The following is a 57671-nucleotide window of genomic DNA, read 5'->3' on the forward strand; positions in this document are numbered from 1 at the left end:
CGCTCGCTGCCAGCCGCCCGCCCACGGGGAAAACGTTTGCCCCGGCGGATAGACACCCACCGTTCATCGTGACAGGACTGTGACCGCCGTCATGTATTAGTACATCTGCCTTATTTTCTGGCGATTACTGCCATGGCAGGTGCTATGGTTAGAGTCCCGACTGCCAGGAAGGCCACAGTGTTACCGCTACGAAATCACCGCGTTCAGGACACGAACAAGGAGGCTGGCATGAACAAGATGACGTTCCCCAACGCCTGCCAGGTGATGCGTTGGCATTTCCATCCGCTGGGCTTCGAGGCCAGCATGGATGCCCCGCGCAGCATGGTCGCCCGGCTGTTCGACCGGGTCACTGGCGAGACCCTGCTGGCAATCGCCGGCATCCCCTGCGCCACCATCATGCCCGCCGCCGATGTCGAGCGGATCATCGAGGCTGTGGAAGCCGAGATGGAAATCTTCGACCTGCTGGCCAGCCCCATGCGCAGCGCCGTCTAGATTGCCTGTTCCTGGCGCGCCTTCAACGTCTGCAACCCTTTCATGAACTGCTCGGGCGGCACCGGCTGGCCAAGCAGGTAGCCCTGCAGCGAATCGCAGCCCAGGCGGGTGAGGAAGTCCTGCTGGCGGTCGGTTTCCACCCCTTCGGCGACAATCCGCAAGCCCAGCGCCTGGCCCAGGGCGACGATGGCCGAGACAATCGCCGCATCGTCGCTGTCCTGTTCCAGATCGCGCACGAAGCCGCGGTCGATCTTCAGCTCGTTGGCTGGTAGACGCTTGAGGTACATCAGGCTGGAATACCCGGTGCCAAAATCGTCGATGGACAGGTCCACGCCCATGTCCGACAGACGCTGCAGCACATGCAGGCTGGCGTCGGCATCGCGCATGGCGGTGGTTTCGGTGATTTCCAGGGTCAGGCGGTTGGCCGGCAGGCCGTTCTCGCTCAGGGCCTGGGCCACGCTGTCGACCAGCCCGGCATGGCAGAACTGAATGGCCGACAGGTTGACCGCGATGCGCCAGTCTTCGTTGCCCTCGTCCAGCCACTGGCGCATCTGCCGGCACGCTTCGCCCAGCACCCACTCGCCGATCGGAATGATCAGGCCGGTCTTCTCGGCCAGGCCGATGAAGCGGTCCGGCAGTATCAGGCCATGTTGTGGATGCTCCCAGCGCAGCAGGGCCTCGGCGCCGATGGGCTGGCGCTGCACGGCGTCGAACTTGGGCTGGTAATGCAGGCGGAACTGGTTGTGCTCCAGGGCCGTGCGCAGGTCCTGCAGCAGTTGCAGTTGCTGGCGGGCGTTGCTGTTCATCGAGGCGTCGAAGAAACTGTAGCCGTTCTTGCCGGCGCTCTTGGCGTGGTACATGGCTGCGTCGGCATTGCGCAGCAGCTCATGCTGGTCCAGGCCGTTGCCCGGGTACAGCACGATGCCCAGGCTCGCCGACAGCTGCAGGTCGTGTTCGGCCACGCGGAACGGTCTGGCCATCAGGTTGACCTGCTTGACCGCGACGTTCATGGCGTCGTCCGGCTCGTCCAGCTCCACCAGCAGCACGAACTCGTCGCCGCCGATCCGCGCCAGGGTGTCCTGGCTGTGCAGATGGCCGCGCAGGCGTGCCGCCACGGCCTTGAGCAACAGGTCGCCAACATGGTGGCCGAAGGCATCGTTGACCGGCTTGAAGCCGTCCAGGTCGATGAACATCAGGGCGAAGCAGCCGCCCTGTTCCGCCACCCGGCCCATGGCCTGGTCGATACGGTCGGCCAGCAGCGTGCGGTTGGGCAGGCCGGTCAGGGTGTCGTGCAGGGCCAGCTGGGTCAACTCCTGGTTGGCCAGGGTCAGCGAGCGGGCCAGTTCCGCCGTGCGCGCCTCCAGGCGGGCGTCCAGCACCGAGGTCAACAGGGCAACCGCCAGCACCGCCAGGGTGGTGATCAGCACCAGGTAGTCCAGGCCGTCGCCGGCCAGGCCCGTGGTCAGCGCGCCGCAGAAGCTGCCCGCCGGGAAGCTGGCCGCGGCCATGCCGGTGTAGTGCATGCCGACGATGGCGATACCCATCACCACCGCCGCGACACCGCGGATCTGACGCACATAGGGGGTGTGCTGACGCAGGCGGAAGGCGATCCACAGCGCCGCCGCCGACGCCCCCACCGCGATGGCCAGCGACACGCCGAACAGCGTCGGGTCGTAGTCGATGCCCGGCTGCATGCGCAGCGCGGCCATGCCCATGTAGTGCATGCAGGCGATGCCGGTGCCCATGATCAAGGCACCGAACACCAACTGCAGCCACGGCAGTCGCGGCTGGCTCACCAGCCATAGCGCAAAGCCTGAGGAGGCCACCGCGATCAGCAGCGACAGGACCGTAAGCGTGGTGTCATAACCCAGCTCGATCGGCAGGCTGAACGCCAGCATGCCGATGAAGTGCATCGACCAGATACCGATGCCCATGGCAAACGCCCCGCCGCCCATCCACAGGTACACCGCGCGCCCCTTGGCCGTGGCGATGCGCCCGGTGAGGTCCAGGGCCGTATAAGAGGCAAGGATGGCCACGCACAGCGAGATCAACACCAGCGAGGATGAGTAACTACCGATCAGCATTAGCACTTCCAGGAACAGGCCGGGGACGGCCCGGAAAAAGCCGATGATTGTACTCAAGCTTTGGCGAAACGCACGGGGTTTTCGCGAAGCTCAATGGATCCAATGAACGGCAGGAGGCGCCGCAGGGACTGGGCTAGAGCGCATTGCCCAGCAATTGAAGGCATATTGCCACTTGTCGTTTCGGGCCTCATCGCGTCACGACGAAACCCAAGCCAAACGAAGCGACTCCAGCTAATCTCAACAGGCCGCCCCCCTGCAAACTTGCTGCCTCAGGAGCTCGCAATGGCCATCCCACCCAACCAGGCAGCGTTGCTCACCCTGCTTGTCTTCGCGCTGTGTCTGACTGCCGGCTGTTCAAGCAAACACGCCACCACCCGCTACGCGGCCCAAGGCGCAAACTGCTACGCCAAGGCTCTGCCCAGCAGCGGCGAAGGCGGCCTGGCCTTCGGCCCCACCCTGGCCATGGCCAGCAAGAAGTCACTGGACAGCTGCGTGCGCTACGCCGGCAGGTCGGGCGGCACCCCGCACACCTGCCAGGTGGTCGTGGCCAGGTGCAAAGGCTAGCCCAGCGCTCGCTCGATCAACGCGGCGACCTTCTTGCGACAGGCAGGCGGATGCGTTATTGGCCCGTCTGCTGACGCTGCCAGCGCTGCAGGTTCTCGGCCACCAGTTGCTCGGGCAATGGCCCGCCGACCAGCGCCTTCATCTTGCGCGCCAGCTGCTCGCGCAGCGCCGGCTTGTTGCAGCCCGATTTGTGCGACAGTGCCAGGTACAACCCCTCGCTGGAGACCGGTGGGTCGAGCACTTCAAGCGCCTGTTCCTTGCCCAGCATGCGGGCCAGGGCCAGGCCTGGGTAGTGTTCGAAGATCACATAGTCGCTGCGTTTGAGCAGCAGTTTCTGGAAGGCCTGGGTGACGCTGGGCACGGCCTCGAGCACGAGCTGCGCCCGCGCATAGTCGTCAAAGGCCTGGCCGTGGCTGTTGTTGACCAGTGTTCCGCCACGCCGCCCCTTGAGGTCGGACCAGTCGCTGTAGGCGAAGCCCTCGCCCTTGCGTACCCAGACCACGCTGGAGTTGAACAGGAACGGCGGGCTGACGAAGTCCACCAGTTGCTCCCGCGCCTGGGTGCGAAAATACCCCGCGAGCATGTCGACACGCCCGGTATTCACCTCTTCCTGGGCTCTGGACCACGGCCCGACATACACCACGTCCACCACCAGCCCCAGTTCCTTGGCCACCTGCTTGAGCAGGTCGGCGTTGGCGCCGATCAGCCGCCCGGGGTCATGCGGATCACGCCACAGGTAGGGTGGATAGTCCGGATTGCCGGTGGCGGTCAGGTGCTGGCAGGCGTCAGCGGCAACGGCAAGCTTGGGCGCCACCGCCAAGGCGAACGACAACAACACAGACAGGCCCAGACAATGTCCGCTCATTGCGCTCCTCGTAACATGGATTACGCCACTGACAGCATGGCCCTACACAGTGTGCACGAGAAACGCACGAATGCCATATGCGACATGATGAACCATTGTGCCGCGCCGGCAGGCGCAACACCGTCTAATCCCGCGCCAACGCCTCGATCGGGTCCAACCGCGCCGCATTCCTCGCCGGCACGAAGCCGAACACGATTCCGATCAGCGTCGAACACACGAACGCCGTGACGATCGATCCCAGCGAAAACACCATTTCCCACTGCTTGACGAACAACGCGAACAGATAACCGATCCCATAGGACAACCCGATCCCGATCACCCCTCCGATCAGGCAGACCATCACCGCCTCCACCAGGAACTGCTGGCGGATATCGGACTGCCGCGCCCCCACCGCCATGCGAATGCCGATCTCCCGGGTCCGCTCGGTGACCGATACCAGCATGATGTTCATCACCCCGATCCCCCCGACCACCAGTGAAATCACTGCGATCAGCGACAGCAGCAAGGTCAGCGAGCGGCTGGTCTTCTGCACGGTCTGCATGATGCTGTCGAGGTTGTTGGTGAAGAAGTCCTTGGTGCCATGGCGCTGCAGCATCAGCTTGTTGACCTCCTCCTCCACCCGCTTGCTCGGCATGCCGTCCTTGATCCGCACACTGATGCTGTCCAGGTGGCGCTGGCCGAGCACCCGCCCGGCGGCGGTCTCGTAGGGCATCCACACGTTGAGCGTGTTGCCGGCGACGAACAGGTTCTTGTTCTCGGCGGTCACGCCGATCACCGTGCACGGCAGCTTGCCGACCAGGATAACCTGCCCCAGCGGGTTGACGCCGTCGCCGAACAGGCGCTTGCGCGTGTTGTGGTCGATCACCACCACCTGCGCCTGGCGCCGGGCGTCGTCGGCGCTGAACACGATCCCCGAGGCCAGCGGAATGTTGCGCACCTGGAAGTACTGCTCGCTGACGCCGTTGAGCTGTACATCGACGTCGATGTTGCGGTAGCGCACCAGCGAGCTCTGGCCGATCACCGGCGTGGCGCTGTCGACGTAGTAGAGCGCGTTGAGCGCCGTCACATCCGCTGGCATCAAGGTCTCGATGGCCTTGGCCCGGCTGTCGCCGAAACTGGTGCCCGAATAGATGTCGATGGTGTTGCTGCCGATCGCCTGGATGTCCTTGAGCACGTAGCCCTTGGCGCCTTCGCCGATGGCCGAGATCGACACCACCGAGGTGATGCCGATGATGATCCCGAGCATGGTCAGCAAGGTGCGCATGCGGTGCGAGACCAGGGCGATCCAGGCCATCTTGAACGCCTCGCGGAACAAACCCAGGCTGGCCACCAGCCGCGGCCGCGCCTGCTCGACAGCCGGCGCGGCCGCGGCGGTCGGCGCCGGTGCCTCGGGCCGGGTGCGGCGGTCGCTGACGATCTGCCCGTCGCTGACCTCGATGATCCGCTCGGCGTGGGCGGCGACCTTGGGATCGTGGGTCACCAGGATTACCGTGTGCCCGGCAGCGTGCAGTTCCAGCAGGATGTTCATCACCTCCTTGCCGCTGGCGGTGTCGAGGGCGCCGGTGGGTTCGTCGGCGAGGATCACCTCGCCGCCATTCATCAGCGCCCGACAGATGCTCACCCGCTGCTGTTGGCCGCCGGACAGCTGGCTCGGGCGGTGCGCCAGATGGCTGGCCAGGCCCAGCCGGCCGAGCAGTTCGCGGGCGCGGGCATGGCGCCCGGCCTGGGACACGCCGGCATACACCGCCGGGATCTCGACGTTGCGCAGGGCATCCAGGTGCGGCAACAGGTGGTAACGCTGGAAGATGAAACCGAAATGGTCGCGCCGCAGCGCCGCCAGGGCGTCGTCGTCCAGGTCGCGGGTTTCCTGGCCGCTGACCTGGTAGCTGCCGGCGCTGGCATGGTCCAGGCAGCCGAGGATGTTCATCAGGGTCGACTTGCCCGAGCCCGAGGCGCCGATGATCGCCACAAGTTCGCCAGCATGGATCTGCAGGTCGATGCCCTTGAGCGCCAGGAACTCACGGTCGCCGGCCATGAAGCTGCGGCTGACCCCTTGCAGGCGCAAAAGCGGCTGCTCTTGGCCAGCGGGCCGCGCCAGGTGCGGTGACAGCTCGACGGTCATGTTCATGCTCACGCCCCCGCCTCGCCCGACACCGGCTCGCCGATCACCACCCGGTCGCCTTCGGCCAGGCCGTCCTTGACCTGCACCTTGACGTTGTTGTTGATCCCTGCCTGGACCTTGCGCACCTGGGCGAAGCCCTTGCCATCGATCACCCGTACCGGGAAGCTGCCGTCGGCGTCGCGCGGCCCCAGTGCCGCCACCGGCACGGTGAGCACGCCCTGGGCGGTGTCGAGGACGATGCGCACCTGGGCGGTCATCGAGATGCGCAGGCGGTGCTCGGGGTTGGGCACCTCGAACAGTGCGTTGTAGAACACCGCGCTGGCCTGCTTGGCCGCGCCGCTGTTCTTGTCGCTGCTCTCCAGGTAGTTCTGCGGCGCGGGCTCCGTGCCGCGCAGCTTTGCGTAATAGCGCTGGTCATCGCCGAGGATGGTGAAGTACACCTGCTGGCCGGGGCTGATATGGATCACGTCGGCCTCTGACACCTGGGCCTTGATGGTCATGGTGTCGAGATCGGCCAGTTTGAGGATCACCGGCGCCAACTGGTTGGAGATCACCGTCTGGCCTTCCTGGGTGACGATGCCCACCACATGGCCATTGATCGGCGCGACGATGCGGGTGTAGCCGAGGTTGACCCTGGCGGTGTCGATCTGTACCCGGGCGCTCTTGATCTGCGCGTCCAGCGAGCGCAGGTTGGCCTGCTGCACCTCGAACTCGGACTCGGCGCTCTCGAAATCCTGGCGCGAAATCGACTCGTCGTCCTGCAGCTCCTCGTACCGCTCGTAGACCCGCCTGGCCTGCTTGAGCTTGGCCTGCACCGAGCGGCGCTCGGCCTGCAGCTTCTCCTCGTCGACCTCGGCCTGGCGCAGGGTGTTCTGCGGCACCAGCGGGTCGATCTCGGCCAGCCACTGGCCCTCGCTGACCTTGTCACCGAGCTTGACCTTCAGCGACTTGAGCTGCCCGGAAACCTGGGCGCCAACGTCCACCTGGCGGATGCCCTCCAGGGTGCCGGTGGCCAACACCGCATTCTCGATGTCGCCACGTTCGACCGTGGCGGTGATGTACTGCGGCGGCTTGGCCGGGGCCTGCACCGCGTACAGCGCGATGCCGGCGACCAGGACCGCGGCGAGCCCAAGGGTGATCTTGCGAAACTTCGTCTTTTCCATAAAACCGTTCTTCCAGAATCCGCTGAGGTCCCGTGGGCGCGGGCATGGCCCGCGCCCACGACGGTGTTACTGCTTCACCCTGCCGTGATACAGGGCCTGCCCGTCATGCCACCACGCCGCCAGGCTGAACACATCCGGCACCTTGAGGATGCTGAAGTGGTTGCCCGGCCCCTGCCATACCTCCAGTTGCGGCAGCCACTCGCGCCAGCCCTGCTCCATGGCCTGCTGTTCACGCTGGTTGCCGGCGAGATCCAGGCTCGGATCAGCCACCAGTACCAGCCGCGCCAGACCGTTGAACCCGCCGTCGGGACGGTACACCGTGCGCAGGGCCGTGGCGAAGGTCCGCACCACGCCCTCGAGCGCCTGAGCCGAAGAACGCGACGGCATCAGGCCGACCCGCACCATGGCCGCGTGCAACTGGCGCAGTTGCTCCTGATCGTCAGCTTCGGCAAAGACCGCAGGTTCGATGCCCAACGACTTGCCGGTGGACAGCTGCAACGACTCGATCAGCCGCTGCAGGGCCTGGGTAAAGGTGTACGGTTTGCCGCAGCTGCCCCCCGCGCCCGGCGCCTCGCTGTCGATCAGGGTCAGGGAGCGCACTTCACGCCCCTTGGCCTGCAGGCGTAGCGCCATGGCATGGGCCACCCAGCCACCGAACGAATGCCCGACCAGGTTCAACGGGCCTTCGGGGTACAGCGCCTCGATGGCCCGGACATGGCAGTCGGCGGCGGCCTCCACCGCGCTGTGCGGCACCTCACCCACGGCAAGGCCCCGGGCCTGCAAGCCATGCACCGGCCAGTCCGGCCCCAGCGCCTCGGCCAGGCCGATAAAGCTGGTCACGCTGTCACCGGCCCCCGGCACGCAGAACACCGGCACATGGGACGGCGTACCGCTCTGGATCGCCAGCAGCGGCTGGTGCGCCGGCGGCAACAGACCGGGAGCGGCCTGCATCGCCTGCGCGATGGCCTGGCCCAACACCGCCGCCTGCGGATCCTGCACCATGCTCTGGTGGTCGCCCGGCACGCTCAGGCAATGCAACGCCTGCCCCGGCAAGGCCTCGGCCCAACCCAGGGTCGGGCTGTCGGTGACGATGCCGGCGCTGCGCTGCTCGGCCAGGAACAGGTGCAGTGGCACCGGCAACGGTGCCAGGCGGTAATGCGCCAAGGCATGCCCATGGGCCAGGTGACGCTCGAAGAAGTGGCGCAATTGCCCGTCGCTGGCCTGGACCAGGCCGGGCACCAGGAGCTGGCGCTCACGGCAGTGGGCGAGCAGCGCATCGAAGGCCAGCGCCCCGGGCTGCAATGCCTCGATTTCGGCCAACTGCGCCGCCCCAGCCTCGCCCTGCGCCTGCCAATGCACCCGGCAATGCAGCAACAGCTGTCCTTGCAACAGATGCGGCCCTTGCCAGCGCGCCTTGCCCTGGTCGCTCAGGCGCGGCACGTAGGTGTCGATGAGGCCGACGAAGGCCACCGGCTCGTCCGCGCCCAGCAACTGCGCGGCCACCTCGTAGGCCAGCACGCCGCCGAACGACCAGCCCGCCAGCCGATACGGCCCGTGGGGCTGCACGGCGCGGATCCGCCCTACCAGGCGCGCCGCCAGGCACTCCATGGTGTTCAGCTGCGCTTCCCCGGGGGCGACGCCAGCCAGGCCGTAGACGGGGAAATCACCTTCGATATGCCGCCCCAGGACCGGGAAGTACAGGTCCAGGCCACTGAACTCGTGGATCAGGAACAATGCCGGCTGACTGCCTGCGGCGCGCACCGTGACCAGGCCTTCGTCCTCTTCCGCGCCCTCGCCCAGGCGCGCTGCCAGGGTGGCGATGGTCGGGTGCTGGAACAACTCCGCCAGGGTCGTGTGCAGGCCGGCCTGGCGCATCTCGCCCACCAGGCGGATCGCCGACAGCGAATGCCCGCCCAGTTCGAAGAAGCTGTCATGGCGCCCCACCCGCTCGACTTCCAGCACCTGCGCCCACAGCGCGGCCAACGCCTGCTCGACCGGCGTTGCAGCGGCCTCGAACACCGCCACTGCAAGGTCCTGGGCACCTGGCAGTGGCAGCGCCCGGCGGTCGACCTTGCCATTGTTGGTCAACGGCAGCGCCGCAAGCGCGACGAACGCCGCCGGCAGCATGTACTCCGGCAGCCGTTCGCGCAGGAAGCCACGCAGCGCCACACCATCGAGGGCCGTGTCGGTGCGGGTGTACCAGGCCACCAGCCGCAGCGGCCCCTGTTCCAGGCGCAGGGCCATGACCACGACTTCGTCGACGCCCGGGCACTGGGCCAGGTGCTGCTCGATCTCGCCCAGCTCGATGCGGAAACCACGGATCTTCACCTGATCGTCGGTGCGGCCCAGGCATTCCAGCTGGCCGTCATCACGCCAGCGGGCCAGGTCGCCGGTGCGGTACAACCTCGCGCCAGGCCCAGCACCGAACGGGTCGTCGAGGAAACGCTCGGCCGTCAGTTGCGGGCGATTCAGGTAGCCCAGCGCGACGCCGTCGCCGCCAATGTACAGCTCACCAGTCACGCCTTCGGGCAACAGCCGCCCGTGTGCATCGAGGACATAGGCCGTGGTATTGCCGATCGGGCCGCCGATCGGCACGTGCTCGGCGCCGTCGGCCACGGCCCGCACGGTGCAGGCGGTGGCGAAGGTGGTGGTCTCGGTGGGCCCGTAGCAGTGCACCAGGCGCAGGCTCGGCGCCCGCGCCAGCAACGCCCGGAAACTGGCGGGCTCGCCGCGCTCGCCGCCGCACAGCAGGACCCGCAGCCCTGCCAGGGCCTCGGGGATCAGCTGCACATACTGGTTGAACAGCGCCGTGGTGACGAACATCACGCTGGCGCCGCCCTGGCGCAACGCGCTGGCGAACTGCGCCGGCTCGACCAGGGTCTGGTGATCGATCACCAGCACCTGGCCGCCGTTGAGCAGGCCGCCCCAGACATCCAGGGTGGCGGCGTCGAACGCCGGGTTGGAGACGAAGGCGAAACGGTCGCTGGCGTCGAAGTCGGCATAGCCGTTGTTCAGCACCAGCCGGGTGATGCCGCGATGGGTCACCCGCACTCCCTTCGGCGTGCCGGTGGAGCCCGAGGTGTACATCACGTAGGCCACCGCGTCGGCCTCCTGCGCGAGGTTCGGGTTGTGCGCCGGCTGGTCGTCGAGGGCCAGGCAATCCAGATCGATGCGCCGCGCCTCACATTCCGCCGCCAGGCTGCCGAGGGTCAGCAGCGCCACCGCCTGGCAGTCCTGAACCATGAATGCCTGACGCTCGGCCGGGGCGTTGATGTCCAACGGCACATAGATGGCCGCGCACTTGAGCACGGCCAGTTGCGCCACCAGCAACGGCAACGAACGCGGCAGCAGGATCGCCACCGGGTCACCTGCCGCCACGCCCTCGCCGATCAGCCAATGGGCCAGGCGGTTGGCTTGCTCGTTGAGTTCGCCATAGGTGAGCTGACGTTCATCATGGCGCGCCGCCAGCGCACGCGGGTGCCGTGCCACTTGCTGCTCGAACAGATGCTGCACGGGCAGTTGCCGCGGGTAGTCACGCTGCGTGGCGTTGTAACCCACCAAGAGCCGCTGGCGTTCCTCGGCCGGCACGATGTCCAGCTGTTCCAGGCCTCGCTCGGGATCCTGCGCCAGGGCCTCGACCAGGTTTTCCAGCGCCTGCTGCAGATAACCGCACAGGCGCCGCGCATCCAGGCCCGGCGCGCACTGCGCGGTCAGGCCGAAGCCTTCACCCAGGTCGTCGATGCTCAGGGCCAGCGGGTAGTTGCTGCGTTCCTCGGCATGCAGCAGCTCGATGCCTTCCCACGCACGCCCGGCCGCGCTGTCGCGGACCAGGGCCGTGGCACTGTGGCGGTAGTTGAGCAAGGCACTGAACAGTGGCGCGCCAGGCGGCAGCGCGCTGCAGCGCTGGGCCAGAGCCAGTTGCGCATGCTCGTGCACCAGCAGCCCGGTGAGCCGGCGGTGGGTGTCGAGCAACGCCTCGCGTACCGGCAGGCGGCCCACCTCCAGACGCAGCGGCAAGGTGTTGATGAACACGCCCAGGGCGCGCTCCACGCCTTCGCCACCCTGCAGGCGACCGAGCAGCACGGTGCCGAACACCACGCTGTCGCGCCCCGACAACTGCCCCAGCACCATCCCCCAGGCTAAGTGCATCAGGCTAGCGGCACCGACACCCAGCAATCGCGCTTGCTCGCGCAGGCATCGCGCCAGCCCGTCGTCCAGCAGTATCCGAGCTTCGGCCTCGGCGCCCTGATGCGCCAGCGGATGCGGTCCGTAGGGCAAGGTTGGCTCGTCAATGTCGCCCAGTTGTTCGCGGAAGAACGCCTCGTGCCCGGCCTCGTCCGCGCCGTGCAGCACCTGGGCGATGTAGTTGCGGTACGGCACCGGCGCGGGCAACCGGTGCTGCTCGCCAAGCAGGCAGGCCTGCAGTTCGGCGCGCAGCACATCCTGGGCCACATGGTCCATGACCAGGTGGTGGAACAGCAAGGTCGCGGTGATGCGACCGCTGGCCGGGTCCTGGCTGTGCAGCAAGCGCAGCATGGGGGCGCGGGTCAGGTCCAGGCGCAAGACCGGGGGCGTCTGCGGGGTCACCTCCTGTACCGGCAGCGATGCCTGGCGCCACACCACCTGCACCGGTTCGGCGAGGCCGTCCCAGTAAAGCGAGGAACGCAGGATATCGTGACGGGCGATTACCTGGTCCAAGGCCCGCTGCAGCGCCTCCAGCCGCGCGCGGTCGGCCACGGCGAAACGCGCCTGCAACAGGTACGGATCATCACCCTCGCTGGCCAGGTGGTGGTAGAGAATCCCCGCCTGCAACGGCCCCAGCGGGTAGATGTCCTGCACATTGGCGGCACCACCCGGGACCTGGGCGACGATGCGGTCGATGGCCGCCTGGTCCAGCGCCACCAGCGCCAGCAGGTCCGGGGTGATGCGTCGGCAGCCGACGCCAATACGGTTGGCCGGCACCCGGGGCCCGCCATGCTGGCCCAGGGTCGCGGCCAGGGCGGCCAGGGTCGGCTCGGCGAACAACACACGGATATCCGCCTCCAGGCCTTCGGCACGCAGGCGGGCAATCAGGGTCACCGCCAGCAGCGAGTGGCCGCCCAGTTCGAAGAAGTGGTCCTGGCGCCCTACCCTCGGCACGTTCAACAGCTCGGCCCAAAGCGCTGCCAGATGGGTTTCGGCCTCGCCTTGCGGCGCCTCGTAGGCACGGCTGAGCACAGACTCGGCACCCGGCTCGGGCAGCGCCTGGCGGTCGAGCTTGCCGTTGGCGGTCAGCGGCATGGCCGGCATCGCCACATAGGCCGACGGCACCATGTAGTCCGGCAGCTGCGCCAGGGCATGCCGGCGTAGTGACTCGATTCCAGGCGCCTCATCATGGGCGGTAAACCAGGCGACCAACCGTTCGCCACGCAGCAGCACCGCCACTTCACGAATGGCCGGATGACTGGCCAGGCACGCCTCGATCTCGCCCAGTTCGATGCGCAGGCCATGCAGCTTGACCTGGAAATCGTCGCGGCCGAGGAATTCCAGCTCGCCGTCGGCGCGGCGGCGCACCAGGTCGCCGCTGCGGTACAGACGCTCACCGACCACGAACGGGCTGTCGCCGAAGCGCTCGGCATCCAGTTCCGGCAGGCCCAGGTAGCCACGGGCCACGCCGACGCCGCCGATGTGCAGCTCGCCCACCACGCCACGGGGCACCGGCAGGCCGTTGCGGTCGAGCACGTACAGCCGGGTATTGGCGATCGGCCGGCCGATCGGTGGCGCGCTTACAGGCAGCGCTTGCCCAGGCTCCAGGGTCCAGACGCTGCAATCGACGGTAGCCTCGGTCGGGCCATAGACGTTGTGCAGCCGCACCTGTGGCAGGCGCTCGCGCACCTGTTGCAGCAATGCCGTGGTCAGCTCGCCGCCGCCGCAGACGATATCGGTGAGGCTGTCGCAGGCCGCGCTGGCCTCCAGGGCAAGGAACTGCTGCAGCAGCGCCGGCACGAACTGCACCACGCTGACCCGCTGGCGCTGGATCAGCGCCGCCAGGTAGGCCGGATCGCGCTGGCCGTCCGGACGCGCCAGCACCAGGCGCAGGCCGGCGCACAGCGGCCAGAACAATTCCCACACCGAGGCGTCGAAGCTCACCGGGGTCTTGTGCAGCAGCGCGCCCTCGACGGTCGGGGCGATCAGCCGCGAGCTCCAGTGCACCAGGTTGCACAGGCTGCGGTGCTCGACCATCACCCCTTTCGGCATGCCCGTGGAGCCGGAGGTGTAGATCACGTAAGCCAGGTGGCGGGCCCCCAGCCCCGGGACTTGCGGATTGTCCGGCGACTGGCCGGCCCAGGCCGGCTGATCGAGGTCCAGGCGCGGTACCCGGCTGTCGGCGAAGCGCCCGCGGCTGCCGGCATCCACCAGCAACGCCAGCGGCGCGCTGTCGGCAAGCATGTAGGCCAGGCGTTCGTCGGGGTAGCCCGGGTCCAGCGGCACGTATGCGCCGCCGGCCTTGAGCACCGCCAGCAGTCCGACCAGCAACTGCGGCCCACGGGCCAGGCACACCGCGACCCGGCTGTCGGCGACCACGCCCTGGGCGATCAGTTGATGGGCCAGGCGGTTGGCCGCCTCGTTCAGTTGCCGGTAGCTCATCTGGCCGTCCTCGGCCTGCACCGCCAACGCCTGCGGCATGCGCGCCACCTGCGCCTCGAACAACGCCTGCACCGGTTGCTGCAAGCCGCCGACCAATTCGCTGGCATTGCAGGTCACCAGCTCCTGGCGACGCTCGGCGGCGCCCAGCAGCTCGACCTTCGCCGGCACCGCCTGGTCACTGCCAGCCATCGCCCATAGCAGTTGCTCCAGGTAGCCGACATGGCGCTCGATGGTCGCCCGGTCGAACAGCGCCGTGGCGAACTCCAGGGCACCGCCGTAGCCGTCGGCGGTCTCGCCCAGGCTCAGGGTCAGGTCGAACTTGGCCAAGGTCTGCGCGCCGCCCAGCGCCTCCAGTTGCAGGTCGCCCAGTTGCAGGGCCTCGGCCGGGACGCCGTTCCAGGCCAGCGACACCTGGTACAGCGGGGTATGGGCCAGGCTGCGCGGCGGGTGCAGCAGTTCCACCACCTGTTCGAACGGCAGGTCCTGATGGTCCTGGGCCTGGCTGACGCAGGCCTTGACCCGCGCCAACAGCGCGCCGACGTCGGGCAGTCCGGCGGTATCGATGCGCAGGGCCAGGGAGTTGACGAACAGCCCGATCAGCCCTTCGACCTCGGCCTGCCGACGGTTGGCCACCGGCGTGCCGATCACCACCTCGGCCTGGCCGGACAGCCGCGCCAGCAGCGCCGCCCAGGCGGCGCCGAACAGCATGAACGGGGTGACCCCGTGGCGCAGGCACAGCGCCTTGAGGTCTTCGCTCAGACGCCGGTCCAAACGTATCTCGACCCGGTCACCGTGATAGTCCTGGCGGGCAGGCCGCGGCCGGTCGGTCGGCAGGGTCAGCAGCACCGGCGCGCCGGCCAGTGCCTGTTGCCAGTATTCGCCCTGGCGCTGCAGCGCCTCGCCGGCCAGCCAGCGGCGCTGCCACAGGGCGTAGTCGCCGTACTGGATCGCCAGCGCCGGCAGTGGGTCGTCGCGCCCTGCGCTGAAGGCCTGGTACAGCGCCGCCAGCTCCTGGGTGAACACCCCCATCGACCAGCCATCGGCGACGATATGGTGCAAGGTCAGCAGCAGCACATGATGCTCCGCCGCCAGGCACAGCAGGCGGCCGCGCACCGGCAACTGGTGCGCCAGGTCGAAGGGCAGCAGCGCTTCGGCGTGCATCAGTTCGGGCAGCTGCTGCTCGGCGCCGCGCAGGTCGTGCCAGACCAGGGCGAAGCCGCCACGCCCTGGGGCCACGCGCACCCGCGCCTCGGCGCCTTCCTGGGTGAAGTGGCTGCGCAGGCTTTCGTGACGCTCGATGATGCGCCCCAGTGCCCGCTCCAGCGCCGCACGGTCCAGCGGGCCGCGCATGACCAAGCCCAGGGGAATATGGTAGGCGGCGCTGGCATCGTCCATCTGCGCCAGGAACCACAGGCGCTGCTGGGCGAACGACAGCGGCAGGGACTGGCCACGGGGCGTCGGTTCGATGGCCGGCAGCACCTCGCCGCCGCGCTCGGCCAGGGTCGCCGCCACCGCCAGCAGACGGTCATCGGCGAACAGCTCGCCCAGCGACAACTCCCGGCCGAGGCGTGCACGCACCTGGCCGACCATGCGCATGGCCAGCAGCGAATGGCCGCCCAGTTCGAAGAAGCGGTCCTGGCGCCCCACCCGTTCCAGCTGCAGCAGCTCGCACCAGAGCTCGGCCAGGGCCGTTTCCAGGGCGCCTTCGGCGGCCTCGTGGGCCTGGCTGGCCGACGCCTCGCGCTCAGGCAACGGCAGCGCCCGGCGGTCGACCTTGCCGTTGGCGGTCAATGGCCAGGCATCCAGGCGCACCAGGGCCGCCGGCACCATGTAGGCCGGCAGGCGCTGCTGCAGGGCAGCGCGCAGGGCACCGACCGGCTGCGCCTCGGGGCCGGCAATGTAGTAGGCCACCAGTCGCGGCTGGCCGGGCTGGTCCTCGCGGGCCAGCACCAGCGCTTCGGCGACGCCGGGCAAGGCCAGCAGTTGTGCCTCGATCTCGCCCAGCTCGATGCGCAGGCCGCGCACCTTCACCTGGTCGTCGTTGCGGCCCAGGTAGTCCAGGGTGCCGTCGGCGTTCCAGCGGGCCAGGTCGCCAGTGCGGTACATGCGTGCGCCGGGCTGCTCGCTGAACGGGTCGTCGAGGAAGCGCTCGGCCGTCAGTTGCGCACGGTTCAGATAGCCCCGCGCCACCCCGGCACCGCCCACGTAGAGCTCGCCGGTCACGCCGCACGGTACCAGTTGCCGCGCCTCGTCCAGCAGGTAGATCCGGGCATTGGCGATCGGCCGGCCGATGTCCAGCGCCCCGCCCGGCAGCACCAGGCCGGAGGTGGCGACCACCGTCGCCTCGGTGGGGCCGTAGTTGTTGACCACCACGCAGCCCGGATCGCTGGTGAACTGGCGCAGGCGGTCGCCACCGATCAGCAGGGTGCGCAGGGTCGGATGGCGCAGCCCCTGGGTGAAGGCATATTCGGCGACCGGCGTTGGCAGGAAGGCCACCTTCAGCGGTTGCTCCAGCCACCAGGCCAGCAGCCCGTCGAGCTGCTCGTTGCCCAGCTCGACCGGTGGCAGGTGCAGCACCGCACCGGCGCACAGGGCCGGCCAGACCTCCCAGGCCATGGCGTCGAAGCCGAAGCCGGCGACGCTGGCAGTGTGCTCGCCGGCGCCCAGCTCGAAGGCCTTGCAGTGCCAGTGCACCAGGTTGGCCAGGGTACGGTGCTCGACCATCACGCCCTTGGGCTGCCCGGTGGAGCCGGAGGTGTAGATCACGTAGGCCAGGTGGCTGGCCAACAGGTCGTGCCGCCCGGGATTTTCCGTGCGCGCCGGCCAGTCCGCCCGGTCCAGTGCCAACACGGGCACGGCCAACCCCTCCAGGCGCGCCAGCAACACCTGCTGGGCCAGGACCACCACGGGGGCGCTGTCTTCGAGCAGGTAGCGCAGGCGCTCATCCGGATGCGTCGGGTCCACCGGCACATAGGCGCCACCGGCCTTGAGCACCGCCAGCAGCGCCACCAGGGTATCCAACCCGCGCCGGGCGACCACCGCCACCCGGTCGTCGGGCCCCACGCCCCGTTCGATCAGGTGATGGGCCAGGGCGTTGGCGCGCTGGTTCAGCTCGCCGTAGCTCAGGCGTGCATCGCCGGCCACGGCGGCCAGCGCCTGTGGGGCACGGGTGGCCTGGGCCTCGATCAGGGTCGGCAGGGTCTGCTCGACCGGGAATGGCCGGGCACTGCCGTTGAAGGTCTGCAGCAGGCGCCGGCGTTCGACGTCACCGACCAGTTCGACCTCGGCCAGGGAGGCCTGGTCGTTGGCGACCATCGTCTGCAGCAGGCGCTCGAAGTAACCGGCGAAACGGCGCACGCTGCTTTCATCGAACAGCGCCGTGGCGTACTCGAGGCTGCCGACCAGCGCCTCGCCCTGCTCGCCCATGCTCAGCGACAGGTCGAACTTGGCCACCTGGTTGGCCTGGGCCACGCCCTCCAGGCGCAATCCCGCCAGGCTCGGCGCGGCGCCCTCGGTGGCCAGCCAGTTGAGGGTGGTCTGGAACAACGGCGTATGGCCGAGGCTGCGCGCCGGGCGGACGATCTCCACCACCTGCTCGAACGGCAGGTCCTGATGCGCCTGGGCGTCGAGCAGGCGGGCCTTCACCTGACCCAGCAGGCGCTCGCTGCTCGGCGCGCCCGACATGTCGATGCGCAGCGCCAGGGTGTTGACGAACAACCCCACCAGCGGCTCCAGCTCGGCATGGCCGCGTCCGGCCACCGGGCAGCCCACCACGACCTCATTTTGCCCGGACAGACGTGCCAAGGTCGCGGCCCAGGCACTGAGCAGCACCATGTACAGGGTCGCCTGATGCCGCTGGGCCAGGGCCCGCAGGCCGGCACCGAGACGCGCATCCAACTGCAGCGCCAGGCTGGCGCCGCTGAAGTCCTGGCGTGGCGGCCGTGGCCGATCACTCGGCAGGCTCAACAGGGTCGGCGCGCCATCCAGGGCCTGGCGCCAGTAGTCGGCCTGGCGTTGCAGCTGCTCACCGGCCAGCCAGCGCCGCTGCCACACGGCGTAGTCACCGTACTGGATCCCCAGGGTCGGCAACGGATCGTCCAGGCCCTGGCGCATGGCCGGGTACAGCGCGCCCAGCTCACGGGTCAGCACGCCGAGGGACCAGCCGTCGGCGACGATATGGTGCAGGGTCAGCAGCAGCACATGGTGCTGATCCTCCAGGCGCAGCAGGCTGGCGCGCAGCAAGGGCCCCTCGACCAGGTCGAACGGCGCGGTGGCCTCGGCCTGCAGGTGCGCGGCCAGGTCATCGGGCGCCAGGCTCAGGCGCCGCAGCCAGCCCGGTTGCGGTCTGTCGGCGATGTGCACCTCGGCACTGTCGCCTGCGGGCACGAAGCGGCTGCGCAGGCCCTCATGGCGCGCGACGATGCACAGCAGGGCACGCTCCAGTGCGTCGGCATCCAGCGAGCCGCGCAGGCCCAGGGCCAGCGGCACGTTATAGGCCTGGCTGCCGCCCTCCAGCTGGGCCAGGAACCACAGCCGCTGCTGGGCGAACGACAACGGCAGGGGCTGCTCGCGGGACACCGCAACGATGGCCGGCAGCGCGCTGTGCCCGGCGCTGGCCAGCACCTGGGCCACGGCGGCCAGCTCGGGATTGGCGAACAGCTCGGCCAGGGTCAGCTCGACGCCGAGCCGCAGGCGCACCTGGGACACCATGCGCATGGCCAGCAGCGAATGGCCACCCAGGGCGAAGAAATGGTCATGCCGCCCGACCTGTTCCACCTGCAGCAGTTCGGCCCACAGCTGGGCCAGGGCGCTTTCCAGTTCACCCTCGGGGGCCACGTAGCCATGCTCGAACAGCGCCGAACGCTCCGGTGCCGGCAACGCCCGGCGGTCGAGCTTGCCGTTGGCGGTCAGCGGCAGCGCCTGCAGGGCGACGAAGGCCACCGGCACCATGTACTCCGGCAGATGGGCGAGCAGTTGCGTGCGCAGGATCTCAGGCAAGGGCGCCTCGAGGCCGGCTTGCGCGGTGAAATACGCCACCAGCCGCGGCTGGCCAGGCTGGTCCTCGCGGGCCACCACCACGGCCTCGCCGATGCCCGGCAGGCTGTTCAGCCGGTTCTCGATTTCTCCCAGCTCGATGCGCACCCCGCGAATCTTCACCTGGTCGTCGTTGCGCCCCAGATAGTCGAGGGTGCCGTCGGCCAGCCAACGCACCAGGTCACCGGTGCGGTACATGCGCGCGCCCGGCGTTGTAGAGAACGGATCGTCCAGAAAACGCTCGGCGGTCAGCTGCGGGCGGCCGAGGTAGCCACGGGCGACGCCGGAGCCGCCGATGTACAGCTCGCCCGCCACGCCCAATGGCACGTGCTGCAGATCGGCGTCGAGCACGTACAGACGGGCATTGTCCACGGGGCCGCCGATGTGCAGCGCGCCCCCCGCCTCCAGCACCCCGGAACTGGCCACCACGGTGGTCTCGGTCGGGCCGTAGTTGTTGACCACGGCGAAGGTCTGGGTGCGATTGAACTGACGCAGGCGATCGCCGCCGATCAGCAGGGTACGCAGGGTCGGGTGTCCGAGCTGATGACTGAAAGCGTATTCGGCCACCGGCGTCGGCAGGAAGCTGATATCCAGCGGTTGCTCGCGCCACCAGGCCAGCAACGCATCGAGGTCCTCGTGGCCCTCGCCGGCGGGTGCCAGGTGCAGGGTGGCCCCGGCGCATAGCGCCGGCCAGACCTCCCAGGCCATGGCGTCGAAGCCGAAACCGGCCAGGCTCGAAGTGTGCCGGCCCAGGCACAGATCGAAGGCCCGGCAGTGCCAGTCCACCAGGTTGTTCAGGGTGCGGTGCTCGACCATCACCCCCTTCGGCTGCCCGGTGGAGCCCGAGGTGTAGATCACGTAGGCCAGGTGTTCCGGTCCCAGGGCGACGACGGGGTCGTCCAACCGCTGCGGCCAGTCAGGCTGATCGAGCACCAGCACGGGCACCGTGATGCCACCCAGGCGCCCCCGCAAGCCGTGTTGGGTCAGCACGGCCACTGGCGCGCTGTCGTCGAGCAGGTAGCGCACACGCTCGTCCGGGTGGGCCGGGTCCACCGGCACGTAGCCGGCGCCGGCCTTGAGCACCGCGACCAGGCCAATCAGCGTGTCCAGGCCACGGCGGGCGAACACTGCCACGCGGTCGTCGGGACGAACGCCCAGACCGATCAGGTGGTGGGCCAGGGCATTGGCGCGCTGGTTCAGGTGCTGGTAGGTCAGCGACTGCTCGTTGGCAGTGGCGGCCAGGGCATGGGGATGGACCTGGGCCACGCCCTCGATGCGCCGATGCAGCGGACCGTGCGGCTGTTCGATGCCCGGGGTCTGGTTGAAGGTTTCCAGCAGCTCCTCACGCTCGTCGGCAGGCAGCATCGGCAGCGCCCTGACTTCAGTGGCGGGCGTCGCCGCAAGCAGGCTGCGCAGGGTCTGCTCCAGATAGGCGCAGACGCGCCGTGCCGGCACCTCGGGACTGGCCAGCAGGGTCAGGCGGAAGGCTTCGCCGAAGTCGTCGACACTCAAGGTCAAGGGGTAGTTGGTGGCTTCGGCGGCATGCACGATCTCGATCCCGGCCCAGCCGGCGCGCAGCACCGCTTCGGAGCCCGAGGCCGCGCTGTGGCGGTAGTTGAGCAAGGCATTGAACAGCGGCGACGGCGCTGCCACGCCGCTGCAGCGCTGGGCCAGGGCCAGGGGCGCGTGCTCATGGCGCATCAGCGTGCTCAGGCGCTGGTGGGTGGCCTTGATCGCGCAGGCCAAGTCGGCGTCGTTAAGGTCCACCCGCAACGGCAGCGTGTTGATGAAGATGCCCAGCGCCCGGTCGGTAGCCTCGGCGCCTTGCAGGCGGCCCATCAGCACGGTGCCGAACACCACCTGGTCGCGCCCGGTCAGGCCGCCCAGCACCCGTGCCCAGGCCAGGTGGAACAGGCTGGCGACGCTCACCCCCTGGCTGCGGGCATGGGCGCGCAGCTCGCGACACAACGCCAGGTCGAGGTCCAGCGCGTGCTCGTTCAGCGCCGCGCCATCGCCCTGCACATCGGCCAGGCCATAGGCCAGGGTCGGCGCGTCCACGCCGCCGAGCATCTCGCGGAAGAACGCCTCGTGCTCGGCCTCGCCGATGCCCAGCAGGGCTTGGGCCACATGGTTGCGGAACGGCAGCGGGCGGCCCAGCCGGGCACTTTCGCCGAGCAGGAAGGCGAGCATCTCGTGGCGCACCACCTCAAGGGCGCTGTGGTCCATGGCCACGTGGTGGAACTGCAGGGTCGCGTGGACCTGCCCATCCGCCTCCGGCGCCTGGCATTGCAGGCGGATCAACGGTGCCTGGGTCAGGTCGAAGCCGCTGTCCGGCAGCTGGCCCTCGGCGAGCTGGATGACCCGCAGCCGGGCCCGGCGCCAGACCACCTGCACCGGCGTCTCCAGGGCCTTCCAGTGCACCGAGGTGCGCAGGATGTCGTGACGGTCGATCACCCCTTGCAGGGCCTGCGCGAAGGCCTCGACCCGGGCGCTGCTGGCGAACACGAAGCGCGCCTGCATCACGTAGGGATCGTGGTCGCCGGCGCTGGCATGGTGGAACAGCATGCCTTGCTGCAACGGCACCAGCGGGTAGATGTCCTGCACATTGACCGCGCCGCCGGGCACGCCTTCGACCAGTTGGTCGATGCTGGCCTGGTCGAGTTCGACCAGGCTGAGCATGGCTGGGGTGATCCGAGTGCAGCCGGCCGGAATGCGGTTTTCCGGTACCTCGACGTTGCCCTGGCGCGCCGCCACGTACTCGCCACGCTCGAGCATCCCCAGCAGCGCCGGCTTGTGCTCGCGCAGCCGCGCCACCAACGCGGCGTCGCTCAGGGCCTGGCGATTGCCCTGGACTACCAGCTGGCCATCCTTGAGGGCCAGCTGGACATTGTTGGCGGCCAAGGTCGCCAGTAGTTCGTTGATGCTCACAGGACGATCTCCATTCTGTCTGTGATGGCGGCATAGCCTGCCAGCGTCGGGTGTTCGAACAGGCTGCGCACGTCGGCCTCCAGGCCCGCCTCGCGCAAGCGCGAGGTTAGGGTCACGGCCAGCAGCGAGTGGCCGCCCAGTTCGAAGAAGTTGTCGTGGCGCCCTATCCGCTCCACGCCCAGCAGCTCGCCCCAGATAAGCGCCAGCAGCTGTTCGGTGTCGCCCTGCGGCGCCTCGTAGGCCCGCGCTGGCAGGTCCGGCTGCGGCAGCGCCTTGCGGTCAAGCTTGCCATTGGGGGTCAGCGGCATGGTGTCGAGGGCCATGAACAGCGCCGGGACCATGTACTCGGGCAGTTGCCCCAGCAGCGCTTCGCGCAAGGCCTCGGCGGGCGGCACGTCGCCGGTGACGTAGGCCACCAGGCGCGGGCCGGCCGGCTGGGCGTCGTGCACCAGCACCACGGCTTCACGTACCCCAGGCACCCGGGTGAGGCAGGCTTCGATCTCGCCCGGCTCGATGCGCAGGCCGCGCAGCTTGATCTGGTGGTCGGTACGGCCGAGGAACTCAAGGCTGCCGTCAGCGCGCTGGCGCACACGGTCGCCACTGCGGTACAGGCGCTCCCCGTCGGCGAACGGGCTGGCGATGAAGCGCTCGGCCTGTTGCTCCGGCAACCCCAGGTAGCCACGCGCCACCCCGGCGCCGCCGATGTGCAGTTGGCCGGCGACGCCCAATGGCACAGGCTGGTCGTGGCCATCGAGCACGTACAGACGGGTGTTGTCGATGGGCCGGCCAATCGGCAGCGCCCCCGGCGTCAGCGGATCCTGCGGGTGCAAAGTGCAGACGCTGCAATCGACCGTGGTTTCGGTCGGCCCGTAGACGTTATGCAGCCTTGCCCGTGGCAGGCGCTCGCGCACCTGGCGCACCAGGACCTCGGTCAGCTCGCCACCGCCGCAGACGATATCAGTGAGGCTGTCGCAGGCCGCGCTGGCGTCGTGTTCGAGGAACTGTTGCAACAGCGCCGGCACAAACTGCACCACGCCCACCTGTTGCTGGCGGATCAGCTCGGCCACGTACTGCGGGTCGCGGTGGCCGTCCGGGCGCGCCAGCACCAGGCGCACGCCGCTGCACAGCGGCCAGAACAGCTCCCACACCGAGGCGTCGAAGCTCACCGGGGTCTTGTGCAACAACGCACCCTCACCTGGGAACAACCCGGCGCTCCAGCGCACCAGGTTGACCACGTTGCGGTGCTCGACCATCACCCCCTTGGGCAGCCCGGTGGAGCCGGAGGTGTAGATCACATAGGCCAGGTTGGCGGCGGTCAGGCCCGGCACCTGTGGGTTGTGGCTTGGCTGACGGGTCCAGTCCGCCTGGTCGAGATCAACCTGCGTCAGTGGCAGATCCCCCATCAGCGCCCGGGTGGCCGTCTGCACCAGGACCGCCCTTGGCTGGCTGTCGACCAGCATGTGGCGGATCCGTTCGGCTGGATAGTCGGGGTCCAGCGGCACATAGGCACCACCGGCCTTGAGGATCGCCAGCAGGCCGACCACCAGCGACAGCCCGCGCTCGACACAGATCGCCACCCGGTCGTCGGGCCGCACACCCAGCGCGATCAGGTGATGGGCCAGGCGGTTGGCCTGGGCATTGAGCTGCTCATAACTGAGTTCACCCTGCTCGGCGCTGAGCGCAACGGCCTCGGGCCTGCGCAAGGCCTGGGCCTCGAACAGTTCCTGGAGGGTCCGATTCAGGTCGTGGGGCTGCGCCGTGCGGTTGAAGTCGTGCACCAGCTGGTCGCGTTCCTCGCCCGACAGCACTGGTAGTTGCAGCAGCGCTTGCCGTGGCTGATGGGCCAAGGCCTCGGCCATGGCCTCCAGCACCCGGCGCATCTGCTCGCAGACACGCGCGGCGCCGACCGCCGCCGGGGCCAGGGTGACCAGGCGGAAGCGCTCGCCAATATCGTCCACGCTCAGGCTCAGCGGATAGTTGCTGCGCTCGTTGCTGTCGAGGGTCTCGATGCCTTGCAGGGCCTGACGCTGCTCCTCGTCCGCCTGGCTGCCGTGGCGGTAGTTGAGCATCGCGCTGAACAGCGGCGCCGGGGCCGGCACGCCGCTGCAACGTTGGGCCAGGGCCAGCGAGGCATGTTCATGGGCGAGCAAGGCGCTCAGGCGCTGCTGGGTCTGACGCACAGCGTCCTGCAGGTTGATGCCTGCAAGGTCCAGGCGCAGCGGCAAGGTGTTGATGAACATGCCCAGCGCCTGGTCCGCTCCCGCGCCGCCTTCCAGGCGACCGAGCAGCACGGTGCCGAATACCACGCTGTCACGGTCGCTGGCGGCGGCCAGCAAGCGGGCGTAGGCCAGGTGGAACAGGCTGGCGACGCTGATGCCCAGCTGCCGGGCCTGCTGACGCAGAGCGGTGGCCAGGGGTTCGTCCAGCCACAGCTGGGCCTCTTCGATACCGAGCCCATCGACCTGCACATCACTCAGGCCGAACGGCAGGGTCGGCTCGTCGATATCCCCCAACTGCTCGCGGAAGAACGCCTCGTGCTCGGCCTGGCTGACGCCCAGCCGCGCCTGGGCCACGTAGTTGCGGTACGGCGCGCCCTGTTCGGCGGGCACCGACGCACCTTGCAGATAACCGACCAGTTCCCGGCCGAGCACATCCAGCGCGGTATGGTCGAGGACGATATGGTGGAACTGCAGCACAGCCTGCCGTCCGGCGCCCTGCGCGTCCGGCCAGTGGTACAGGCGCACCAGTGGCGCCTGATCCAGGGCCAAAGCGTGGGGCACCGCTGCCTCTTCAGCCACCTCGAGCAACGCCAGGTCAGCCTGGCGCCAGACCACTTGCAATGCCTGCGGCAGGCCGTCCCACAGCACTGAAGTACGCAGCACGTCATGACGGGCGATGACCTTGCCCAGCGCATCGACGAAGGCGTACAGCCGGTCACGGCTGGTGAAGGCCATGCGCGACTGCAGCACATAGGGATCGTGCTCCGGCGAGCTGAGGTGGTGGTAAAGGATGCCTTCCTGCAACGGCGCCAGTGGGTAGATGTCCTGCACGTTGGCCGCGCCGCCCGGCACCGTGGCGACGATGCGCTCGATGGCGGCCGGTTCGAGGTCCACCAGTGGCAGCATGTCCGGAGTGATCCGGGTGCAGCCGGCCGGGATCCGGTTGGCCGGCACCTCGACCTGGCGGCCATGGCCCAGGGTCGCCGCCAACGCCGCTACCGTTGGCTGGCCGAACAACGTGCGCACGTCGGCCTGCAGGCCGGCCTGGCGCAGGCGCGCGGTGAGGCTTACCGCGAGCAGCGAGTGGCCGCCGAGTTCGAAGAAGTTGTCGTGGCGACCGACCTGCGCAATGCCCAGTACCTCGGCCCAGAGTGCCGCGATAATGGTCTCCACGGGGCCTTCCGGCATGGCGTAGGCCTGGTCGGCGAGTATGGCCGGCTCCGGCAAAGCCTTGCGGTCCAGCTTGCCGTGGCGGGTCAGTGGCAACTCGTCCAGGTGCACGAAGGCTTGCGGTATCAAGTGGCCCGGAAGACGGGTTTGCAGCCCTTGGCGCAGGGTGTCGAGATCGACCACGGCGGTTGCTGTGAACCAGGCCAGCAGGCGTTCGTTGCGCACCAGTACCACGGCATCCGCGATACCCGGCTCAGCCTTCAGCGCGGCTTCGATCTCGCCCAGCTCGACCCGCACGCCACGGATCTTCACCTGGTCGTCATTGCGGCCCTGGTAGTCCAGCGTGCCGTCGGCATTCCAGCGCACCAGATCGCCCGTGCGGTACATCCGGCCGCCGTTGAACGGATCGTCGAGGAAACGCTCGGCGGTCAGTTCAGGACGGTTGAGGTAACCTCGGGCGACCTGCGCACCACCGATGTACAACTCGCCAATCACACCCACCGGTACGGGTTGGCGTTGCTCGTCCAACACATAGACGCAGGTGTTGGCGGTCGGCTTGCCGATATGCAGCGCACCGCCCGGTTGCAGTTGCCCCGACGTCGCCACCACGGTGGTTTCGGTCGGGCCATAGTTGTTGACCAGCGCAAAGCCCGGATCACGGTCGAACTGGCGCAGGCGATCACCGCCGACCAGCAGCGTGCGCAGGGTCGGGTGCTGGCGTTCGCGGCGCAGCGCCTGCTCGGCGACTGGTGTCGGCAGGAAGCTCACGTGCAGCGGCTGCTCCAGCCACCAGTCGAGCAGTTCATCGACATGCTCGCCGCCGATGGACGCCGGCGGCAGGTGCAGCACCGCCCCGGCGCACAGGGCCGGCCAGGCTTCCCAGGCCATGGCGTCGAAACCGAAACCGGCGACGCTGGAGGTGTGGCTGCCTGCGCCCAGATCGAACGCCTGGCAATGCCAGTGAATCAGGTTGGCCAGGGTGCGGTGCTCGACCATCACCCCCTTGGGCTGGCCGGTGGAACCGGAGGTGTAGATGACATAGGCCAACTGATGCGCGTCCAGCCCTGCAACCACAGGGTTGCTGGCCGCCTGGTCGAGCCAGTCATCGCCATCCATCAAGACTTTAGCTACATCGCCGACCAACGCTTCGGTGGTCGATTCGACCAGCACCAGCGCTGGCGCGCTGTCGCTGAGCAGATAGGCAATCCGCTGCGCCGGATAGCCCGGATCGACCGGCACATACGCCGCGCCGGCCTTGAGCACGGCCAGCATCGCCACCATCCGTTGCGGACCACGTTCCAGGCACAGCGCCACACGGTCGCCCAAGACCACGCCACGCTCGATCAGGTGATGAGCCAGGCGGTTGGCACGCTGGTTGAGCTCGCCGTAGCTCAGGCCCAGTTCACCCTGTACAACGGCCAATGCTTCGGGCGATTGAGCCTCGACCAACGCGTGCACGGTCTGCCCTTGCGGGTAGTCCACGGCCGTGGCATTGAAACCTTCAAGCACCTGGCCTCGCTGCGCACCGTCGAGGATGGGCAGCCTGTCGACCTGCGCCGCGCCACCCTGCTCCAACGCCTGGATCAACTGGCTCACGGCAGCGGTCATCCAACCTGCGACCCGTTCGGCACCAATCCCCAACTGGGCCAGCACGCTGAGGCTGAAGCCTTCCCCGTGGTCGTCCACGCTCAGGGTCAGCGGGTAATTGCTGCGTTCTTCACCGCCCAGCTGATGCATGCCCTGGAACCCTGAAGCATCCACACCGGCCTTATCCGTCGGGCTGTGACGGTAGTTGAGCAAGGCACTGAATAGCGGCGCCGAGGCCGGCACGCCGCTGCAACGCTGGGCCAACGCCAATGACGCATGCTCATGCCCGAGCAGCGCCGACAGCCGCTGGTGGGTGGCCTGCACCGCGGCGCGGGTGCCCTTGGCGGTGTCGATGCGCAGCGGCAAGGTGTTGATGAACACCCCCAGCGCCCGGTCGGCGCCCTCGCCGCCTTGCAGGCGGCCCATCAGCACGGTGCCGAACACCACGTCGCGACGCCCCGCCAGCACACCCACCACGCGTGCCCAGGCCAGGTGCATCAGGCTCGCGGCGCTGACCCCAAGGGCCCTTGCCTGCTCGCGCACCCGGCGCGACAAGGCCAGATCCAGCGGCAGGCGCGACTCCTCGATATCGCGCCCGTCGCCCTGCACATCGGCCAGGCCCATCGGCAGGGTGGGCTCGTCGACATCGCCGAGCATGTCGCGGAAGAACGCCTCGTGCCCCGCCTCGGCGGCGCCCAGGCGTACCTGGGCCACGTAGGTGCGGTACGGCACGGGCGCGCTCAACAGGTGCTGGCGACCGGAGAGAATCGCCTGCAGCTCGTGGACGATCACCTCCATCGCCGTGTGGTCCAGGGTCAGGTGGTGGAAGTGCAGGACGGCCACCACCCGCTGCAGGGCCGGGTCCAAGGCGTACGTCAGGCGCAGCAGCGGCGCCTGGGTCAGGTCCAGGCGTTGCAGGCGGGCATCGAAGTGCGCGTGCAACCGCTCGATCACCGCCTCTTCGCCGAGCCCGGTGACTTCGTTGACTGCAAGCTGGGCCTGGCGCCAGACCACCTGCACCGGCTCGCCCAACCCTTCCCAGACCACCGAGGTGCGCAGGATGTCGTGGCGGTCGATGACCTGTTGCAAGGCCTCGGCACAGGCCTGCAAGCGATCCTGGCTGTCGAAGGCCAAGCGGGTCTGCAGCAGGTATGGGTCGCCCTGCTCGGCACTGAGGTGATGGTAGAGGATGCCTTCCTGAAGCGGCGCCAGCGGGTAGATTTCCTGCACGTTGGCGGCACCACCCGGCACGGTGGCGACGATGCGGTCGATGCTGGCCTGGTCCAACTCGATCAGGCTGAGCATGTCCGGGGTGATCTGCGTCGCACCTTGCGGCACACGGTTCTCAGGCACTGCCACTTCACGCCCCGAACCCACCGCCGCCGCCAACGCGGCCAAGGTCGGCTGGGCGAACAGCACGCGCACGTCGGCATTCAGCCCGGCCTTGCGCATGCGCTCGATCAGGCTCACCGCCAGCAGCGAGTGGCCACCGAGTTCGAAGAAGTGGTCATGGCGACCAACCTGCTCGACCTTGAGCACTTCGGCCCAGATCGCGGCCAGCGCGGTTTCGATCTCACCTTGCGGCGCCTCGAAGGCACGGCTGACCAGCGCCTCGCTGCCCGGCTGAGGCAAGGCGCGGCGGTCAAGCTTGCCGTTGGCGGTCAGCGGCAGCGCATCCAGCTGTACATAGGCCGACGGCAACATGTAGTCCGGCAGCACGCCTTGCAGACGCTCATGCAGCTCGCCGATGCTCGGCACCTGGCCGGTGAAGTAAGCGACCAGGCGCTTATCGCCCGGCGCGTCCTCCCGCACGATCACGGCGGCATCACGCACACCTGGACATTCGCCCAGACGCGCCTCGATCTCGCCCAGTTCGATACGGAAGCCACGCAGCTTGACCTGCTGGTCGGCACGGCCCAGGTAACGCAGGGTACCGTCGGCCTGCCAACTCACCAGGTCGCCGCTGCGGTACATCGTGCCGCCGTTGAACGGATCAGGCAGGAAGCGCTCAGCCGTCAGTTCCGGCTGGCCCAGGTAGCCCAGGGCCACGCCGTCACCGGCGATATACAACTCGCCCACCGCCCCCACTGGCAGCAGTTGCTGGCGGGCATCGAGCACATAGCAGTGGCTGTTACCGATCGGCTTGCCAATCGGGATGCTGCCCTCGCCCACCGCGGTGATTTCGTGGGTGGTGCTGAAAGTAGTGGCCTCGGTCGGGCCGTAGCCATTGAGCAGGTGTTGCGGCGCGCCATCGCGCAGTACCCGGGCGATCACCGCCGGGTCCAGCACATCGCCACCGACCATCAGGTAGCGAAGCGCTCGGAACGCTGGCAGCAGGTCGTCGGCGAACTGGTGGAACAGGCCGGCGGTCAGCCACAGCACGGTGACGCCCTGCTCCAGCAGCACTTCGCGCAGGCCCTGGCGCGACAGCACCGTGTCCTGGTCGATCACCACCACCGCGCCGCCGTTGAGCAGTGGCGCCCAGACTTCCAGGGTGCTGGCGTCGAACGCCGGGTTGGAGGCGAAGGCCACGCGGTCCTGGCTGTTGAAATCGGCAAAGCCGTTGTTGATCACCAGGCGCACGATGGCCCGGTGCGGCACCTGCACGCCCTTCGGCGTGCCGGTGGAGCCAGAGGTGTACATGATGTACGCCACGCTGCCGGCGTCCACCGCCAGGCCCAGCGGCGCATCCGCGTAACCGCTCAGGTCGAGGCGGTCGAGTTCGACCCGGCGCGCGCCCTCCACTTGCGGCTGGTCGCTGTGGGTCAGCACCAGCCGCGCCTGGCTGTCGGCCACCATGAACGCCTGGCGCTCGGCAGGAGCGTTGCCGTCCAGCGGCACGAACACCGCCGCGCATTTGCTCACCGCCAGCTGGGCCGCCAGCAGGTCGAACGAACGTGGCAGCAGCAAGGCTACCCGGTCACCCGCCTGTACGCCCTGCTCCAGCAGGTACCCGCCCAGCCGGTTGGCCTGCCGGTCGAGCGCCTGGTAGCTCCAGCGCCGCGTGCCATGGGCCACCGCCAGCGCATCCGGGCAGGCCTTGGCCTGCGCCTCGAACAGGGCATGCACGGGCAGGTCGCGGGGATAGTCGCGACGGGTCGCGTTGAACTGCCGCGCCACGCGCTCGCGCTCGGCGTCCGGCAAGGCGTTGATACCGTTCAACAGCGCCGCCGGCGTTTCCGCCAGGGTATCGACCAACCGCGCCAGGGCCGTCTGCAGCAGCTGGCAGACCAGTGCCCCCTCCACTTGCGGCACCGCCTGCACGGTCAGGATGAAACCGTCACCCAGGTCGTCGACGCTGACCACCAGCGGGTAGTTGCTGCGCTCATGGGCGGCCAGTAGTTCGATGCCCTGCCAAGCCTGTGCGCGCTGCGACCCGGTCGCCGCGCTGTGGCGGTAGTTGAGCAGGCTGGTGAACAGCGCCTGGGAGGCCGGCACACCGCTGCAACGCTGAGCCAGGGCCAGGGACGCTTGCTCGTGGGCCAGCAGACGCGCCAGACGCTGATGGGTCAGCCGCACGCCGTCGACCACGTCCATCCCGCCCACGCTGACCCGCAATGGCAAGGTGTTGATGAACATGCCCAACGCGCGCTCGGCGCCCTCGCCGCCCTGCAGGCGACCGAGCAGCACGGTGCCGAACACCACTTCCTCGCGGCCGGACAGTTGCGCCAGCACCTGCCCCCAGGCCTGGTGCACCAGGCTGGCGACGCTGATGCCCAGCAACCGTGCCTGCTGACGCAGGCGCAAGGCCAGTGGCTCATCCAGGCGCTCGCGGTGGTCGAGCACGTGGCTGCCGTCGCCCCGCGCCCCGCGCAGGCCGAACACTTCGGTCGGCTCGTCGATATCGCCCAGCAGTTCGCGGAACAGTGCCTCCTGCGCCTGGCTGTCGTCGCGCAGGCGAGCCTGGGCCACATAGTTGCGGTAAGGGACGCTGTCACCCTCGGGCATGCGCCCCAGCAGCGCGTCGCCGACCTCGGCCACCAGCAGCTCCATGGCGGCGTGGTCGAGGAGGATATGGTGCAGCAGCAGGGTCGCCTGCAAGCGGCCCTTTTCCACCTGGCGGCTCAGGTGCATCAATGGTGCGCGGCCCAGGTCCAGGCGCGGGCTGTCCAGTGCCGGCTCAAGGTCCAGGCGCGCCTCGCGCCAGACCACCTGCACCGCTTCGTCGAGCCCCTGCCAGTGCACGCTGGTGCGCAGGATGTCGTGGCGGGCGATGACCTGGTTCAGCGCCGCGACGAAGGCCTCCAGCTCGGTCTGGCCGGCGAAGGCGAAGTTCAGTTGCAGTACGTAGGGGTCGACCTCGGCGCTGGCCAGGTGGTGGTAGAGAATGCCCTGCTGCAACGGCGCCAGGGCGTACAGGTCCTGGATGTTGGCCGCGCCGCCGGGGATTCTCTGCACCAGGCTGTCGAGCGCGGCCTGCTCCACCGTCGCCAACGGCAGCATGTCGGGGCTGATGCGTGTGCAGCCCGCCGGGATACGGTTGGCCGGCACCTCCAGCGTCACCTCGCCGCCCACCGCCGCCGCCAGCGCGGCCAGGCTCGGCTGGCCGAACAGTACCCGCACATCCGCCGCGAGGCCGGCCTGGCGCATGCGCGCGGTCAGGGTCACGGCCAGCAGCGAGTGGCCGCCGAGCTCGAAGAAGTTGTCATGACGACCGACCCGGTCCACGCCCAGCAGTTCGCTCCACAGCTGCGCCAGCAGGGTCTCGACTTCGCCTTGCGGTGCCTCGTAGACCTGCTGCGTGGTTTCCGGCTGTGGCAGCGCCTTGCGGTCGAGCTTGCCGTTGGGGCTCAGCGGCAGCGCCTCGAGGTAGGTGAACGAAGCCGGCACCATGAACTCCGGCAACTGGCCCAGCAGCGCTGCGCGCAGCGTGTCCGGCGCCTGCCGGGCACCGGTGTAGTACGCCACCAGGCGCTGCTCGCGGGCCAGCACCACCGCCTCCTTGACCCCTTCGATACGGGCCAGGCAGGCCTGGATTTCGCCCAGTTCGATGCGCAGGCCGCGGATCTTCACCTGGTCGTCGTTGCGCCCGAGGTACTCCAGGTTGCCATCGGCCAGGTAGCGGGCCAGGTCGCCGGTGCGGTACATCCGGCCACCGGTCCTGAGCGAGAACGGATCATCAAGGAAGCGTTCGGCGGTCAGTTGCTCGCGGTTGAGATAACCCCGCGCCACCTGCACGCCACCGATATACAGCTCGCCGGCCACGCCCACCGGTACCGGCTCGCCTTGGGCGTCCAGAACGTACAGCGCGGTATTGGCGATCGGCTTGCCGATCGGCGTGTTGTCCGGTGCCGTCACGCAGTGCCAGGCGCTGACATCCACCGCCGCCTCGGTCGGGCCGTACAGGTTGTGCAGCTCGACCGTCGGCAGCTGTGCGTGGAAACGCCGTACCAGGCTGCCGGGCAAGGCCTCGCCGCTGCACAGCACACGCTTGAGCTGGTGCGGCAGGACTTGGCCATGGGCGAGGAACACATCGAGCATCGACGGCACGAAGTGCAAGGTGCTGACCTGCTCTTCACGGATAACCTCGCGCAGGTACTCGGGGTCACGATGTCCTCCAGGGCGTGCCATCACCAGACGGGCGCCGGTCTGCAGCGGCCAGAGGAACTCCCACACCGATACGTCGAAGCTGAACGGGGTTTTCTGCAACACCACGTCACCGGCGCCCAGGCGGTAGGCGTCCTGCATCCACAGCAGGCGGTTGACCACCCCGGCGTGCTCGTTCATCACGCCCTTGGGCAGGCCGGTGGAGCCGGAGGTGTAGATCACATAGGCCAGGTGTCGCGGGGTCAGCCCGGGCACCTGTGGGGCCTGCGCCGGCTGCGCCTGCCAGGTTGGCCGGTCGAGGTCGATCAACGTCGCCCGACTCGCCTGCGGCACGTCGCGGGTGGCGCCGTGCACCAACACCGCCCGCGGCGCGCTGTCATCGAGCATGTGACGGATGCGCTCGGCCGGATAGTCCGGGTCGACTGGGACGTAGGCGCCGCCGGCCTTGAGGATGGCCAGCAAGCCGACCACCATCGACAGGCCGCGTTCGACGCAGATCGCCACGCGATCGTCGGGTTTTAACCCCAGCGCAATCAGGTGATGGGCCAGGCGGTTGGCCTGCTCGTCGAGCTGGCGATAGGTCAGCTCGCCTTCCTCGGACTTCACTGCAATGGCCTGCGGCGTGCGTCGCACCTGGGCCTCGATCATGCCGTGCAGGGTCTGCTGCAGGTCGTACGCCACCGTCGTGTCGTTAAAATCGACCAGCACCTGGCGCCGCGCCTCGGCATTGAGCACCGGCAACCGGTTCAGCGCCTGCTGCGGCTGTTGCTCAAGCGCCAGCAACAGGCCGTCGAGCACCTGCAGCATCTGCGCGCAGACCCGCTGCGCGCCCACCTGGGCCGACACCTGCACGCCCAGGCGCAGGCCATCGCCGAAGTCATCGACGTTCAGGCTCAGCGGGTAGTTGGTGCGCCCTTCGCTGCCCAGGGTCTCGATCCCCTCCCAGGCCTGTGGCTGCGGCGCGGCGCGGGTGCTCTGGCGGTAGTTGAGCATGGCGCTGAACAGCGGCAGCGGCGCGGCCACCTGGCTGCAGCGCTGGGCCAGGGCCAGCGAGGCGTGCTCGTGGACCAGCAGCGCCGACAGCTCGCGGTGGGTGGCCAGCACGCCGTCGCGCACGCCCAACCCGTCCAGCTCGACCCGCAACGGCAGGGTGTTGATGAACATGCCCAGTGCCCGCTCGCTGCCCTCGCCGCCCTGCAGGCGGCCCAGCAACACGGTGCCGAACACCACGCGGCCCTTGCCGCAGGCCACCGCCAGCAGGCGCGCCCAGGCCAGGTGCACCAGGCTTGCGGTGCTCACCCCCAGCTGTCGAGCCTGGTCGCGCAGGCGAGCATAGCGGGCGCCCTCGAACGCTACCTCGGCCTCATCGAGGGCGCGGCCATCGTCTTGCACCTCGCGCAGGCCGAACGGCAGGCTCGGCTCGTCGATATCGCCCAGGCGGTCGCGGAAGAACGCCTCGTGCTCGGCCTCGCTGACGCCAAGGCGCGCCTGGGCCACATAGTTGCGGTACGGTACCGAGGCCGGCAACGGCTCGCTCTGCCCCAGCAGGTAGCTGCGCAGTTCGGCCTGCACCGCCTGCATGGCGATATGGTCGAGCACGATATGGTGGAACTGCAGCACCGCCTCGACCCGCTGGCTGCCCGGCTCGGTGCGGTGCAGCAGGCGGATCAGCGGCGCCTGACCAAGGTCCAGGCGCGTCAGGTGGGCGTCGTCGAGCGGCGCCAATTGCAGCGGCGCCTGGCGCCAGACCACCTGCACCGGTTGCGCCAGACCGTCCCAGAGCACTGCGGTGCGCAGGATGTCATGCCGGGCGATGACCTGCTCCAGGGCCTGGGCGAACGCCTGCAGACGCGCCGGGCTGTCGAAGCGCAGCCGCGCGCGCAGGGCATAGGGATCGGCGCCTACGGCGCTCAAGTGCAGGAAGAGGATGCCCTCCTGCAACGGCGCCAGGGGGTAGATATCCTGGACATTGGCCGCACCACCCGGCACTGCGGCGGCGATACGCTCGATGGCGGCCGGCTCCAGGCTCACCAGCGGCAGCATGTCCGGGGTGATCTGGGTGCAACCCGCCGGGATCCGGTTGGCCGGCACTGTCACCGCGCCACCCTGGCCCAGGGTGGCCGCCAGCGCTGCCACGCTCGGCTGGCCGAACAGGGTGCGTACATCCACCTGCAGGCCGGCCTGGCGCAGGCGCGCGGTCAAGGTTACGGCCAGCAGCGAGTGACCGCCCAGTTCGAAGAAGTTGTCGTGTCGCCCTACCCGCTCCACGCCCAGCAGTTGCGACCAGATCTCGGCCAGCAGCACCTCGGTCTCGCCCTGTGGCGCCTCGTACTGGCGCGCCTGCAGGTCCGGCAACGGCAGCGCCTTGCGGTCGAGCTTGCCGTTGGGGGTCAGCGGCCAGCTGTCGAGGTGGATGAACAGCGCCGGCACCATGTACTCCGGCAACCGCGCCAGCAATGCCTGACGCAGCGCGTCGGCCGGCTGCGGCTCGCCACGGTGGTAGGCGACCAGGCGATCACCGCCGTGTGGATGCCGCTGGACCAGCACCAGGGCCTCACGCACGCCGGCCAAGCGGTTCAGGCAGGCCTCGATCTCGCCCGGCTCGATGCGCAGCCCGCGCAGCTTGATCTGGTGGTCGGTGCGACCCAGGAACGTCAGGCTGCCATCGGCTGCCTGGCGTACCAGGTCGCCGCTGCGGTACAGGCGCTCACCCTCGACGAACGGGCTGGCGATGAAGCGTTCGGCCTGTTGCTCCGGCAACCCCAGGTAGCCACGCGCCACCCCGGCGCCGCCGATATGCAGCTGGCCGGCGACGCCCCAGGGTACCGGCTGGTCGTGGGCATCGAGGACGTACAGGCGGGTGTTGTCGATGGGGTGGCCGATCGGCAACGCGCCAAATGGAATCGGTTGTCCGGGTTCCAGGGTCCAGACGCTGCAGTCGACCGTGGTTTCGGTGGGGCCGTAGACGTTGTGCAGGCGCACTTGCGGCAAACGCTGGCGAACCTGCCGGGCCAAGGCCTCGGCCAACTCGCCGCCACCGCAGACGATATCGGTCAGGCTGGCGCAGGCGGCGCTGTCGTCCTGGTCGAGGAACTGCTGCAACAATGCGGGCACGAATTGCACCACGCCGACCTGCTGCTGGCGGATCAGCCCGGCCAGGTACTGCGGGTCGCGCTGGCCATCCGGCTTGGCCAGCACCAGGCGCAGCCCGCTGCACAGCGGCCAGAACAGCTCCCACACCGAGGCGTCGAAGCTCACCGGGGTCTTGTGCAGCACCGCGCCGCCGGCCGGGAACCGGCGCGCACTCCAGTGCACCAGGTTGGCCAGGTTGCGCTGCTCGACCATCACCCCCTTGGGCAGGCCGGTGGAACCAGAGGTGTAGATCACATAGGCCAGGTGCGCGCCGTTAAGCCCGGGCACCCGCGGGTCGCTGTCCGGCTGTCCGGCCCAGCTCGGTTGATCGAGATCGACCTGCGGCAACGCCGCTTCGCCGACCAGCGTCCGCGTGCCTCGTTGCACCAGCAGCGCTCGCGGCTGGCTGTCGGCGAGCATGTGGCCGATACGTTCTGCCGGGTAATCCGGGTCCAGCGGCACATAGGCGCCGCCGGCCTTGAGGATGGCCAGCAGGCCGACCACCAGCGACAGGCCGCGCTCGACACAGATAGCCACCCGGTCGTCAGGCTGCACGCCCAGCGCGATCAGGTGGTGGGCCAGGCGGTTGGCCTCGGCGTTGAGCTGGCGATAGCTCAGTTGTCCTTCCTCCGACTGCACCGCGACCGCCTCGGGATGGCGCGCCACCTGCTGCTCGAACAATGCCTGGACGGGCTGTTCGACATCACCGGCCTGGGCCGTCGCGTTACAGGCCTGCAACAGATGCCCACGCTCATCGTCCGGCAATACCGGGACCGACAGCAGCGCGTGCCGTGGCTGAGCCTCCAGACCTTCGACCATGCCCTGCAGCACGTGCCGCATTTGCCCGCAGATCCGCTGGGCGCCAACGCTTGCCGGGGTCATCGCCACCAGACGGAAGCCTTCCCCCATGTCGTCCACGCTCAAGCTCAGTGGATAGTTGCTGCGCTCCTGGCCATCGAGGAACTCGATGCCCTGCCACTGCTGGCGCCGATCTTCGCTCGCCGCCTGGCCATGGCGGTAGTTGAGCATGGCGCTGAACAGCGGCGCCGGGGCCGGCACGCCACTGCAACGCTGGGCCAGTGCCAGCGACGCGTGCTCATGCACCAGCAAGGCACTCAGGCGCTGCTGGGTCAGGCGTAAGGCGTCCTGCAGGTCGAGGCCTGCAAGGTCCAGGCGCAGCGGCAAGGTGTTGATGAACATGCCCAGGGCCCGCTCGGCGCCCTCGCCGGCCTCCAGGCGGCCCAGCAACACGGTGCCGAACACCACACGATCGGTGCCGCTGACGGCAGCCAGCAGGCGGGCGAAGGCCAGGTGGAACAGGCTGGCGGGGCTGATGCCCAACTGCCGGGCCTGTTGCCGCAGCCGCGCGGCCAGGGTTTCGTCCAGCCACAGCCAGGCTTCCTCGACGGCCTGGCCGTCGCCCTGTACATCGCTCAGGCCGTAGGGCAGCGTCGGCTCGTCGATATCGCCCAGTTGCGCACGGAAGAACGCCTCGTGCTCGGCCTGGCTGACGCCCAGGCGCGCCTGGGCCACATAGTTGCGATAAGGCACCGGGGCCTGCACCGGCGCGGCGCTGCCCTGCAAGTAGCTCAGCAACTCAGCGCCGATGATCTCCAGGGCGGTGTGATCGAGGACAATATGGTGGAACTGCAATAGCGCCTCGATGCGCTCGCTGCCGGTAACGCCGCTATACAGCAGGCGGATCAGCGGTGCCCGGGCCAGGTCGAGGCGTTGCAGGTCTTGCCCATCCAGCGGCGCGACCAGCAGCGGCGCCTCGCGCCAGACCACCTGCAACGGTTGCGCCAGACCTTCCCAGAGCACGGCGGTACGCAGCACGTCATGACGGCTGATGGCCTGGCGCAAGGCACTGGCGAACGCCTCCAGGCGTGCCGGGCTGTCGAACGCCATGCGCGACTGCAGCACATAGGGATCGTGCTCCGGCGAGCTGAGGTGGTGGTAAAGGATGCCTTCCTGCAACGGCGCCAGTGGGTAGATGTCCTGCACGTTGGCCGCGCCGCCCGGCACCGTGGCGACGATGCGCTCGATGGCAGCCGGTTCGAGGTCCACCAGTGGCAGCATGTCCGGAGTGATCCGGGTGCAACTGGCCGGGATCCGGTTGGCCGGCACCTCGACCTGGCGGCCATGGCCCAGGGTCACCGCCAACGCCGCTACCGTCGGCTGGCCGAACAGGGTACGAACGTCGGCCTGCAGGCCGGCCTGGCGCAGGCGCGCGGTGAGGCTTACCGCCAGCAGCGAGTGGCCGCCGAGTTCGAAGAAGTTGTCGTGGCGACCGACCTGCGCAATGCCCAGTACCTCGGCCCAGAGTGCCGCGATAATGGTCTCCACGGGGCCTTCCGGCATGGCGTAGGCCTGGTCGGCGAGTATGGCCGGCTCCGGCAAAGCCTTGCGGTCCAGCTTGCCGTGGCGGGTCAGTGGCAACTCGTCCAGGTGCACGAAGGCTTGCGGTATCAAGTGGCCCGGAAGGCGGGTTTGCAGCCCTTGGCGCAGGGTGTCGAGATCGACCACGGCGGTTGCTGTGAACCAGGCCAGCAGGCGTTCGTTGCGCACCAGCACCACGGCATCCGCGATACCCGGCTCAGCCTTCAGCGCGGCTTCGATCTCGCCCAGCTCGACCCGCACGCCACGGATCTTCACCTGGTCGTCATTGCGGCCCTGGTAGTCCAGCGTGCCGTCGGCATTCCAGCGCACCAGATCGCCCGTGCGGTACATCCGGCCGCCGTTGAACGGATCGTCGAGGAAACGCTCGGCGGTCAGTTCAGGACGGTTGAAGTAACCTCGGGCGACCTGCGCACCACCGATGTACAACTCGCCAATCACACCCACCGGTACAGGCTGGCGCTGCTCATCCAATACATAAACGCGGGTGTTGGCGGTCGGCTTGCCGATATGCAGCGCACCGCCCGATTGCAGTTGCCCCGACGTCGCCACCACGGTGGTTTCGGTCGGGCCATAGTTGTTGACCAGCGCAAAGCCCGGGTCACGGTCGAACTGGCGCAGGCGATCACCGCCAACCAGCAGCGTGCGCAGGGTCGGGTGCTGGCGTTCGCGGCGCAGCGCCTGCTCGGCGACCGGTGTCGGCAGGAAGCTCACGTGCAGCGGCTGCTCCAGCCACCAGTCGAGCAGTTCATCGACATGCTCGCCGCCTATGGACGCCGGCGGCAGGTGCAGCACCGCCCCGGTGCACAGGGCCGGCCAGGCTTCCCAGGCCATGGCGTCGAAACCGAAACCGGCGACGCTGGAGGTATGGCTGCCCTCGCCTAGCGCGAACGCCTGGCAATGCCAGTGAATCAGGTTGACCAGGGTGCGGTGCTCGACCATCACCCCCTTGGGCTGGCCGGTGGAACCGGAGGTGTAGATGACATAGGCCAACTGATGCGCGTCCAGCCCTGCAACCACAGGGTTGCTGGCCGCCTGGTCGAGCCAGTCATTGCCATCCATCAAGACTTTAGCTACATCGCCGACCAACGCTTCGGTGGTCGATTCGACCAGCACCAGCGCTGGCGCGCTGTCACTTATCAGATAGGCAATCCGCTGCGCCGGATAGCCCGGATCGACCGGCACATACGCCGCGCCGGCCTTGAGCACGGCCAGCATCGCCACCATCCGTTGCGGACCACGTTCCAGGCACAGTGCCACGCGATCCCCCAGGACCACGCCACGCTCGATCAGGTGATGAGCCAGGCGGTTGGCACGCTGGTTGAGCTCGCCGTAGCTCAGACGCAACTCACCCTGTACAACGGCCAATGCTTCAGGCGCTTGGGCCTCGACCAGCGCGTGCACGGTCTGCCCTTGCGAATAGGCCTCGGCTGTTGCGTTGAAGTCCTCCAGCACCTGGCGCGAAGCTTCGTCATCCAGCATCGGCAAGGCTTCGACCACTTGCCCCGGGCACTGCTGCAGGGCCTGCACCAATTGGCCGAGAGTATTGACCATCCAGCCGCCGATCTGCGCCGCCGGCAGCCCTTCGGCGGCCAGCACGCTCAAGCTGAAGCCCTCACCCAGGTCGTCGACGCTCAGGGTCAGCGGGTAGTTGCTGCGCTCCTCGCCACCCAGCAGGCGCACGCCCTGCCAGATGCCCTCACCGTCGCGAGCGACACCCTCGGTACTGTGGCGGTAGTTGAGCAAGGCACTGAACAATGGCGCCGAAGCAGCCACGCCGCTGCAACGCTGGGCCAGCGCCAGGGGCGCGTGCTCGTGACCAAGCAGGGCCGACAATCGCTTATGGGTGAGGCGCAGCGCCTGGTCCACCGGCAACGCGGTATCCACCCGCAATGGCAGGGTGTTGATAAACATGCCGAGCGCCCGGTCGGCGCCCTCGCCTGCTTGCAGGCGGCCCATCAGCACGGTGCCGAACACCACGTCACCGCGCCCCGCTAGCACGCCCACCACGCGAGCCCAGGCCAGGTGCACCAGGCTGGCGGCGCTGACGCCGCGCTGCCGCGCTTGCTCACGCAACCCATGGGCCAGGGTGGCCGGCAGCAGCAGCGCGGCATGTTCGACCTGCCCCCCGTCCCCCTGCACATCGGCCAGGCCATACGGCAGGGTCGGCTCGTCGATATCACCCAGTTGCGCACGGAAGAACGCCTCGTGGCCGGCCTGATCGTCGCCCAGGCAAACCTGGGCGACATAATTGCGATACGGCACCGCTGCATGCAGCGTGGCGCCACGTCCGTCCAGCAGCGCCTGCATCTCCTCGCCGACCACGGCCATGGCGGCGTGGTCAAGGGTCAGGTGGTGGAACTGCAGCAGGGCTACCCACTCGCCCTGGCGCGGATCCTCGGCATAGACCAGGCGCAGCAAGGGCGCCCGGGTCAGGTCCAGACGCTGCTGACGGGCATCGAAACGGGCCTGCAGTTGCTCGATCACCGCCGCTTCGCCCAGTCCGGTGACCTCACTGACTGCCAGCTGGGCCTGGCGCCAGACCACCTGCACCGGCTCGCCCAGTCCTTCCCAGACCACCGAGGTGCGCAGGATGTCGTGGCGGTCGATGACCTGTTGCAAGGCCTCGGCCCAGGTACGCAGCCGCTCCAGGCTGTCGAAGGCCAGGCGCGACTGCAGCAGGTACGGGTCGCCCTGCTCGGCGCTGAGGTGGTGGTAGAGAATGCCCGATTGCAACGGCGCCAGCGGGTAGATTTCCTGGACGTTGGCCGCACCACCCGGCACGCTGGCGACGATACGGTCGATGCTGGCCTGGTCCAGGTCGATCAGGCTGAGCATGTCCGCGGTGATCTGCGTCGCACCTTGCGGCACACGGTTCTCAGGCACTGCCACTTCACGCCCCGAACCCACCGCCGCCGCTAGCGCCGCCAGCGTCGGCTGGGCGAACAGCACGCGCACGTCGGCATCCAGCCCGGCCTTGCGCATGCGCTCGATCAGGCTCACCGCCAGCAGCGAGTGGCCACCGAGTTCGAAGAAGTGGTCATGGCGACCAACCTGCTCGACCTTGAGTACCTCGGCCCAGATCGCGGCCAGCGCGGTTTCGATCTCACCTTGCGGCGCCTCGAAGGCACGGCTGACCAGCGCCTCGCTGCCCGGCTGCGGCAAGGCGCGGCGGTCAAGCTTGCCGTTGGCGGTCAGCGGCAGCGCATCCAGCTGTACATAGGCCGACGGCAACATGTAGTCCGGCAGCACGCCTTGCAGACGCTCATGCAGCTCGCCGATGGTCGGCACCTGGCCGGTGAAGTAAGCGACCAGGCGCTTATCGCCCAACGCGTCCTCCCGCACGATCACGGCGGCATCACGCACACCTGGACATTCGCCCAGACGCGCCTCGATCTCGCCCAGTTCGATACGGAAGCCACGCAGCTTGACCTGCTGGTCGGCACGGCCCAGGTAACGCAGGGTACCGTCGGCCTGCCAACTCACCAGGTCGCCGCTGCGGTACATCGTGCCGCCGTTGAACGGATCGGGCAGGAAGCGCTCAGCCGTCAGTTCCGGCTGACCCAGGTAGCCCAGGGCCACGCCGTCACCGGCGATATACAACTCGCCCACCGCCCCCACTGGCAGCAGTTGCTGGCGGGCATCGAGCACATAGCAACGGCTGTTACCGATCGGCTTGCCAATGGGGATGCTGCCCTCGCCCAACGCGGTGATTTCGTGGGTGGTGCTGAAAGTAGTGGCCTCGGTCGGGCCGTAGCCATTGAGCAGGTGTTGCGGCGCGCCATCGCGCAGTACCCGGGCGATCACCGCCGGGTCCAGCACATCGCCACCGACCATCAGGTAGCGAAGCGCTCGGAACGCTGGCAGCAGGTCGTCAGCGAACTGGTGGAACAGGCCGGCGGTCAGCCACAGCACGGTGACGCCCTGCTCCAGCAGCACTTCGCGCAGGCCCTGGCGCGACAGCACCGTGTCCTGGTCGATCACCACCACCGCGCCGCCGTTGAGCAGTGGCGCCCAGACTTCCAGGGTGCTGGCGTCGAACGCCGGGTTGGAGGCGAAGGCCACGCGGTCCTGGCTGTTGAAATCGGCAAAGCCGTTGTTGATCACCAGACGCACGATGGCCCGGTGCGGCACCTGCACGCCCTTCGGCGTGCCGGTGGAGCCAGAGGTGTACATGATGTATGCCGCGCTGCCGGCGTCCACCGCCAGGCCCAGCGGCGCATCGGTATATCCGCTCAGGTCGAGGCGGTCGAGTTCGACCCGGCGCGCGCCCTCCACTTGCGGCTGGTCGCAGTGGGTCAACAGCAGTCGCGCCTGGCTGTCGGCCACCATGAACGCCTGGCGCTCGGCAGGAGCGTTGCCGTCCAGCGGCACGAACACCGCCGCGCATTTGCTCACCGCCAGCTGGGCCGCCAGCAGGTCGAACGAACGTGGCAGCAGCAAGGCTACCCGATCGCCAGCCCGCACGCCCTGTTCGAGCAGGAAATAGGCCAGGCGATTGGCCTGGGCCTCGAGCTGGGCGAAGGTCCATCGACGCTGACCCTGGACCACCGCCAGCGCATCCGGCGAATTCACGGCCTGGGCCTCGAACAATCGGTGCACGGCCAGTTCACGCGGATATTCACGCGCCGTGGCGTTGAACTGCCGCAGCACGCGTTCGCGCTCTGCTTCCGGCACGCGATGGAGGCTGTTCAGCGCGCTCCTCGGCGTCTGTTCCAACGCCGTGACCAGTTGCAACAGCGCCATGCGCAGCAGCTGGCAGACCCGGCCACCGTCCACGGGGGCCACGGCCTGCACCGTCAGTCTGAAGTCATTACCGTAATCGTCGACACTGACCACCAGCGGATAGTTGCTGCGCTCTTGCGCGCTCAGCAGTTCGATACCGTCCCAAGCTGGCCCCTCGGCCGGTTTACCGGCACTGTGGCGATAGTTCAGCAAGCTGGTGAACAGCGCCTGGGACGCCGGTACGCCACTGCAACGCTGGGCCAGGGCCAGGGACGCCTGTTCGTGCGCCAGCAGGCGCGCCAGGCGCTGATGGGTCAGGCGGACCCCGTCGGCTACGCCCGCAGCCCCCACGCTGACCCTCAGCGGCAAGGTATTGATGAACATGCCCAGCGCCCGGTCGGCGCCCTCGCCGCCCAGCAGGCGGCCAAGCAGCACGGTGCCGAACACCACGTCCTCGCGGCCGGACAACTGCGCCAGCACCTGGCCCCAGGCCTGGTGCACCAGGCTGGCGACGCTGACCCCGAGCGCCCTGGCCTGGCCACGCAGACGAGCCCCCAGTTCCGGCTCCAGCGGCTGGCGGCTTTCACTGACCAGGCCCGTATCGACCTGGGCCTCGCGCAAACCGAACACCTCGGTCGGTTCGTCGATATCGCCCAGCAGCTCGCGGAACAGCGCCTCGTCGGCCTGCGGGTCGGCGCCCAGACGCGCCTGGGCCACGTAGTTGCGGTACGGCACGCTGTCCGGCAGCGCCGTCTGCCCTTGCAGCAAGGTACCGATTTCGGCCACCAGCTGCTCCACGGCAGTGTGGTCGAGGAGGATATGGTGCAGCAGCAGGGTCGCCTCCAGGTGACCGGCCTGGACCTGGCTGCTCAGGCGCAACAGTGGCGCCTGCCCCAGGTCGAGCCGCAGTGTCTCCAGCGCCGGGCTCGGCACCAGCGGCGCCTCGCGCCAGACCACCTGCACCGCCTCGTCCAGGCCCTGCCAGTGCAGGCTGGTGCGCAGGATATCGTGGCGGGCGATGACCTGGTTCAGCGCCGCAACGAACGCGTCCAGCTCGGCCTGACCGGCAAAGGCGAAACGCGCCTGCACCACGTAGGGGTCGGCGCCTTCGCTGGCCAGGTGATGGTAGAGAATGCCCTGCTGCAACGGCGCCAGGCCGTAGATGTCCTGGACATTTTCCACGCCGCCGGGGATCTGGCGCACCAGCGCATCGATGGCGTCCTGGTCGAGGCTGGCCAGGGGCAGCATGTCCGGGGTGATCCGCGTGCAATCGACGGGGATGCGGTTGGCCGGCACGGCGACAGTCGCCCGAGCACCCACCGACGCCGCCAGCGCCGCCAGTGTGGGCTGGCTGAACAGCACCCGCACATCGGCTTGCAGCGCCTGCTGGCGCATGCGTTCGACCAGACGCACCGCCAGCAGCGAATGGCCGCCCAATTCAAAGAAGTTGTCGTCACGCCCCACCGCCTCGACACCGAGCAGATCCGTCCAGATCGCCGCCAGGGCGGTCTCGACCGGCCCCTCGGGAGCCTGGTACTGCCGCATCGGTGCTTCGGGCGCCGGCAGGGCCTTGCGGTCGACCTTGCCATTGGGCGTCAACGGCATGGTTTCGAGGTGAATGAACAGCGCCGGCACCATGTACTCGGGCAATTGGCCCAGCAGATGCTCACGCAGGTCTTGCGCGACCTGGGCCTGACCGCTGTGGTAGGCCACCAGGCGTGGGCCGCTGTGCGGATGCTCGTGAACCAGCACCAGCGCCTCGCGCACGCCAGGCAGGCGGTTCAGGCAGGCCTCGATCTCGCCCGGTTCGATGCGCAGGCCGCGCAGCTTGATCTGGTGGTCGTTACGGCCAAGGAACGCAAGGCTCCCGTCCGCGCGCTGACGCACCAGGTCACCGCTGCGGTACAGGCGCTCACCCTTGACGAACGGACTGTCGATAAAGCGCTCGGCCTGCTGCCCTGCCAGGCCCAGATAGCCCCGCGCCACCCCCGCGCCACTGATGTGCAGGTGCCCGGCCACGCCCCACGGCAGTGGCTGGTCGGCGTCGTCCAGGACGTACAGACGGGTATTGTCGATGGGCCGGCCGATCGGCAGTGCGCCGTGGGGCACAGGTTGTCCTGGCTCCAGGGTGAAGACAGTGCAGTCGACCGTGGTTTCGGTGGGTCCGTAAACGTTGTGCAGGCGCACCTGAGGCAAGCGCTCGCGCACCTGGCGTGCCAGGGATTCGGTCAGCTCACCGCCACCGCAGACGATATCGGTCAGGCTGGCGCACTGCGCGCTGCGCGTCTGCTCGACGAACTGCTGCAACAGCGCCGGCACGAACTGCACCACGCTGACCTGCCGTTCAATGATCTCCCGTGCGACATAATCCGCGTCGCGCTGGCCGTCCGGTCGCGCCAGCACCAGACGCAACCCGCTGCCCAGCGGCCAGAACAGCTCCCACACCGAGGCGTCGAAACTGATCGGCGTCTTGTGCAGCAGCGCGCCGTCGGCGCGGGTCGGGCACAGCCCCGCGGCCCAGCGCACCAGGTTGACCACGCTGCGGTGCTCGACCATCACCCCCTTTGGCATGCCGGTGGAGCCAGAGGTGTAGATCACATAGGCCAGGTGCCGTGGGGTGAGCCCGGTCACCCGTGGGCAGGTGGCCGGCAAGGCTTCCCAGGTCGGCTGGTCGAGGTCGATCCGTGGCACCGCCACCTCGCCCGGTACCTCGCGGGTAGCGCTGTGGACCAGCACCGCCAATGGCGCGCTGTCTTCGAGCATATGACGGATACGCCCGGCCGGGTAACCCGGGTCGAGCGGCACGTAGGCGCCACCGGCCTTGAGGATGGCCAGCAGGCCAACCACCATCGAAACGCTGCGTTCGACGCAAATCGCCACCCGGTCGTCGGGCTTGACCCCGAGTTCGATCAGATGGTGGGCCAGGCGGTTGGCCTGCTCGTCGAGTTGCCGATAGCTCAGTCGCTCGCCATCGGCATCCACCGCGACGGCGTCGGGGCGCAGCTGCGCCTGGTGTTCGAACAGGGCGTGCAGCGGCAGGTCCAGGTCATGGTCGACCGCCGTGTCATTGCAGTCCACCAGCAGGTGATGGCGTTCCTCGACGGTCAGCACCGGCAGGTCCAGCAATGGCCGCTCGGGCTGCTGTTCGAGCGCTTCCACCACCCCTTCAAATACCTGCCACAACTGCCCACACAAGCGCTCTGCGCCCCACTCGGCAAGGGCTTGGACCGTCAGGCGCAGGTCCTCGCCGAGGTCGTCGACGGCCAGGTTCAAGGGGTAGTTGGTGCGCTCCTCGGCCCCCACCACATCGATGCCCGGCGCCACCGCGATCACCTCGGCCGCATCGCCCGCCGCACTGTGGCGGTAGTTGAGCATGCTGTTGAACAGCGGCGTCGGCGCCACCACGCCGCTGCAGCGTTGGGCCAGGGCCAGGGGCGCCTGCTCATGGCCGAGCAACGCCGTCAGTTGTCGATGGGTGGCCAACAGCGCCTCACGCACACCTTGCCCGCGCAGGTCGACGCGCAGTGGCAAGGTGTTGATGAACATGCCCAGGGCCTGTTCAGCGCCCTCACCCGCCGCCATACGCCCGAGCAGCACACTGCCGAACACCACCGACTCGCGTCCGGACAGCGTCCCAAGCAGGCGCGCCAGCCCCAGGTGCATGATGCTCGCCGGGCTCACGCCGAGCAGCCGGGCCTGGGCCCGCAGGCGCCGGCTGAGGCTGGAAGCCAGGGTCAGCCTGGCTTCCTCCATGGCCTGGCCGGCCACCTCCTGGATACCGAAGGCCAGGGTCGGCTCGTCGATATCGGCGAGCATGGCGCCGAAGAAGGCCTCATGGGCCTGTTCATCCTGGGCCTGCCGACTTCTGGCCAGCAGGTCGCGGAACGGCACCGGGGCCGGCAGTCGCTCACCTTCACCCGCCAGGTAGGCCTGGATCTCGCGGCGCACGATATCCAGCCCGGTGTGATCCATGACGGTGTGATGGAACAGCAGCAAGGCCAGTACCTCGCCGTCGCGGGCCTGGGCATGCACCAGGCGCAGTAGCGGCGCCTGGCCCAGGTCCATGCGGTAGTGATGAGTGTCGAAACGCGCCCGCAACTGGCCCCGTACATCCTCGTCGCCGTTCAGCTCGACGGCCTCGCAGACCAGCGGCGCCTTGCGCCACACCACCTGCAGCGGCTGGTCGAGGTATTCCCAGGCCAGCGCCGTGCGCAGGATGTCATGGCGCTGGATCACCCAGTCGAGGGCCTCGGCGAACGCCTGCAGGCGCTCGGGGCTGGCGAAGCGCAGTTGGGCCTGCAGCACATAGGGGTCGCCATCGGCCGCCGTGAGGTGGTGGTAGAGCATGCCCTCCTGCAGCGGCGCCAGCGGGTAGATATCCTGCAGGTTGGCCGCGCCGCCGGGCACAGTGGCAACAATGCGGTCGATGGCCGCCTGGTCGAGACCAGCCAGGGGCAACATCTCGGGCGTGATGCGCAACGCCGGGCTCAACCATCCATGATCCAGGCCGGCAAGCATCTGCAAGAGCGCCGGCTTGTGGGCCGCCAACGCGTCCCACAGGGCGTCATCGAGCGTGTCTTCATCGCCTTCGACGATCAGGTCGGCCTCCTCGCGCTGGAGTCGGATCGCACGGGTGGAGAGCGCTGCCATGAGTTCGCTGAAGAGCATTGGTAAGCATCCTGCTTTAGCCAGTCGGAAATGCTCGGAACGCTAATGGATCGTGGGGAGGCGGGCTGACATGGGAAGGGGGGACAATACGGCGCCCTGGGTGTCCGGCCGGCGATGCGCGCCGCCAAGAGGATCAAGCGCCGGGCGAACATTGCAATTACCCCGCGCCTGCCCCAAGCTCTGCCGTACCGCCCCCACGGACCGCCCGATGCAACGACGCCACCTTCTCCTGATCGCCCTGCTGCTTGTGCTGATGCTGCCCATCGCGATCGGCTATCTGTGGCGTGACCAGCAGCCCGCGGTGCCCAGCCTGCCGGCGCACAGCTACAGCAAGGCGCTGCGCCAGGCCCATGACGGCCTGCCGGGCGCCGCCAGGGTGCTCTACCAGCAATTGAAACGCGACGACCTGCCACCGATCCGACGCGCCGCGCTGTATGCCGAACTGCCCAACTATCCGTCGCCACTAGCACTGAAGCTGGCCCAGCAGGACTTGGAACACGCCGACCCGCTGGTTCGGCGTGCCGCCATCGCCAGCATCCACCGCCTGCTGCCTGCCGCCCAGCGCAGCCTGGTGCTGGGCCCGCTCCTGGAAGATGACGAGCAAAGCGTACGCTTCGCCGCGGTCGACGCCCTGCTCGGCCTCGACCCCGACGCCATCGGCTTGTACTTCGGGCCGTTGCAGGATGCCCTGGAGCAGTACGAGCAGACGCTGGAACAACAGCCCGACGACGCCGCGGCGCAGGTTCACCTGGCCCGGCTGTACATGCATGAGCAAGCCTACGAGTCCGCCACGCGGGCCCTGCAGCGCAGCCTGGCGGTGGCTCCCGAAGGCCTGGACGCCCTGGCCACCCAGGTACGCCTGCTGGAACAGCAAGGCCGTCACGACGCCTCCCGCGAAGTGCTGGCCAAGGCCCTGGCACTGCGCCCGGACTCGGCGTTCCTGCAATATGAACTGGGGCTGTGGCTGACCCGCCACGAGCAACAGGAATACGCCCTGCTCGCCCTGGCACGCGCGGTCGAACTGGAGCCGGAAAACAACGACTATCGCTACACCCTGGCCGTCACCCTACACCAGCTAGAGCAGGTGGACGCCGCGCAGAAGCAGCTGGAGACCGTGCTCAGTCGCCAGCCGGCCAACCGCCGGGCTCGGGTGTTGCTGATCGAGTACTGGAAGGAAACCGGCCAATTGCAGAATGTCCAGGTCCTGCTGGCCGAGCTGGAGCGGCAAAACCCGGACGATCCGTTCCTGCAGCAAGGGCTCTGACGACAGCCTCAGGCCTGCAACATACGCTGAACCTGCGTGACCAGCGTCTGCAACGAGAACGGCTTGAACATCAACGCCGTGCCCGGTTCGTCGAGCAATGCCTGCTCGACCGGGTCGCTGGTGAAGCCGGTGATGAACAGGATCTTCTGCTCCGGCTTGATCATGCGCAGTGCCTTGGCCACCTGACGCCCACTGAAGCCTCCTGGCAAACCGATATCGGTGATCACCAGGTCGAACGGAGCGCCCCGCCTGAACTCGGTCAGCGCGCCATTGGCATCGGCCACGTCGCACACCTCAAAGCCGCACTCGAGCAGGGCCTCCTTCATCAAAGCACGCAGATTGACTTCGTCATCGATCAACAGCAGCCGCATGCCCTGCGCCTGAAACGGCAACGCACCCAGGACGACGGTCTCAGGCTCCAGTCCCGTATGGCGAGGAAACATCAGCACCACTCGAGTCCCTTCTTCCAAGGTGGATTCGATCCACACCTGTCCCCCCGACTGGTGCACAAAACCGTGCACCATGGGCAGCCCAAGGCCGGCTCCCTGTCCCAGTGACTTGGTGGTGAAGAACGGCTCGAAGGCTCTGGCCAAATCATTGCGCGACATGCCGTGGCCATCGTCCTCGATCTGTAACATGACGTAGTCACCTGCCGGCAAGCTGGCCGACTCCCCACTGTTCAGCGCCAGCCGCTCGTTGGAGGTCCTGATTGTCACCTTACCCTTGCCAAGGCAGGCATCGCGAGCATTGCTGCACAGGTGCAGGAGGGCGTTGCGCAACTGGTCGGGATCGACTTGCAACAGCCACGGCGCAACGTCCATCTGCCAGTCCAGGTGCATTTCGGCTCCTAGGGTCTGGCGCAGCATCGGCTCCGCCTCCAGCAACAGGCGGTTGATATTCAACGGATTAGGCGACAATGGCTGGCTGCGGGCGAAGGCCAGCAGGTTTTGGGTCAGGCCGATGGCGCGCTGGGTAGATTCCCGAGCCATCTGCACGTACTCCTCGACACGCTCCAGCCGCCCCTGCGCCAGTCGCCGCTCGAGCAACTCAAGGCTGCTGCCGACACCGGACAACACGTTGTTCATTTCATGCGCCAACCCACCTGCCAGCTTTACCACGCTCTCCATGCGCTGGCCGTCCCGCACCGCGGCATCGGCCAAGCGCTGGACCGCGTCGCGGTCCTCGGTGATGTCTCGCCCTACCAGCGCGGGCAGCGCTGCATCGGCAGCCCCCGTCCAGCGGAACCAGCAATAGTGGCCTTCGTTGTGCCGAAGCCGTGCGTCAAACGGCGCCATGCCCTGCCCCTGCACAAGCGCCGTCAGCGCCAAGCGGGCCTCGGTACGGTCGGCGGGGTGAAACAATTCGGGCAACGGCAGCGGATGCGACGCCCCGCACCAGCCCAACAGCCGCTGCCAGGCCGGGTTGGTCGAGCGTACGCGCAGATCGGCATCGAGCATCAGCATCACATCGGGTGACAGGTGCCAGATATGCTCAGGATCGCTCAGGTACTGATCCAGGCGCGCCTCGAAGGAAAGGGCCAATTCGCGCCATTCACGACCGGTCTCCACACTGGCGGTGGTCTCGATCAGGGCGTGAAGGAAACCGGCGACCTGGCCCTGGTCGTCACGGATCGGCGAATAACAACCCGTCACCCAGACTTTCGTCATGACGCCTGCTCGATAGACAGGCAGCAGCGCGTCCTCGATCAGGCTGCCCTGTCCCTCGAGCGCCTTGAATACCGCTGCACCCATGTCCTCCCAGTTATGCGCCCAGAGCGCGTCGAAGGCGCAGCCCTGGTGACCAGTGCTACCGCCAAGCAGGATCTGGTAAGGTTCATTATGGATGACCGTCAATGTCGGGCCCCAGACCAGCGCACTGGGAAACGGCGACAGCAGCACCATATCGACGGCGACGCGCAGGGTAGGCGGCCAGGATGTCAGCGCTCCCAGCGATGTCGCGCTCCAGTCGAAGTTGCCAACGACAGCCCCCATCATCGCCATAGGGCTCGCCGGAGACGCCAGGTGAATGACCTGGATATCACCACCGGCGACATTCAAGTCAGCGGCCAATATCTTCGTCCCACAGCTCGGGTTTTTCCTCGATGAACCGGCGCATCAACGCCTTGCAAGTCTCATCGTCATGTACCTCCAGGCGCACGCCGCGGCTGCCGAGCAGTTGCTCCTCACCCATGAAGGTGGTGTTTTCACCGATGACCACATGCTTGATGCCATACAGCAGGATAGCGCCGCTGCACATGGCACAAGGCGACAAGGTGGTATAGAGGGTGGACTCCTGGTACACCCAAGCCGGCTGTCGGCCGGCATTTTCCAGGGCGTCCATCTCGCCATGCAGGATGGCGCTGCCTTTTTGCACCCGGCGATTGTGTCCGCGGCCGATAATCCTGCCGTCGTGCACCAATACCGAGCCGATCGGGATGCCGCCCTCCTCGAGCCCCTTTCGGGCCTCATCAATGGCAGCCTGCAGGAAAGCGGAAGTGTCCTGTTCCATGGTTTCTCCCCGGTAATACGTCGGCTTTGCTGGAGACTAGCACAGCGCCAGCCACCGTGGCGCATTGCGTGACGAGGGCTATGCTGATAGGGCTTTAGATCTTGCTGGCCAACCGTTTTCCCATGGATTCGACGGGCATGCGCACATGAACAAGAAGCTCCTGGTCGTGCTGACCAATACTGCCAAGTACCCCTCCATCCCGCGCGCCACAGGGCTGTGGCTGGGCGAGGCCGTGCACTTCGTCGACAAGGTGCAGCAGGCGGGCTTTGTGGTCGACTACGTAAGCCCCGCGGGTGGCTACGTGCCCATCGACCCGCACAGCCTGCGCATGGCGCCGGAGCTGGACTGGCAGTGGTACGACGACAAGACTTTCATGAACCGTTTGGGCGCCACACTGAGCCCCGGCCAGGTGAAAGCCGATCAGTACAGCGCGATTTACTACACCGGTGGGCACGGCGTGATGTGGGACTTCCCCGACAACCAGCCGCTGCAAGAACTCGCACGGCGCATCCATGAGCGCGGCGGTGCGGTCGCCGCGGTCTGCCATGGCGTGGTCGGTCTGCTCAATATCAAGCTCAGCGACAACAGTCTGCTGCTCAAAGGGCGCAGGGTGACCGGTTTCTCCAACACTGAGGAGAAACTGGCGGAACTGGACGAGGTGGTGCCGTTCCTGACCGAAAACGAGCTGGGTGCCCGTGGCGGTGAGTACAGCAAGGCGGACGATCCCTGGGCCCCCTTCGTGGTGGAGGATGGCAGCCTGATCACCGGGCAGAATCCTGCGTCCACCGCCGACGTGGCCGAGGCGGTCGTTCGCTACTTACGCAACCGCTAGCCGCCACAAAAGCATCGCGGGGCATGCCCGCTCCTACGCCATAACGGTGTGGGAGCGGGCATGCCCCGCGGTGGGTCTTGCGGCCCTATTCGACGCTCAACACGCCGCGACGCACCTGATCACGCTCGATCGACTCGAACAACGCCTTGAAGTTACCCTCACCGAAGCCGTCGTCACCCTTGCGCTGGATGAACTCGAAGAACACCGGTCCCAGCAGGGTTTCCGAGAAGATCTGCAGCAGCAGACGCTTGTCGCCTGCCTCGGAGGCGCCATCGAGCAGGATGCCGCGGGCCTGCAACTGGTCGACCGGCTCGCCGTGCCCTGGCAGACGCTCCTCGAGCATCTCGTAGTAGGTCTGCGGCGGTGGGGTCATGAAGCGCATGCCCAGGCCCTTGAGCGCATCCCAGGTCTTGAGCAGGTCGTCGGTGAGGAAAGCCACGTGCTGGATGCCTTCGCCGTTGAACTGCATCAGGAACTCTTCGATCTGCCCTGCGCCCTTGGACGACTCTTCGTTGAGCGGAATGCGGATCATGCCGTCCGGCGCGGTCATCGCCTTGGAGGTCAGGCCGGTGTACTCACCCTTGATATCGAAGTAGCGGATCTCGCGGAAGTTGAACAGCTTTTCATAGAAGTTGGCCCAGTAGGCCATGCGCCCGCGATAGACGTTGTGGGTCAGGTGGTCGATGATCTTCAGACCCGCGCCGACTGGGTTGCGGTCCACGCCTTCGATGAACTTGAAGTCGATGTCGTAGATCGAGCTGCCTTCCTCGTAGCGGTCGATCAGGTACAGCGGCGCGCCACCGATCCCCTTGATTGCCGGCAGACGCAGTTCCATTGGGCCGGTTTCGATTTCCACCGGCTGGGCGCCCAGCTCCAGGGCACGGGCGTAGGCTTCATGGGCATTGCGCACGCGGAAGGCCATGCCGCATACCGAGGGGCCATGCTCGGCGGCGAAATACGAGGCGATGCTCTTGGGCTCGTTGTTCAGGATCAGGTTGATGCCGCCCTGACGATACAGGTGCACATCCTTGGAGCGGTGGCTGGCCACCTTGGTGAAACCGAGAATCTGGAAAACCGGCTCCAGCACGCCGGGGGTCGGCGAAGCGAGCTCGATGAATTCGAAGCCTTCCAGGCCCATCGGGTTGTCGAAGATATCTGCCATGTGGGTGTCCTCATCTATAAGCGAAAAACGGTTGATTACAGGCTTTGGATGTGGAGATGGCGTGGTGGTGAGCAGGGGATCCCGCGCACGCTGCGGGCCAGGAAGTCACCAATGATCAGCTTGAACCCATGGTATGTCATATGGACCCATTCTCGGCGGGCTTGATTCCCCGGGAGGCGGAGAACCTTATTGTTGTATTCGTAAATCGATTCTACAGGGCGTAAATTTGTTTGTCGCGCTTTAGTTCGCAGATTGTTCCGACAAACGGCTATTCTCAACAGCATCTTGTCGCCTCGCAGAAGGTTCGCCCGCACATGCCCCTGACCGCCAAACGCCCCGCCCGCTGGAGCTGGCGCGCCCTGCTGCCCTGGGGCATCGGCGTGCTGCCGCTGCTGTGCGGGCTGGTGGTGATGCGCTGGCAGACGGAACAGGAACTGCGAGCCAGCAGCCTGGCCACGGCCCGCGAAGTGGGCATCCATGTCGAGGAGATCCTCGACAGCCTGTCCACCGCCGCCCATGAGCTTCTGCCCAAGGCGGGCCTGCCCTGTGACCAGGTGCAACTGGCACTGCGCATCGAGGTGACGCGCAACGCCTTCGTGCGTTCGACCAACCTGTTCGATCATGATCGGCTGTACTGCACCTCGCTGTTCGGCGACTTCGACGAGCCGGTGGATGCCAAGGACTATACCAATGGCCAGCTGTGGCTGATGAACGGCAACTCGGTCACCCCGGGACATGCCCTGCTGGTCTATCGGATCAGCCAGGAAGGCCGTGGCGACAGGGGCGCGATCACCACGGTGGATGGCCGCCATCTGCTCACCGCGCTCCACCTGATCGGCGCCGACAACCTGGTGAAGGTGCATGTCGGCAATCACTGGATGGGCAGCGATGGCCAGGTTCATGACGGCAAGCCACCGCGCGCTGCCTCCGCCGCCACGCAGTATGCGTCCACCCGTTATCCGTTCGATGTGCACGCCGGCTACGAAGAAGGCACGCAGGCCGCGCTCATGCGCTCGCGCTACCCCGCCCTGCTCAGCCTGTTGCTGGTGCTCGGCGTCGCGGCCGGCGCAGCCTGCCGCTGGCAGATCCGCCGCGCCAGCTCATCCCGTGGCGAGCTGGAGCGGGCCCTGGAGGCTGACGAATTCGTTCCGTATTTCCAGCCGGTGGTGCGCAAAGGCGACTACCGCTGGGCCGGTATCGAAGTGTTGATGCGCTGGCAGCATCCCCGCGAAGGGCTGGTGCGCCCCGATCTGTTCATCCCCTACGCCGAACACAGCGGCCAGATCGTCGCCATGACCCGTGCCCTTATGCTGCATACCGCCCAGGCCCTGGCCCCGCATGCGGCCCTGCTGGAGGACGGCTTCCACATCGGCATCAATATCACCGCCGACCATTGCCGCGACCTGCGCCTGCTTGACGACTGCCAGACCTTCCTCCAGCACTTCCCACCCGGGCGCGTGGTGCTGACCCTGGAGCTGACCGAACGCAAGCTGATCGAGCCGACCCCGGTGACGCTTGAGTTGTTCGAAAAGCTGCACGTCATGGGCGTGATGATCGCCCTGGACGACTTCGGCACAGGCCAGTCCAGCCTCAACTACCTGCGCCAGTTCCAGGTCGACTACCTGAAGATCGACCAGAGCTTCGTCGCCATGATCGGCGGCGACGCCCTGTCCCAGCACATCCTCGACACCATCATCGAGCTCTCGGCCAAGCTGGGCCTGGGGATCGTCGCCGAAGGCGTGGAGACCGAGGTGCAGCGCGACTACCTGGCACGCCACGGGGTGGATTTCCAGCAGGGCTACCTGTTTGCCCGACCGATGCCCGCCGGCGAACTGCTGCTGGCCCTGGCCGCCCGGCCGGGCAGCCCGCAGTTGCCGCCGGGCAACGCCCCTGAGATCATGCGCGGCTGATCCACCCGCTCACTTCCCGTTTTCCGAGGCATTCGTGTCAAAAGGCATTCTTTCGTCGGTCATGGCGTCCTGTCTGTTCGCCGTGATGTACTTCTATACCTCCTTCCTCAAGCCCCTGGACGGCGAGGAGATCTTTGGCTGGCGGACCCTCCTGACCCTGCCCTGCCTGACGCTGTTCATGCTGGTCTCGAAGGACTGGAATCGGGTCGGTGAGTTGCTCGGTCGGGTGCGGCGCACACCGCTGCTGCTGCTGGGCATGGTTGGCACCTCGTGGCTGATGGGCGTGCAGCTGTGGTTGTTCCTCTGGGCGCCGCTGCACGGGCGCAGCCTGGAAGTGTCGATGGGGTATTTCCTGCTGCCGCTGGCCATGGTGCTGACCGGACGGCTGGTGTATGGCGAGCGCCTGTCGCGCCTGCAGAAGGTCGCGGTGGGCTTTGCCACGCTGGGGGTTGGCCACGAGCTCTACCAGCACGGCAGCTTCGCCTGGGAAACCCTGCTGGTGATGATCGGCTACCCGATCTACTTCGTCCTCAGACGGCGCTGCCGCACCGACCACCTGGGCGGGCTGTGGTGCGACATGTGCCTGCTGCTGCCCTGGGCCCTGTACTTCGTGATCCAGGGCCCGCTGTCGGCGACGGACCTCGCCGAGCACCCGGGCCTGTACGGGCTGATCCCGCTGCTCGGGGCGATCAGCGCCTGCGCCCTGATCGCCTACGTGCTGGCCAGCCGCCTGTTGCCGTTCAGCCTGTTCGGCCTGCTCAGCTACGTCGAGCCGGTGCTGCTGGTGGGCGTGGCCCTGCTGCTGGGCGAGACCATCGGCCCCGACCAGTGGCTGACCTACCTGCCGATCTGGGCCGCCGTGCTGGTGCTGGTGCTCGAAGGCATCAAGCACCTGCTGCGTCAGCGTCGGCGTTCGGTGTAAGACGTACCTGGCGCACCCGACGCTCCTCCACCGCCACCACGGTCATGGTCCAGCCGTTCCAGGCCAGCTGATCGCCCACCACCGGCAGGCGGTCCAGCAGGCTCATCACCAGGCCCGCCAGGGTCTGGTAGTCCTCGGTGGCGCGGGCGGCGAAGCCGGTGCGCGACTGAACCTGGGCCAGGTTAAGAGCGCCACTGACCACGAAGCCGCCTGCCTCCTCCACCACGCCTGGCCCTTCAACTTCGCTCGCATCCGGCAGTTCACCGGCAATCGACTCGAGGATGTCGGTCATGGTCAACACCCCGGTGAAGTCACCGAATTCGTTGACCACGAAGGCGATGTGGGTGGACTGGGCGCGCATCTGCTCCAGGGCATTGAGAATGCTGAAGCTCTCCAGCAGGTTCAACGGTGCTCGCGCCAGATGCTCCAGCGCCGGCTGGTTGCCGGCCAGCAGTTCCTTGAGCAGCTCCTTCTTGTGCACGTAGCCCAGCGGTTCCTCGATGCGCCCGTCGCGAATCAGCGGCAGGCGCGAGTAGGACGAGTTGACCAGCATCTGGGTGATCGCCTCGGCCGGCTGCGACAGGTCGATGGCATCGACCTTGGCCCGCACCGTCATCACCGTGCGGATCGGCCGCTCGGCCAGGTTGAGCACACCGCTGATCATCACCCGCTCACGACGATCGAACACCACCTGCTCGTCGCCACCGGCCACCAGGTCGGCGATCTCCTCGCCCACCTCGTCGGCTTCTACCCGGCGTCCGCCCATCAGGCGCAGCACCGCGTGGGCCGTGCGCTCACGCAATGGCCGGTGCTGATGCAGGCTGCGCTTGCGGCGAGCACGGGCCAGCTGGTTGAACAGCTCGATCAGCAGCGAGAAGCCGATGGCCGCGTACAGGTAGCCTTTCGGGATATGGAAGCCCAGGCCCTCGGCAGTCAGGCTGAAGCCGATCATCATCAGGAAGCCCAGGCACAGCATGATCACTGTCGGGTGTTCGTTGACGAAGCGGGTCAGCGGCTTGCTGGCGACGATCATGATACCGATGGAGAAGATCACCGCGATCATCATCACCGATAACTGCTCGACCATGCCCACGGCGGTGATCACCGCGTCCAGCGAGAACACCGCGTCGAGCACCACGATCTGCGCGACGATCGGCCAGAACGCCGCGTGACGGGTAACGCCGCCGCTCTGGGCGACATGGCCCTCCAGACGCTCGTGCAGCTCCATGGTGGCCTTGAACAACAGGAACACACCACCGAACAGCATGATCAGGTCACGGCCGGAGAAGGTCTTGCCGAACACGTCGATCAGCGGCGCGGTGAGGGTCACCATCCACGAGATGCTGGCCAACAGGCCCAGGCGCATGATCAGCGCCAACGACAGGCCGATCACCCGGGCGCGATCGCGCTGATGGGGTGGCAGTTTGTCGGCGAGGATGGCGATGAACACCAGGTTGTCGATACCCAGCACCAGCTCGAGGACGATAAGCGTCAACAGGCCCAGCCAGGCCGTGGGGTCGGCTAGCCATTCCATTAGCGGGTACTCACGAGGGCGGCGTCACAAGGACGGGGGAAGGAAGGCCGGGATGGCCAGGGACTGGGGGGCTCCGCGAAGGTGCTCATATAGACCTTGATAGAAAATAGGGAAGTCGATCCTACAATCGAAGCAGATTTCTCTGATAGCGCAAAACTATTACAAAAGCTGTAACAGGTGTGGCGGGGCATTTTTGTTCAATACACCCGTCTCAC

16 protein-coding genes are annotated in these 57671 nt (G+C 67.8%); 6 read left to right on the forward strand and 10 right to left on the reverse strand.

Annotation, left to right across the window (positions count from 1 at the left end; translation table 11 throughout):
• Nucleotides 1-228 precede the first annotated feature (228 nt).
• Nucleotides 229-492 (forward strand): DUF1652 domain-containing protein, encoded by a 264-nt coding sequence (locus AC25M7_RS11730; protein WP_028691502.1) that lies wholly within the window; start codon nucleotides 229-231, stop codon nucleotides 490-492.
• Here AC25M7_RS11730 and AC25M7_RS11735 read toward each other — a convergent pair.
• Nucleotides 489-2576 (reverse strand): putative bifunctional diguanylate cyclase/phosphodiesterase, encoded by a 2088-nt coding sequence (locus tag AC25M7_RS11735; RefSeq protein ID WP_213883285.1) that lies wholly within the window; start codon nucleotides 2574-2576, stop codon nucleotides 489-491. The two genes, AC25M7_RS11730 and AC25M7_RS11735, sit on opposite strands and share 4 nt — an antisense overlap.
• Nucleotides 2577-2858: 282 nt before the next feature.
• Between AC25M7_RS11735 and AC25M7_RS11740 the strand changes: the two genes are divergently transcribed.
• The gene (locus AC25M7_RS11740; RefSeq protein ID WP_062574197.1) at nucleotides 2859-3140 is read left to right on the forward strand and encodes a hypothetical protein; all 282 of its coding nucleotides are present in this window, start codon (nucleotides 2859-2861) and stop codon (nucleotides 3138-3140) included.
• 55 nt (nucleotides 3141-3195) lie between these two features.
• Here the strand turns inward: AC25M7_RS11740 and AC25M7_RS11745 are convergent, their stop codons facing one another.
• From AC25M7_RS11745 to AC25M7_RS11765, 5 genes are all read right to left on the reverse strand, one after another.
• Nucleotides 3196-4005 (reverse strand): substrate-binding periplasmic protein, encoded by an 810-nt coding sequence (locus AC25M7_RS11745; RefSeq protein ID WP_028691505.1) that lies wholly within the window; start codon nucleotides 4003-4005, stop codon nucleotides 3196-3198.
• Between the two features lie 124 nt (nucleotides 4006-4129).
• Nucleotides 4130-6133, reverse strand: coding sequence for a MacB family efflux pump subunit (locus AC25M7_RS11750; protein WP_486971080.1), 2004 nt, complete (start codon nucleotides 6131-6133; stop codon nucleotides 4130-4132).
• A gap of 2 nt (nucleotides 6134-6135) precedes the next feature.
• Nucleotides 6136-7290 (reverse strand): macrolide transporter subunit MacA, encoded by a 1155-nt coding sequence (gene macA, locus AC25M7_RS11755; protein WP_486971081.1) that lies wholly within the window; start codon nucleotides 7288-7290, stop codon nucleotides 6136-6138.
• Between the two features lie 66 nt (nucleotides 7291-7356).
• Nucleotides 7357-21879, reverse strand: coding sequence for an amino acid adenylation domain-containing protein (locus AC25M7_RS11760; protein WP_486971082.1), 14523 nt, complete (start codon nucleotides 21877-21879; stop codon nucleotides 7357-7359).
• Nucleotides 21876-47324 carry a non-ribosomal peptide synthase/polyketide synthase gene (locus AC25M7_RS11765; RefSeq protein ID WP_486971083.1) on the reverse strand — a complete coding sequence of 8483 codons (25449 nt, stop codon included), beginning with the start codon at nucleotides 47322-47324 and terminating at the stop codon, nucleotides 21876-21878. Before AC25M7_RS11765 ends, AC25M7_RS11760 begins: the two co-directional genes overlap by 4 nt.
• A 208-nt stretch (nucleotides 47325-47532) precedes the next feature.
• Between AC25M7_RS11765 and AC25M7_RS11770 the strand changes: the two genes are divergently transcribed.
• A complete protein-coding gene (locus tag AC25M7_RS11770; protein ID WP_247283096.1) occupies nucleotides 47533-48588 on the forward strand; it encodes a tetratricopeptide repeat protein in 1056 nt (351 codons plus the stop codon).
• Between the two features lie 8 nt (nucleotides 48589-48596).
• Here the strand turns inward: AC25M7_RS11770 and AC25M7_RS11775 are convergent, their stop codons facing one another.
• The gene (locus tag AC25M7_RS11775; RefSeq protein ID WP_083242038.1) at nucleotides 48597-50579 is read right to left on the reverse strand and encodes an ATP-binding protein; all 1983 of its coding nucleotides are present in this window, start codon (nucleotides 50577-50579) and stop codon (nucleotides 48597-48599) included.
• Nucleotides 50580-50646: 67 nt separating this feature from the next.
• Nucleotides 50647-51096, reverse strand: coding sequence for a nucleoside deaminase (locus AC25M7_RS11780; RefSeq protein ID WP_036986263.1), 450 nt, complete (start codon nucleotides 51094-51096; stop codon nucleotides 50647-50649).
• Nucleotides 51097-51241: 145 nt separating this feature from the next.
• Between AC25M7_RS11780 and AC25M7_RS11785 the strand changes: the two genes are divergently transcribed.
• Nucleotides 51242-51928, forward strand: coding sequence for a type 1 glutamine amidotransferase domain-containing protein (locus AC25M7_RS11785; protein WP_028691512.1), 687 nt, complete (start codon nucleotides 51242-51244; stop codon nucleotides 51926-51928).
• 85 nt (nucleotides 51929-52013) lie between these two features.
• Here the strand turns inward: AC25M7_RS11785 and hppD are convergent, their stop codons facing one another.
• Nucleotides 52014-53090 (reverse strand): 4-hydroxyphenylpyruvate dioxygenase, encoded by a 1077-nt coding sequence (hppD, locus tag AC25M7_RS11790; RefSeq protein ID WP_028691513.1) that lies wholly within the window; start codon nucleotides 53088-53090, stop codon nucleotides 52014-52016.
• 314 nt (nucleotides 53091-53404) lie between these two features.
• Here hppD and AC25M7_RS11795 point away from each other — a divergent pair, with 314 nt between their 5' ends.
• Nucleotides 53405-55000 carry an EAL domain-containing protein gene (locus AC25M7_RS11795; RefSeq protein WP_486971084.1) on the forward strand — a complete coding sequence of 532 codons (1596 nt, stop codon included), beginning with the start codon at nucleotides 53405-53407 and terminating at the stop codon, nucleotides 54998-55000.
• Between the two features lie 34 nt (nucleotides 55001-55034).
• On the forward strand, nucleotides 55035-55922 hold the full coding sequence (gene rarD, locus AC25M7_RS11800; protein ID WP_062360263.1) for an EamA family transporter RarD: 888 nt from the start codon (nucleotides 55035-55037) through the stop codon (nucleotides 55920-55922).
• On the opposite strand, the gene AC25M7_RS11805 is transcribed toward rarD, so the two are convergent.
• Complete coding sequence (locus AC25M7_RS11805; protein WP_028691516.1) at nucleotides 55885-57456, reverse strand: TerC family protein; 1572 nt, start codon at nucleotides 57454-57456, stop codon at nucleotides 55885-55887. The genes rarD and AC25M7_RS11805 overlap by 38 nt on opposite strands.
• Nucleotides 57457-57671: the final 215 nt, after the last annotated feature.

It is taken from the genome of Pseudomonas sp. P106(2024), from assembly GCF_057480815.1.

Excerpts from the sequence above, each read along its gene's own strand:
- AC25M7_RS11750 (WP_486971080.1), bottom strand. The coding sequence starts at position 6,133 with ATGAACATGACCGTCGAGCTGTCACCGCACCTGGCGCGGCCCGCTGGC.
- AC25M7_RS11745 (WP_028691505.1), bottom strand. The coding sequence starts at position 4,005 with ATGAGCGGACATTGTCTGGGCCTGTCTGTGTTGTTGTCGTTCGCCTTG.
- AC25M7_RS11740 (WP_062574197.1), top strand. The coding sequence starts at position 2,859 with ATGGCCATCCCACCCAACCAGGCAGCGTTGCTCACCCTGCTTGTCTTC.
- AC25M7_RS11775 (WP_083242038.1), bottom strand. The coding sequence starts at position 50,579 with ATGGGGGCTGTCGTTGGCAACTTCGACTGGAGCGCGACATCGCTGGGA.
- AC25M7_RS11785 (WP_028691512.1), top strand. The coding sequence starts at position 51,242 with ATGAACAAGAAGCTCCTGGTCGTGCTGACCAATACTGCCAAGTACCCC.
- AC25M7_RS11795 (WP_486971084.1), top strand. The coding sequence starts at position 53,405 with ATGCCCCTGACCGCCAAACGCCCCGCCCGCTGGAGCTGGCGCGCCCTG.
- AC25M7_RS11735 (WP_213883285.1), bottom strand. The coding sequence starts at position 2,576 with ATGCTGATCGGTAGTTACTCATCCTCGCTGGTGTTGATCTCGCTGTGC.
- macA (WP_486971081.1), bottom strand. The coding sequence starts at position 7,290 with ATGGAAAAGACGAAGTTTCGCAAGATCACCCTTGGGCTCGCCGCGGTC.
- AC25M7_RS11765 (WP_486971083.1), bottom strand. The coding sequence starts at position 47,324 with ATGCTCTTCAGCGAACTCATGGCAGCGCTCTCCACCCGTGCGATCCGA.
- AC25M7_RS11770 (WP_247283096.1), top strand. The coding sequence starts at position 47,533 with ATGCAACGACGCCACCTTCTCCTGATCGCCCTGCTGCTTGTGCTGATG.
- AC25M7_RS11805 (WP_028691516.1), bottom strand. The coding sequence starts at position 57,456 with ATGGAATGGCTAGCCGACCCCACGGCCTGGCTGGGCCTGTTGACGCTT.
- hppD (WP_028691513.1), bottom strand. The coding sequence starts at position 53,090 with ATGGCAGATATCTTCGACAACCCGATGGGCCTGGAAGGCTTCGAATTC.
- AC25M7_RS11780 (WP_036986263.1), bottom strand. The coding sequence starts at position 51,096 with ATGGAACAGGACACTTCCGCTTTCCTGCAGGCTGCCATTGATGAGGCC.
- AC25M7_RS11730 (WP_028691502.1), top strand. The coding sequence starts at position 229 with ATGAACAAGATGACGTTCCCCAACGCCTGCCAGGTGATGCGTTGGCAT.